At 64.5% G+C, this 57172-nt stretch carries 56 protein-coding genes (1 of these 56 running past the window's edge); 22 read left to right on the top strand and 34 right to left on the bottom strand.

Annotated features, from left to right (window positions below):
• Positions 1–693 carry the 3' portion of a Do family serine endopeptidase gene (locus HOP51_RS06260; RefSeq protein WP_234273093.1) on the top strand. Its footprint begins 510 nt before the window's first position, so only the last 693 of its 1203 coding nucleotides appear in the window; its start codon lies off the left edge, out of view; it ends in the stop codon at positions 691–693.
• A 24-nt stretch (positions 694–717) separates the two neighbouring features.
• Here the strand turns inward: HOP51_RS06260 and hisD are convergent, their stop codons facing one another.
• From hisD to HOP51_RS06215, 9 genes are all read right to left on the bottom strand, one after another.
• Positions 718–2040: a histidinol dehydrogenase gene (gene hisD, locus HOP51_RS06255; protein WP_234273092.1), complete on the bottom strand. Its 1323-nt coding sequence runs from the start codon at positions 2038–2040 to the stop codon at positions 718–720.
• 62 nt (positions 2041–2102) lie between these two features.
• Positions 2103–2756: an ATP phosphoribosyltransferase gene (gene hisG / locus HOP51_RS06250; RefSeq protein WP_234273091.1), complete on the bottom strand. Its 654-nt coding sequence runs from the start codon at positions 2754–2756 to the stop codon at positions 2103–2105.
• Between the two features lie 43 nt (positions 2757–2799).
• On the bottom strand, positions 2800–4062 hold the full coding sequence (murA, locus tag HOP51_RS06245) for a UDP-N-acetylglucosamine 1-carboxyvinyltransferase (RefSeq protein ID WP_234273090.1): 1263 nt from the start codon (positions 4060–4062) through the stop codon (positions 2800–2802).
• Positions 4063–4075: 13 nt separating this feature from the next.
• Positions 4076–4345, bottom strand: a complete 270-nt coding sequence (locus HOP51_RS06240; protein WP_234273089.1) for a BolA family protein — start codon at positions 4343–4345, stop codon at positions 4076–4078.
• Positions 4346–4464: 119 nt separating this feature from the next.
• Entirely contained in the window at positions 4465–4797 is a 333-nt protein-coding gene (locus HOP51_RS06235; protein WP_234273088.1) for an STAS domain-containing protein, read from the bottom strand.
• Positions 4794–5456, bottom strand: a complete 663-nt coding sequence (locus HOP51_RS06230) for an MlaC/ttg2D family ABC transporter substrate-binding protein (RefSeq protein ID WP_234273087.1) — start codon at positions 5454–5456, stop codon at positions 4794–4796. Before HOP51_RS06230 ends, HOP51_RS06235 begins: the two co-directional genes overlap by 4 nt.
• 173 nt (positions 5457–5629) lie before the next feature.
• On the bottom strand, positions 5630–6094 hold the full coding sequence (gene mlaD, locus HOP51_RS06225; RefSeq protein ID WP_234273086.1) for an outer membrane lipid asymmetry maintenance protein MlaD: 465 nt from the start codon (positions 6092–6094) through the stop codon (positions 5630–5632).
• A gap of 37 nt (positions 6095–6131) precedes the next feature.
• Entirely contained in the window at positions 6132–6914 is a 783-nt protein-coding gene (mlaE, locus tag HOP51_RS06220; RefSeq protein WP_234273085.1) for a lipid asymmetry maintenance ABC transporter permease subunit MlaE, read from the bottom strand.
• Positions 6911–7723, bottom strand: coding sequence for an ABC transporter ATP-binding protein (locus tag HOP51_RS06215; protein WP_234273084.1), 813 nt, complete (start codon positions 7721–7723; stop codon positions 6911–6913). The genes mlaE and HOP51_RS06215 overlap by 4 nt, the downstream gene beginning before the upstream one ends.
• A 236-nt stretch (positions 7724–7959) precedes the next feature.
• Here HOP51_RS06215 and HOP51_RS06210 point away from each other — a divergent pair, with 236 nt between their 5' ends.
• From HOP51_RS06210 to HOP51_RS06160, 11 genes are all read left to right on the top strand, one after another.
• Positions 7960–8097: a hypothetical protein gene (locus tag HOP51_RS06210; protein ID WP_234273083.1), complete on the top strand. Its 138-nt coding sequence runs from the start codon at positions 7960–7962 to the stop codon at positions 8095–8097.
• 28 nt (positions 8098–8125) lie between these two features.
• Positions 8126–9136, top strand: a complete 1011-nt coding sequence (locus HOP51_RS06205; RefSeq protein ID WP_234273082.1) for a KpsF/GutQ family sugar-phosphate isomerase — start codon at positions 8126–8128, stop codon at positions 9134–9136.
• 24 nt (positions 9137–9160) lie between these two features.
• On the top strand, positions 9161–9718 hold the full coding sequence (locus tag HOP51_RS06200) for a KdsC family phosphatase (RefSeq protein ID WP_234273081.1): 558 nt from the start codon (positions 9161–9163) through the stop codon (positions 9716–9718).
• Between the two features lie 12 nt (positions 9719–9730).
• Positions 9731–10354: an LPS export ABC transporter periplasmic protein LptC gene (gene lptC, locus HOP51_RS06195; RefSeq protein WP_234273080.1), complete on the top strand. Its 624-nt coding sequence runs from the start codon at positions 9731–9733 to the stop codon at positions 10352–10354.
• Complete coding sequence (gene lptA / locus HOP51_RS06190) at positions 10351–10878, top strand: lipopolysaccharide transport periplasmic protein LptA (protein WP_234273079.1); 528 nt, start codon at positions 10351–10353, stop codon at positions 10876–10878. Before lptC ends, lptA begins: the two co-directional genes overlap by 4 nt.
• A 5-nt stretch (positions 10879–10883) precedes the next feature.
• Positions 10884–11609, top strand: a complete 726-nt coding sequence (gene lptB, locus HOP51_RS06185; RefSeq protein ID WP_234273264.1) for an LPS export ABC transporter ATP-binding protein — start codon at positions 10884–10886, stop codon at positions 11607–11609.
• A 155-nt stretch (positions 11610–11764) separates the two neighbouring features.
• Positions 11765–13183, top strand: a complete 1419-nt coding sequence (locus HOP51_RS06180) for an RNA polymerase factor sigma-54 (RefSeq protein WP_234273078.1) — start codon at positions 11765–11767, stop codon at positions 13181–13183.
• Between the two features lie 109 nt (positions 13184–13292).
• Positions 13293–13601 (top strand): ribosome hibernation-promoting factor, HPF/YfiA family, encoded by a 309-nt coding sequence (hpf, locus tag HOP51_RS06175; RefSeq protein WP_234273077.1) that lies wholly within the window; start codon positions 13293–13295, stop codon positions 13599–13601.
• A gap of 6 nt (positions 13602–13607) precedes the next feature.
• Positions 13608–14078, top strand: coding sequence for a PTS IIA-like nitrogen regulatory protein PtsN (gene ptsN / locus HOP51_RS06170; protein ID WP_234273076.1), 471 nt, complete (start codon positions 13608–13610; stop codon positions 14076–14078).
• A gap of 46 nt (positions 14079–14124) precedes the next feature.
• On the top strand, positions 14125–15045 hold the full coding sequence (gene rapZ / locus HOP51_RS06165) for an RNase adapter RapZ (RefSeq protein ID WP_234273075.1): 921 nt from the start codon (positions 14125–14127) through the stop codon (positions 15043–15045).
• Between the two features lies 1 nt (position 15046).
• Positions 15047–15316 carry an HPr family phosphocarrier protein gene (locus HOP51_RS06160; protein WP_234273074.1) on the top strand — a complete coding sequence of 90 codons (270 nt, stop codon included), beginning with the start codon at positions 15047–15049 and terminating at the stop codon, positions 15314–15316.
• A 46-nt stretch (positions 15317–15362) separates the two neighbouring features.
• Here the strand turns inward: HOP51_RS06160 and pmbA are convergent, their stop codons facing one another.
• Complete coding sequence (gene pmbA, locus HOP51_RS06155; RefSeq protein ID WP_234273073.1) at positions 15363–16703, bottom strand: metalloprotease PmbA; 1341 nt, start codon at positions 16701–16703, stop codon at positions 15363–15365.
• A 147-nt stretch (positions 16704–16850) separates the two neighbouring features.
• On the opposite strand from pmbA, the gene yjgA reads away from it, so the two are divergent.
• Positions 16851–17357 carry a ribosome biogenesis factor YjgA gene (gene yjgA / locus HOP51_RS06150; protein ID WP_234273072.1) on the top strand — a complete coding sequence of 169 codons (507 nt, stop codon included), beginning with the start codon at positions 16851–16853 and terminating at the stop codon, positions 17355–17357.
• Positions 17358–17541: 184 nt separating this feature from the next.
• Here the strand turns inward: yjgA and tldD are convergent, their stop codons facing one another.
• The 7 genes from tldD to HOP51_RS06115 all read right to left on the bottom strand — a co-directional run bounded on the left by tldD (position 17542) and on the right by HOP51_RS06115 (position 27489).
• Positions 17542–18996, bottom strand: a complete 1455-nt coding sequence (gene tldD, locus HOP51_RS06145) for a metalloprotease TldD (RefSeq protein ID WP_234273071.1) — start codon at positions 18994–18996, stop codon at positions 17542–17544.
• Positions 18993–22823 carry a YhdP family phospholipid transporter gene (locus HOP51_RS06140; protein ID WP_234273070.1) on the bottom strand — a complete coding sequence of 1277 codons (3831 nt, stop codon included), beginning with the start codon at positions 22821–22823 and terminating at the stop codon, positions 18993–18995. The genes tldD and HOP51_RS06140 overlap by 4 nt, the downstream gene beginning before the upstream one ends.
• 7 nt (positions 22824–22830) lie before the next feature.
• Positions 22831–24294 (bottom strand): ribonuclease G, encoded by a 1464-nt coding sequence (gene rng / locus HOP51_RS06135; protein ID WP_234273069.1) that lies wholly within the window; start codon positions 24292–24294, stop codon positions 22831–22833.
• A 53-nt stretch (positions 24295–24347) separates the two neighbouring features.
• The gene (locus tag HOP51_RS06130; RefSeq protein WP_234273068.1) at positions 24348–24944 is read right to left on the bottom strand and encodes a Maf family protein; all 597 of its coding nucleotides are present in this window, start codon (positions 24942–24944) and stop codon (positions 24348–24350) included.
• An 11-nt stretch (positions 24945–24955) separates the two neighbouring features.
• A complete protein-coding gene (gene mreD / locus HOP51_RS06125) occupies positions 24956–25447 on the bottom strand; it encodes a rod shape-determining protein MreD (protein ID WP_234273067.1) in 492 nt (163 codons plus the stop codon).
• Positions 25447–26322, bottom strand: a complete 876-nt coding sequence (gene mreC / locus HOP51_RS06120) for a rod shape-determining protein MreC (protein WP_234273066.1) — start codon at positions 26320–26322, stop codon at positions 25447–25449. Before mreC ends, mreD begins: the two co-directional genes overlap by 1 nt.
• 129 nt (positions 26323–26451) lie before the next feature.
• Positions 26452–27489 carry a rod shape-determining protein gene (locus HOP51_RS06115; RefSeq protein ID WP_234273065.1) on the bottom strand — a complete coding sequence of 346 codons (1038 nt, stop codon included), beginning with the start codon at positions 27487–27489 and terminating at the stop codon, positions 26452–26454.
• A 179-nt stretch (positions 27490–27668) separates the two neighbouring features.
• On the opposite strand from HOP51_RS06115, the gene gatC reads away from it, so the two are divergent.
• From gatC to HOP51_RS06095, 4 genes are all read left to right on the top strand, one after another.
• Positions 27669–27956: an Asp-tRNA(Asn)/Glu-tRNA(Gln) amidotransferase subunit GatC gene (gene gatC, locus HOP51_RS06110; protein ID WP_234273064.1), complete on the top strand. Its 288-nt coding sequence runs from the start codon at positions 27669–27671 to the stop codon at positions 27954–27956.
• Positions 27957–28040: 84 nt separating this feature from the next.
• The gene (gene gatA / locus HOP51_RS06105; protein ID WP_234273063.1) at positions 28041–29501 is read left to right on the top strand and encodes an Asp-tRNA(Asn)/Glu-tRNA(Gln) amidotransferase subunit GatA; all 1461 of its coding nucleotides are present in this window, start codon (positions 28041–28043) and stop codon (positions 29499–29501) included.
• Positions 29501–30955 carry an Asp-tRNA(Asn)/Glu-tRNA(Gln) amidotransferase subunit GatB gene (gene gatB / locus HOP51_RS06100; RefSeq protein WP_234273062.1) on the top strand — a complete coding sequence of 485 codons (1455 nt, stop codon included), beginning with the start codon at positions 29501–29503 and terminating at the stop codon, positions 30953–30955. The genes gatA and gatB overlap by 1 nt, the downstream gene beginning before the upstream one ends.
• Positions 30956–31007: 52 nt before the next feature.
• On the top strand, positions 31008–31559 hold the full coding sequence (locus HOP51_RS06095; RefSeq protein WP_234273061.1) for a cupin domain-containing protein: 552 nt from the start codon (positions 31008–31010) through the stop codon (positions 31557–31559).
• Positions 31560–31604: 45 nt separating this feature from the next.
• Here the strand turns inward: HOP51_RS06095 and rmuC are convergent, their stop codons facing one another.
• The 4 genes from rmuC to HOP51_RS06075 form a co-directional block, all read right to left on the bottom strand.
• A complete protein-coding gene (gene rmuC / locus HOP51_RS06090) occupies positions 31605–32981 on the bottom strand; it encodes a DNA recombination protein RmuC (RefSeq protein WP_234273060.1) in 1377 nt (458 codons plus the stop codon).
• Between the two features lie 69 nt (positions 32982–33050).
• The gene (locus HOP51_RS06085; protein WP_234273059.1) at positions 33051–34556 is read right to left on the bottom strand and encodes an aldehyde dehydrogenase; all 1506 of its coding nucleotides are present in this window, start codon (positions 34554–34556) and stop codon (positions 33051–33053) included.
• On the bottom strand, positions 34553–35956 hold the full coding sequence (locus HOP51_RS06080) for an aspartate aminotransferase family protein (RefSeq protein ID WP_276574344.1): 1404 nt from the start codon (positions 35954–35956) through the stop codon (positions 34553–34555). Before HOP51_RS06080 ends, HOP51_RS06085 begins: the two co-directional genes overlap by 4 nt.
• A 14-nt stretch (positions 35957–35970) precedes the next feature.
• The gene (locus tag HOP51_RS06075; protein WP_234273058.1) at positions 35971–36738 is read right to left on the bottom strand and encodes a gamma-glutamyl-gamma-aminobutyrate hydrolase family protein; all 768 of its coding nucleotides are present in this window, start codon (positions 36736–36738) and stop codon (positions 35971–35973) included.
• Positions 36739–36971: 233 nt separating this feature from the next.
• Between HOP51_RS06075 and HOP51_RS06070 the strand changes: the two genes are divergently transcribed.
• On the top strand, positions 36972–38348 hold the full coding sequence (locus tag HOP51_RS06070) for a glutamine synthetase family protein (RefSeq protein WP_234273057.1): 1377 nt from the start codon (positions 36972–36974) through the stop codon (positions 38346–38348).
• A gap of 95 nt (positions 38349–38443) precedes the next feature.
• On the opposite strand, the gene HOP51_RS06065 is transcribed toward HOP51_RS06070, so the two are convergent.
• From HOP51_RS06065 to hemA, 13 genes are all read right to left on the bottom strand, one after another.
• Positions 38444–39019: a glycine zipper 2TM domain-containing protein gene (locus tag HOP51_RS06065; protein ID WP_234273056.1), complete on the bottom strand. Its 576-nt coding sequence runs from the start codon at positions 39017–39019 to the stop codon at positions 38444–38446.
• A gap of 193 nt (positions 39020–39212) precedes the next feature.
• Positions 39213–40505, bottom strand: a complete 1293-nt coding sequence (locus tag HOP51_RS06060; RefSeq protein ID WP_234273055.1) for an NAD(P)/FAD-dependent oxidoreductase — start codon at positions 40503–40505, stop codon at positions 39213–39215.
• A gap of 26 nt (positions 40506–40531) precedes the next feature.
• Positions 40532–41368: an ABC transporter permease subunit gene (locus tag HOP51_RS06055; RefSeq protein WP_159553140.1), complete on the bottom strand. Its 837-nt coding sequence runs from the start codon at positions 41366–41368 to the stop codon at positions 40532–40534.
• Between the two features lie 2 nt (positions 41369–41370).
• Positions 41371–42279, bottom strand: a complete 909-nt coding sequence (locus HOP51_RS06050) for an ABC transporter permease subunit (RefSeq protein WP_234273054.1) — start codon at positions 42277–42279, stop codon at positions 41371–41373.
• 21 nt (positions 42280–42300) lie between these two features.
• On the bottom strand, positions 42301–43416 hold the full coding sequence (locus HOP51_RS06045; protein ID WP_407061782.1) for an ABC transporter ATP-binding protein: 1116 nt from the start codon (positions 43414–43416) through the stop codon (positions 42301–42303).
• 187 nt (positions 43417–43603) lie between these two features.
• Positions 43604–44707, bottom strand: a complete 1104-nt coding sequence (locus HOP51_RS06040; protein WP_234273052.1) for a polyamine ABC transporter substrate-binding protein — start codon at positions 44705–44707, stop codon at positions 43604–43606.
• 230 nt (positions 44708–44937) lie between these two features.
• Positions 44938–46284, bottom strand: a complete 1347-nt coding sequence (locus HOP51_RS06035) for a glutamine synthetase family protein (protein ID WP_234273051.1) — start codon at positions 46282–46284, stop codon at positions 44938–44940.
• Positions 46285–46322: 38 nt separating this feature from the next.
• On the bottom strand, positions 46323–47618 hold the full coding sequence (locus HOP51_RS06030) for an NAD(P)/FAD-dependent oxidoreductase (protein WP_234273050.1): 1296 nt from the start codon (positions 47616–47618) through the stop codon (positions 46323–46325).
• A gap of 326 nt (positions 47619–47944) precedes the next feature.
• Entirely contained in the window at positions 47945–48691 is a 747-nt protein-coding gene (locus HOP51_RS06025; protein ID WP_234273262.1) for a HesA/MoeB/ThiF family protein, read from the bottom strand.
• Between the two features lie 6 nt (positions 48692–48697).
• Positions 48698–49198 (bottom strand): winged helix-turn-helix transcriptional regulator, encoded by a 501-nt coding sequence (locus HOP51_RS06020; RefSeq protein WP_159553150.1) that lies wholly within the window; start codon positions 49196–49198, stop codon positions 48698–48700.
• Between the two features lie 179 nt (positions 49199–49377).
• Positions 49378–50223, bottom strand: coding sequence for a peptide chain release factor N(5)-glutamine methyltransferase (gene prmC / locus HOP51_RS06015; protein ID WP_234273049.1), 846 nt, complete (start codon positions 50221–50223; stop codon positions 49378–49380).
• Entirely contained in the window at positions 50223–51311 is a 1089-nt protein-coding gene (gene prfA, locus HOP51_RS06010; RefSeq protein WP_234273048.1) for a peptide chain release factor 1, read from the bottom strand. The genes prmC and prfA overlap by 1 nt, the downstream gene beginning before the upstream one ends.
• Before the next feature lie 11 nt (positions 51312–51322).
• Positions 51323–52588 carry a glutamyl-tRNA reductase gene (gene hemA, locus HOP51_RS06005; RefSeq protein ID WP_234273047.1) on the bottom strand — a complete coding sequence of 422 codons (1266 nt, stop codon included), beginning with the start codon at positions 52586–52588 and terminating at the stop codon, positions 51323–51325.
• A gap of 231 nt (positions 52589–52819) precedes the next feature.
• Between hemA and HOP51_RS06000 the strand changes: the two genes are divergently transcribed.
• From HOP51_RS06000 to HOP51_RS05985, 4 genes are all read left to right on the top strand, one after another.
• Complete coding sequence (locus tag HOP51_RS06000) at positions 52820–54604, top strand: tetratricopeptide repeat protein (protein WP_234273046.1); 1785 nt, start codon at positions 52820–52822, stop codon at positions 54602–54604.
• The gene (gene lolB / locus HOP51_RS05995; RefSeq protein ID WP_234273045.1) at positions 54601–55221 is read left to right on the top strand and encodes a lipoprotein insertase outer membrane protein LolB; all 621 of its coding nucleotides are present in this window, start codon (positions 54601–54603) and stop codon (positions 55219–55221) included. Before HOP51_RS06000 ends, lolB begins: the two co-directional genes overlap by 4 nt.
• Positions 55222–55252: 31 nt before the next feature.
• The gene (gene ispE / locus HOP51_RS05990; protein WP_234273044.1) at positions 55253–56101 is read left to right on the top strand and encodes a 4-(cytidine 5'-diphospho)-2-C-methyl-D-erythritol kinase; all 849 of its coding nucleotides are present in this window, start codon (positions 55253–55255) and stop codon (positions 56099–56101) included.
• Between the two features lie 93 nt (positions 56102–56194).
• Positions 56195–57136, top strand: a complete 942-nt coding sequence (locus HOP51_RS05985) for a ribose-phosphate pyrophosphokinase (RefSeq protein WP_010629229.1) — start codon at positions 56195–56197, stop codon at positions 57134–57136.
• The last annotated feature ends 36 nt before the right edge of the window (positions 57137–57172 follow it).

Below are 57172 nucleotides of genomic sequence, written 5' to 3'. Positions count from 1 at the left end.
GCCGTGCTGCGCATCGACCTGGACAACCTGCCGGTCATTCAGCTTTCCGACACCGAGGATGTGGCGATAGGCGACATCGCCATGGCCATCGGCAATCCCTTCGGGGTAGGCCAGACCGTCACCATGGGGATCATCAGCGCCACGGGGCGCAGCCACTTGGGGCTGAGTGCCTACGAGGATTTCATCCAGACCGATGCCGCCATCAATCCCGGCAACTCCGGCGGCGCACTGATCAATGCCGAGGGCTCACTGGTCGGTATCAACACCGCTATTTTCTCGCGTTCGGGAGGCTCCCAGGGAGTCGGATTCGCCATTCCCACCCGCCTCGCCCGCTCCATCCTGGAAGCCTTGGTGACCCAGGGGCGCGTGATTCGCGGCTGGCTCGGCATCGAGGCACAGGAGATGACCCAGGATCTGGCTGCCTCATTCGGTCTGCAGGCACCACGCGGCGTCGTCATTTCGGCTGTGGTGCCGCAGGGACCCGCGGCCCTGGCCGGACTACGTCCCGGCGACGTGCTGCTGGAGGTCGATGGACGCCCCATTCTCGATGCACGTGCCGCCATGAGCGACATCGCCGCCATCGAACCCGGCGCCACACTGCCCCTTACCGTGGTGCGCAGTGGCGAGAAGCTCACCGTCGACCTGGAGGTGGGAGAGCGCCCGCTGCCACCGAGCCGCCGGCCCGAGCGCTGACGAACGCCTCCTCTCGACTCCTTCTCAATCCTTGATACGGTACTCGGCTGAGCGGGCATGCGCCGTCAGCGATTCGCCGCGCGCCAGCACCGAGGCCACTCTGCCCAAGGTCGAGGCTCCGCTTTCGGAGCAGTGAATGATCGACGAACGCTTCTGGAAATCATAAACACCCAGCGGCGAGGAGAAGCGTGCCGTGCCCGAGGTCGGCAGTACGTGGTTGGGTCCCGCGCAGTAGTCGCCGAGCGCCTCGGCGGTATAGCGCCCCATGAAGATAGCGCCGGCATGGCGTACCTGCGGCAGCAGCGTCTCCGGGTCGGCCATGGAGAGCTCCAGGTGCTCCGGAGCAATGCGATTGATCAGCGTCACGGCCTCGTCGCGGTCGCGGCAGAGAATCAGCGCACCGCGCCGCGCCAGCGACTGGCGCACGATCTCATGACGCTCGAGCGTCGGCAGCAGGCGAGCGATGGCCGCCTCGACCTCCGCCAGGTGAGACTCGTCCCAACTGACCAGCAGCGCCTGGGCATCTTCGTCGTGCTCGGCCTGGGAGAACAGGTCCATGGCCAGCCACTCCGGATCGGTTCCGCCGTCCGACACGACCAGAATCTCCGAAGGGCCGGCAATCATGTCGATACCCACTTGGCCGAAGACGGCCCGCTTGGCGGTCGCCACGTAGATGTTGCCTGGCCCCACGATCTTGTCGACGCGCGGCACGCTGGCGGTGCCGTAGGCCATGGCCGCTATCGCCTGGGCACCGCCGATGGTGAATACCCGGTCGACGCCGGCCAAGTGCGCCGCCGCCAGCACCAGCTCGTTGAGCACCCCATCGGGCGTAGGCACCACCATGACGATCTCGCGCACGCCCGCCACGTGAGCGGGGATGGCGTTCATCAGTACCGAAGAGGGATAGGCCGCCTTGCCGCCCGGCACGTAGATACCGGCCCGATCGAGCGGTGTGACCTGCTGACCGAGCACACTACCATCGGCCTCGGTGTAGGACCAGGAAGTTGGCTTCTGGCGCTCGTGATAGAGGCGAATGCGCTCGGCGGCCTGGGCCAGGGCGTCTCGCTGCTCCTCGGACAGGCCCCGAAAGGCCTGCTCGAGACGCCCGGCGTCCAGCGTTAGCTCGCTCATGCTGGCTGCCGTCAGACGGTCGAAACGGTTGGAGCATTCGACCAGGGCTTCATCGCCCCGCTCCTTGACCGCCGAAATGATTTCCTCCACGCGTGCCTGGACATTGGTATCGGAAACGCCCTCCCAGGCCAGCAGCGCATCGAGCCGGGTCTCGAAATCGGCAGCTTCGGTCGACAGCCGGGCGATATCGACGGATTCGAATAAGGTGTCGCTCATGGTCGCATACGCCTCCACGTGAAAAATGTACCATTGCCGCAAGCGGCGGCGAGTTACCGGGACTACGCCTCGGCAGCCGCCCTGCGCCGCTCCACCGCCTGGGCGAGGCGCGCGATCAGCGGCTTGAGCTGTTCGTGCTTCATGGTCATGGCCGCCTTGTTGACCACCAAGCGTGTACTGATCGGCGCAATCAGCTCGCGCGGCGACATGCCATTGGCGCGCAGAGTGTTGCCGGTGTCGACGATGTCGACGATCTCGTCGGCCAGGTTCATCAGCGGCGCCAGCTCCATGGCCCCGTAGAGCTTGATCACTTCGGCCTGGATACCCTGCTCGGCGTAGTAGCGACGCGCCACGTTGACGAACTTGGTGGCCACGCGACGTCGCGCACGGGCCGGCTTCGCGCCGTCGATGCCTGCCGTCATCAGCTTGCACTTGGCGATCTCGAGATCCAGCGGCTCATAAAGCCCCTCGGCACCATGCTCGAGCAGCACGTCCTTGCCCGCCACACCCAGGTCGGCGGCACCGAGCTGTACATAAGTCGGCACATCGGTAGCGCGAATGACGACCAGTTTGACGGCGTCGAGGTTGGTGTCGAAGAGCAGCTTGCGGCTCTTGCCCAGATCCTCGGCCGGAACGATGCCAGCATCCGCCAATAGCGGCAGGGTCTCGTCGAGGATGCGGCCCTTCGACAGGGCCAGAATCAATTGCTTGCTCATGCTCTCGCCTAATTCGGAAACTGCTGACCCCACAACCGCCCGCTCAGCCGGGAATCCGGCGAATCCTGGCTCCCAGCAGCTGCAGTTTCTCTTCGATGCACTCGTAGCCGCGGTCGATGTGATAGATACGATCGACCAGGGTCTCACCCTCGGCCATCATCGCCGCAATCACCAGCGACGCCGAGGCGCGCAGATCGGTGGCCATCACCGGAGCGCCGGAAAGACGCTCGACGCCGGTGATCATGGCGGTATTGCCCTCGAGTGCGATCTTCGCTCCCATGCGGTTCAACTCCTGAACGTGCATGAAGCGATTCTCGAAGATGGTCTCGACCACCCGGGAAGTCCCTTCGGCCACGGCGTTGAGCGCCACGAATTGGGCCTGCATGTCGGTCGGAAACCCGGGATAGGGGGCGGTACGGATATTGACCGGGCGCGGACGCCGGCCCTCCATGTCCAGCTCGATCCAGCCATCGCCAACGGCGATCCTGGCTCCGACCTCCTCGAGCTTGACCAGCACCGCCTCGAGGATGTCGGCGCGGGTGTTGCGCACCCGGACCCGGCCGCGCGACAGAGCGGCGGCGACCAGGAAGGTTCCGGTTTCGATGCGGTCGGGCATGACGTCATGATAGGCGCCATGCAAACGCTCGACTCCTTCGATGACGATATTGTTGCTGCCGTGGCCGCGAATCTTCGCCCCCATCTTGATCAGGCACTCGGCCAGATCCACCACCTCGGGTTCACGGGCCGCATTCTCCAGCACTGTAGTGCCTTCCGCCAGGGTTGCGGCCATCAGCAGATTCTCGGTACCGGTAACGGTAACGGTATCGAAGAAGATGGTGGCACCCTTGAGCCGGCCATCGACACACGCCCGAATATAGCCCCCCTCGACGCGAATCTCGGCGCCCATGGCCTCGAGCCCGCGAATGTGCAGGTCGACCGGGCGCGAGCCGATGGCGCAGCCGCCGGGCAGGGAGACGTCGGCATGGCCGAAGTGCGCCAGCAGCGGCCCGAGCACCAGGATCGAGGCGCGCATCTTCTTGACCAGTTCGTAGGGAGCGTGACAATCACGCACCTGCGAGCCGTCGAGCTGGATGGACATCTTCTCGCCCATCACCGGCTCGACGCCCATGCGTCCCAGTAGCTCCAGCGTGGTGGTGATGTCCTGGAGATGCGGCAGATTGCCGATGGTCACTGGCTCATCGGCCAGCAGGGTTGCGCACAGGATGGGCAGCGCCGCATTCTTGGCACCGCTGGCCCAGACCTCGCCGTCGACGGGCCCGTTGCCGGTAATGATCAACTTGTCCATGAGTGTTAGGCCGTCAGGCACCCTGGCTGCGTGAAGACACGTTCTCCGGCGCGCTCGCCCACTGCGCCGGCGTATAGGTCTTGATGCTCACGGCATGCACGGCGCCGGAAGCGATCTCCTCGGTGAGCGCGCCATAGATCAACTGCTGACGCTTGACCGGCGACAGGCCGTCGAATACCTCACTCACGGCGATGACCTGAAAATTGCAGCCCTCGCCCTGGATATGAAACTCGCAATCCTCGAGGCGTGCCTCTAGCAGCGCCTTGACATCACTGGGTTGCATGAAAAACGGAACTCCTGTGACACGAATGGAGCGGCACACGGCCCCACACGGACCGCCGCCGAGAACAAGAATCCCCACATGGTAAAGAAAAGCATCGCGCTTGGCGATGCCAGAACCGATCAGGTCTGACCGGTGAGCGGTAGCAGCTCATCGAGACCCGCCGCCTGCGTCAACCGAGCCAGCGGCTCGGATAGGCGCACGGCGCTGATCTTGACGCCCCTCTTACGCGCTTGCCGCGTCCACTCGAGCAGCATACTGAGAGCGGCACTGCTCACCCGCTCGACGCCCTCCAGGTCGAGCACGAGGCACGTACCGGTGGGCCGCTCGACCAGCCAGGCGGTTCCCGCCTCGACCAGCGGCGCGGCAATCTCGAAATCGACATCGCCGCTGACGGCCAACCCCTCCGGGCCGGCCTCTAGCAGAACGCCTCCGCGTTCGAGCAAACGGCTCACGCGTTGCCGCCCTCTTCCAATTCCTCGGTAGCGATTTCCGGCGACCAGTTGGCGATCACCGCGTCGTAGTCGCGGCCATGATCGCGCATGGCCTGATCGAACTGGTTGCGGAACGTCAGCCCCAGGTTGATGCCATTGACGATGACGTTGACCACCTTCCACTGCCCCTCGCTCTGGCGCAGCGTGTAGCTGACCGGATAGACCGTGCCGTCCATTGCCACCACTTCCATGGCCACGGATGCCTGATCCTCATGGCGCGGCGCACGCTGACTATCCAGCACGCGCAGCTCGCGATAGTCGAAGGTCACCAACCCCTTGGTGTAGGTGTCGATCAGGGTCTGACGGAACACGTTGACGAACCGGGAACGCTGCTGAGGCGTGGCATTCTGGAAATAGCGCCCCATCACGCTGGCACCGATGTAACGAAAGTCGGCGATGTCCTCGAGGCTGTCGTCAACCAGCACCTTGAGTTCATCCAGATTGCTGGCGTAGTAGTCCTTGCGCCCTTCGATCTGCCCCATCAACTCGTCGACACTGTCGCGAATGACCTGCTCGGGGCTACGCTCGGGAGCGGCCAGCGCCGTCATGCTGGCCAGGGACAGGCACAGGCCGAGCAACAGGCGGCGAAACACAACGAAGGAAAGAGTCATCTGGCTCATGGATCGACCTCATCTGAAAAGAGTAACTCAAGGAAGCGCTACACAAATTGGCGGGCGAGATGAAGCGCAAGGCGCACGGAGCACAGGAACCGGAGCATATGGGTTATATGTGAGGATTCCGAGCACCGCGCAACGCAGCGATTCGCTCGTATAGGCATTTGTGAAGTGCTTCCTCAGTCGCTGACCATATTTGACACGAACTGCTGGATCAGTTCCTCCAGCACCAGAGCGGATTGGGTGTCGCGGATGATATCGCCGTCACTCAGCATTTCGGGGTCCCCACCCACGGTGAGGCCGACGTACTGCTCGCCGAGCAGGCCGGCCGTCAGGATGGCTGCCGTGGTGTCACGCGACAGCTGCCCCTCCAGCTCCGCATCGAGTTCGAGGATCACACGCGCGTCATACCATTCACGATCGAGCTCGATGGCCGTCACCCGTCCCACCGTGACACCCGCCATGGTGACTCGGGCACGCGGCTTGAGGCTGCCGATATTGGCAAAATTGGCCTCGAGCCGAAAGGTGTCGCTCGGCACGGAAAAAGTCAGCCCGCTGACCCGCAGCCCCAGGAACAGCAACCCTAGAATCCCGGCCAGCATGAACAGGCCGACACCCAGCTCCATCGTCTTGCTGCGCTTCATGCTGCCACTCCATTATGCGTCAAATAACCACCAGGCATCAGGAAAATCCTCCGAACATCAGCGCGGTAAGAACGAAGTCGAGGCCCAGCACCGCCAATGAGGAATACACCACCGTACGCGTGGTGGCACGGGAGATACCTTCCGACGTCGGTACCAGGTCGTAGCCCTGGAATACCGCTATCCAGGTCACCACCAGGGCGAATACCAGACTTTTGACCATGCCGTTGCCGACATCCTCGATGAAATCGACACTGGCCTGCATGTTGCCCCAGTAGGAGCCTTCGAACACCCCCAGCCACTCGACGCCGACCAGGTAACCGCCGTAGATCCCGATCACGCTGAAGCCGACTGTGAGCAGCGGCAGCGCCACGAACCCGGCCCACAGCCGCGGTGCCACCACCCGGCGCAGTGGATCGACGCCGATCATCTCCATGCTGGTGAGCTGCTCGGTGGCCTTCATCAGGCCGATCTCGGCGGTCAACGCCGAGCCGGCACGCCCTGCGAACAACAGCGCCGCCACCACCGGCGACAGCTCGCGCAACAGCGACAGCGACACCATCTGGCCTAGCGCCTGCTCGGCACCGAAGTCGACCAGGATGGTATAGCCCTGCAATGCCAACACCATACCGATGAATAGCCCCGATACCAGCACGATGGCCAACGACAGCACGCCAACGAAATGCATCTGGCGCAGCCACAGGTACCAGCCCTCGCGGGACGGAATGCCGACACCGGACTGCGCGAGGAACAGGCCCGAGCGTCCCAACGCTTCGAGCACGTCGCAGCCACGCCGCCCGAGACTCAGGATGCGCCCGATCATGGCCGCCCCTCCAGGTTGAGGATGTCGTGGAAGTAGTCGGGCGCGGGATAATGGAAAGGCACGGGACCGTCCGGTTCGCCGTGCACGAACTGACTGACACGCGGATCGTCGTCGATGTCGAGGCTGTCCGGTGTGCCATGGGCCATGACCTGGCCGTCGGCGATGACATAGACATAATCGGCAATCGAGAGCGTCTCCTGGATGTCATGCGATACCACGACGGAGGTCAGCCCGAGCGCATCGTTGAGCTGCTTGATCAACTGCACCAGCACCCCCTTGGAGATCGGATCCTGGCCCACGAACGGCTCGTCGTAGAGCACCAACTCAGGATCCAATGCGATTGCCCGGGCCAGAGCAACGCGGCGCGCCATGCCGCCCGAGAGCTCGGCAGGCATCAGCTCTCGCGCCCCGCGTAGCCCCACGGCCTGAAGTTTCATCAACACCAGGTCGCGAATCATCGTCGGCGGCAAGTCGGTATGCACCCGCAGCGGGAATGCCACATTCTCGAATACGCTGAGGTCGGAGAACAGTGCACCGCTCTGGAACAACATGCCCATCCGCCGGCGCAGGGTAAACAGTGCCTTGCGCGACAGGGCATGAACGTCCTGACCATCGATCAGGACCCGGCCGGCATCGGGAGCCAATTGGCCACCGACCAGCTTGAGCAGCGTCGTCTTGCCGGTGCCACTAGGTCCCATGACGGCCGTAATCCGGCCACGGGGAATCTGCAGCTCGACGCCGCTGAAGATGACCTTCTCGCCTCGCGAGAAATGCAGGTTGCTCACCTCCACGAAGGGGGAATCGATCATGCCGCAAAGTCCAGGAAAATTATCGAACATCGTATCCTAACTCTTCCGCCCGACGCCAGCCCAACCTGGCTTGCGCCCGAACCTCTGAAGACGTCTAATGTGCCCCCTTCCAACGCCATGATCGCTGCCATGCTGCTACCTCTTCAACCCGCTGGCCTTACTGCCGATGCCTGCCACGCTGGCATCCGGCGCACCTCCCCCGGATGCCCGCAGGCCGGGACCACCGTGTCAGTGTCATGCAGCTGACTCTGGCCATCCTGTTGCTGTGGCAACGCCAAGGCCGTCTCGGACGGCTCGTCGGCGCTGCCTTTCTTGCCACCTACGCCGCTTATCTCGCCTGGCTCGGACTCAGCGGCGATGCCACCCTTGAGTGAAACCTCACATCAGGCAACAATCATCGTCATGACCTCAGACCAATCCTCCTCACCCACCTCTTCCGCCCAGGATGCCTCGGCGTTGCGCGACAGCGCCCGTCGCACGCTGCAAGTCGAGGAGCAGGCCATCGCCGCACTTGCCGACCGGCTCGACAGCCACTTCGATCGCGCCTGCGAACTGATGCTCGCCTGCCAGGGGCGCGTCGTGGTGACCGGCATGGGCAAGTCGGGCCATATCGCCGGCAAGATCGCCGCCACACTCGCCAGCACCGGCACCCCGGCTTTCTTTGTCCATCCCGGCGAAGCCAGCCACGGCGATCTAGGGATGATCACGCCAGGCGACGTGGTACTGGCGCTTTCCAACTCCGGCGAAACGGCTGAGGTAACGGCACTCCTGCCGCTTCTCAAGCGCATCGGCACGCCACTGATCAGCATGACCGGCCGCCCCGACTCGACGCTGGCCCGCCACGCCGACGCCCATCTCGACGCAGGCGTGGCACGCGAGGCCTGCCCGTTGGACCTGGCACCAACGGCCTCGACCACGGCTGCTCTGGCCCTGGGTGACGCTCTGGCGGTGGCACTGCTCGAGGCACGCGGCTTTACCGCCGAGGATTTCGCTCTCTCGCACCCCGGCGGCAGCCTGGGCAAGCGTCTGTTGCTGCGGGTCAGCGACCTGATGCATCAAGGCGAGCGACTGCCGCAGGTACCGCTGGGCAGCCCTTTGCGCGACGCCTTGCTCGAGATCACCCGACAAGGGCTCGGTTTCACCTGCGTCGTCGATGAGCAGAATCGGCTGATCGGTGTCTATACCGACGGCGATCTGCGCCGCACGCTCGATCAGCACCAGGATCTCCGCAAGCTGACGGTAGACGACGTCATGACCCGCCCCGGCAAACGCATTGCCCCCGACGTGCTGGCCGCCGAAGCAGTGCGCATGATGGAGGACAACCTGATAACGGCGTTGGCCGTCATCGACGAAGAGGGTCGCCCCATCGGAGCCCTACACATGCACGACCTGCTGCGAAGCGGCGTGATCTGACATCACCCTGACCAAGGAGAGCCCATGGCTCTGGCCACCTCTACTATCGATCCACACCTTCTCGACCGCCTGCGCAGGATTCGCCTTCTAGCGCTGGACGTGGATGGCATCCTCACTGACGGCCGCCTCTACTTCCAGTCCGACGGCGTCGAAATCAAGGCATTTCATACTCAGGACGGCCTGGGCATCAAGCTGCTTCGTCGCGCCGGCCTCCAGGTGGCTTTTCTCACCGGGCGTGAGTCACCCATGGTCAGCCATCGCGCCGCAGCGCTCGGCGTCGATCATGTCTTCCAAAGCTGCGAAGACAAGCTCGCCATCCTGCGCGAGCTATGCCAGCGCAAGGGAATCGAACTCGAGCAAGTCGCCTACTGCGGCGACGACCTGCCCGATCTGGCCCCCATCCAGCGTGCCGGCATCGGCATCACCGTTCCCGGCGCTCCGTCCTATATCCGCGCCCTGGCAGACCATGTCACCGAGCACAGCGGTGGGCATGGCGCGGTGCGCGAGATCTGCGACATGCTGCTCGAAGCCCAGGGGCATCGCGACGCCCTGATCGACACCTACCTCCACGGCAAGCGCTGAGGCCACCTGGATATGCTGCGCCGGTTGCCGCGCCCCACATTTCGTGTCTGGCTATTCTTGCTGCTGGTCGCCCTGGGCGGCTTGATCGCCTGGCTGGACCCTTGGCAAACACCGACACCGGGTCCGGTGCCCACTGACGAAGCCGGCGAGCCTGACTACTACCTGGAGCAGGCGCAGTTGACCCGCTTCGATGCCAGCGGCAGGGCTCATCAGCGCCTGGAGAGCCCGCGACTGGTGCACACGCCTCATGACGACGTCACCCGTGCCGTCACGCCGCTGGCCCACCTGATCGACCGCGAGGGCCGGCTGTGGATCGCCAACGCCATCGAAGGACGGCTCGGCCCCAGCGGCAACCCTCTGACCCTCACCGGCGAGGCGCGACTCCTTGCCCCCGAGGAGCGCTGGCAGCTCGACACTGAGATTCTGCACTTCGACTCCAACGTAGGACACGCCTGGAGCGATACGCCCGCCCTGCTGCAGCAACCGCCGCAACACATGCGTGGTGAGCGCTTCGATGCCTGGATCCATGACAACCGGGCGCGTTTGACCGACAATGTGCGCGGCCACCATCCCCCGGAAGGGGCCCAGCCGGGACAGGCCGCCGAAGCCGTCAACCTAGAGGATTTCACGCCATGAAGCGATGCAAGCTCCCAACCGCCCGAACGCTACTCACCCTGGCGCTGGTTGGCATGGCGTGGGTAGCTAGCTCGGCCATGGCGCAGCAGCGCGATGCCGACCAGCCCATCGAAGTGGAGGCCGACCGGCTCGATCTGGACGACCGCGCCGGCACCGCGGTCTACACCGGCGATGTCGACATCCGTCAGGGCAGCATGCACCTGACTGGCGACCGGGTGGAGTTCCAGCGCAATGCCGCCGGTGAACTCTCGCGCGCCACGGCACGCGGCGAGCGCGCCTACATCGAACAGCAGCCCGACCCTGATCAGCCCGTGATACGCGGCTGGGGGCGCACCATCATCTATCATGTGGCCGAGCGACGGGTGGAACTGATCGACCGCGCCGAGCTGCACCAGGGCGGCGATACCTTCGACGGCGGCTATCTCGAGTATTTCCTCGATCGCCGCGTCGTCCAGGCCCGCGCCGAGAGCGAAGGCGTCGAGGGGCGCCAGCGTATCCGCATGACCCTGCAACCGGAGCGCTGATGCCGATGAAGACCCTGCATGCCCGGCACCTGGCCAAGAGCTACAAGCGCCGCCGTGTGGTACACGACATCAGCCTCTCCATCGAGCAGGGCTGCGTGGTCGGCCTGCTCGGCCCAAATGGAGCCGGCAAGACGACTTCGTTCTATATGATCGTCGGCTTGGTGAAGGCGGATGCTGGCGAAGTCCACATCGATGACCAGGACCTCTCGCACAGCGCAATGCACGAACGCGCCCAGGCCGGTATTGGCTACCTGCCGCAGGAGGCTTCGATCTTCCGCAAGCTGTCGGTAGCCGACAACATCATGGCCATCCTCGAAACGCGCAAGGACCTCGACCGCCATGGGCGGCACGAGCGACTCGAACGACTGCTGGAGGACTTCCACGTCACCCACATTCGCGACAACCTGGGCATGAGCCTGTCCGGTGGCGAACGCCGACGTGTCGAGATCGCCCGCGCCCTGGCCACCGAACCGGCGTTCATTCTGCTCGATGAACCCTTTGCCGGGGTCGACCCGATCTCGGTGGGCGAGATCAAGGGGATCATCCGCCAACTCAAGGCACGCAATATCGGTGTCCTGATCACCGACCACAACGTTCGCGAGACGCTCGATATCTGCGACTCGGCCTATATCGTCGGCGACGGCCAGATCATTGCCGAAGGGGACGCTGCGGCCATTCTCGCCAACAAGCGGGTACGAGAAGTCTACCTGGGAGAGGATTTTCAGCTCTAAACCTCAGTCCCATATCATAACATTTTGATTTAAGATAAAAGTTTTCCAAAAGGCATGAGTATTGCCGATGGCATGCTTATTGCATATGTTTCGCTTGCAAGTCATCGCATGCCGGTCTAGGGTAGAGTTTTCCGGCAAATGAGCCCCGTATTCTCATGGCCATGAAAGCATCTTTGCAACTGCGTGTCGGCACCCAGCTGACCATGACTCCCCAGTTGCAGCAGGCCATCGCCCTGCTGCAACTTTCGACTCTCGACCTGCGCCAGGAGATCCAACAGGCGCTGGAATCCAACCCCATGCTGGAGCTCGACGACGACTTCGGCGAACAGGCCATCAGCGAATCCCAGAGCGAAGACTGGGCCAGCGAAATACCCAACGAGCTGTCGACCGACAGCGACTGGACCGATACCTACCCCGATCATGGCAGCGGCTCGGGCGTCACTGGTGAAGGACCCGACTTCGAGCGCCAGGCCTCGGAGCAGACCCTGGCCGGACACTTGGTCTGGCAACTGGCGATGACCGACCTGAGCGAGCGCCAGCATATTATCGCCGAGAGCTTGATCGATGCCGTCGATGGTGCCGGTTACCTGGCCCAGACACTGGAAGAGATCCGCGACGGTCTGCGCCAGCAGGGCCTCGATGGCCTGACCGTACGGGAAGTCGAGCAGGTATTGCTGCGACTACAGCAGTTCGAGCCTACCGGAGTATTCGCCCGCGACTTGCGCGAGTGTCTGATGCTGCAGCTGGCCACTCTGCCCGACGGCACCCCCCTGCTACCCCAGACTCGCCGCCTGGTGCGCCAGTTTCTCGAAGCCCTGGCCGCCGACGATCGCCGCCTGCTCAAGCGCCGACTGGGGTTGGACGACGAAGCCTTGGACGAGGTCATCGCCCTGGTCCGTTCGCTGGACCCCCGCCCGGGCAGCGCCTATGCCGAGGTCGGCAGCAGCTACGTCACGCCGGATCTGGTTGCCTATCATGACGAGTCCGGCTGGCGTGTCGAGCTGAACGCCGACGCCCTGCCCCGGCTGCGCATCCAACCCGACTACGTTGCCCTGGTGCGCCGCGCCGACAAGAGCCAGGACAACCAGTTTCTCAAGGATCACCTGCAGGAGGCGCGCTGGCTGATGAAGAGCCTGGCGAGCCGCAACGACACCCTGCTACGAGTGGGCCGCGAGATCATGGCGCGCCAGATCGAATTCCTCGAGCAGGGCGAGGAAGCCATGAAGCCCCTGGTGCTGGCCGATATCGCTCAGGCCGTCGAGATGCATGAGTCGACCATCTCTCGCGTGACCACACAAAAGTTCATCCACACGCCACGCGGTGTGTTCGAACTCAAGTACTTCTTCTCCAGCCATGTCGGCGGCAACGGCGATGGCGACGCCCACTCCAGCACGGCGATTCGCGCCCGCATTCGCAAGCTGATCGCCGACGAACCGCCGCGCAAGCCGCTCTCCGACAGCCGCCTGGTGGAATTGCTCGCAGACGACGGGATTCGGGTGGCACGCCGCACGGTTGCCAAGTATCGTGAGGCCTTGGGGATTCCTTCCTCGAGCGAGCGCAAGCGTTTTCGCTGAGGCCTCCGCGTAACGTTGACGCCAGACAACCTCGGCCGCTCGAGGGGGTTTGCAGGGCAGTAAAAAGGGTTACAATCGAGCTACCACCCGAAGGACGAAGGAGCTTGCCATGCAAGTCAACATCACCGGCCATCATGTAGAGCTGACCGATTCACTACGTGACTACGTGAGCGAGAAGCTGAGCCGCGTCCAACGCCACTATGACAACATTACCAACGTGCAGGTCACGCTCTCGATCGAGAAGGAACGTCAACAGGCCGCCTGTACGATACATGCCGCCGGCGCCGACCTGCATGCCGAAGCTTCCGATCCCGACATGTACGCCGCGATCGATGCCTTGACCGACAAGCTTGACCGTCAACTGGTCAAACACAAGGAAAAAGCCCAGGCGCGCGCCCAGGGCGCCGGCATTCGCTGAGTTGACATGACACTGGAAACCATCCTGCCCCCGGAACGCGCTTTGTTCGACGTTCCGGGAGGCAGCAAGAAGAGGGTGCTGGAGTTCTTCAGCACCTTCATTGCGCAGAACACTCCGAGCCTCGACAGCCAGGAAGTCTTCAGCCGGCTGGTCGGTCGCGAGAGGCTGGGCAGCACCGGCATCGGCAATGGCGTCGCCATTCCCCATGCCCGCAGCCCACACTGCCATAGCCCCGTGGCGGCTTTTCTCAAGCTGGCGGAGCCCATCGATTTCGACGCCATCGACGGCGAGCCGGTCGATCTCGTCTTCGTACTGCTGGTACCCGAGGAGGCCGACGACACTCACCTGTCGCTGCTGAGCCAGGTGGCCAGCGTGATGAACGACGCCGACACACGTGCACGACTGCGCAGATGCGAGAGCCAGCGCGAACTCCACGAGCGTCTCATCGACGCGATACGACGACAATCCTCGGCCTGAATTTTTCGCCACACCGTTCGGCCAGCCCCTGATCAGGAGAACTCTCATGCAGCTTGTGATCATCAGCGGCCGTTCCGGCTCTGGCAAATCGATCGCACTGCAAGCGCTCGAAGACATTGGCTACTATGCCATCGACAACCTGCCGGCGATGCTGCTCGGGTCGCTGGTCGATGAGCTACGTAACTCTCCTACGATCCAGACCTCCATCGCCGTCAGCATCGATGCGCGCAACCTGCCTCATGCCCTGGAACGTTTCCCGCGGCTGCTGGAAGAACTGCGCGCCAAGCAGGTCGACTGCCAGATCGTCTACCTGACGACCGATGCCAAGATTCTGCACGAGCGCTACTCCGCCACCCGGCGTCGCCACCCCCTGACCCGTGGCCGCGATATGACCCTGGGTGAAGCCATCGAGTCGGAAGACGCCACGTTGAGCGACATTCGCAACCTGGCAGACCTGATCATCGACACCTCACGACTGTCGGTGCACGACCTTCGCGGCCGTATCACCGAGCAGGTGGCCAGCCATCACGCCGACCAGTTGACCCTGACCGTGGAGTCGTTCGGCTTCAAGGGCGGCGTGCCGCTCGACGCCGACATCGTCTTCGATGCACGCTGCCTGCCCAACCCCTATTGGGACCCCCGTCTACGCTCAGCCACCGGCAGGGAGCCCAGCATCGTGGAATTCCTGGAGCAGTATCCGCTGGTTCAGCAAATGCTCGACGACATCATCGCCTGGGTCGAACGCTGGCTACCGGCTTATCGAGACTCTCACCGCAGCTACCTTACCGTCGCCATCGGTTGCACCGGCGGCCAGCACCGCTCTGTCTATCTCGCCGAGCGTCTCGCGCACCACTTGGCACAGCAGCAGCCGGACGTGCGCCTGCGCCATCGCGAACTCGGTATCCATACGCCGGTCACCGCCACGCAGGAGCCGACCGCCGAGGCGCCTGAGCACAAGGAATCGTAGCGTGCCCTGCCGCAAGCTGATCCTGACCAACAAACGCGGCCTGCATGCTCGCGCTGCCACCAAGCTGGTGCAATGCTGCCAACCCTTCAATGCACGTATCGTCGTCAGCCGGGGTCCCCAGCAGGCCGATGCCAACAACATCATGGCGTTGCTGATGCTGGGCGCGCCCTGCGGCACTGAACTCGAGGTCAGCGCCGCAGGAGAGGATGCCGAAGCGGCTTTGGAGGCCATCGAGGCATTGTTCGAGGCCCGCTTCGATGAGGATACTTAGGAATGGCTGCGCTCGCTCATTCCCGCTAGTTTAGCGGCAAGTCGGTTCAGCTACCGGCTACGGTCATCTCGTCGATCAGCCAACTGCCGGTATGAATACTGCCACGGGTATCGATGTCGCTGCCCACGCCGACCAGCCCCTTGAACATCGCTTCGAGATTGCCGGCAATGGTGAACTCCTCCACCGGATGCTGGATTTCACCGTTCTCAACCCAGAAGCCGGCCGCACCGCGGGAGTAGTCGCCGGTGACACCGTTCACCCCCTGCCCCATCAGCTCGGTGACCAGTACGCCTCGCCTCATCCGCGAGAGCAGCGCATCGCGCGACTCGAGCGGTGCCGTGATACGCAGGTTGCGTGCCCCGCCGGCGTTGCCGGTGGTCCGCATGCCAAGACGCCGCGCGCTGTAGGCCGAGAGCATGTAACTGGCAAGCCGCCCTGCCTCGATGAAAACGTTGTCGCGAGTCTGCACGCCATCGTTGTCGAACGGCGAGCTGGCCATGGCGCCGCGCTCCATGGGTCGTTCGCCCAAGCTGAACCAGTCAGGAAACAGTGGCTCACCCAGCCGGTCGCACAGAAACGACGCCTGGCGATAGAGCGCGCCTCCGGCGATGGCGCTCATCAGGTGTCCAACAAGGCCGATGGCCACGGTGGCATCGAACAGCACCGGCAGGCGCCCGGTGGCCGGTCGCTGCGCGCCCAGGCGGCGCAGGGTGCGCTCGGCGGCATTCTTGCCCACTTCCTCCGCGGCCAGCAGGTCGCGGGGATTGCGCGCGCTGGTGTAATCGTAGTCGCGCTGCATGCCGCCCTCATCTTCGGCGATCAACATGCAGGACAGCGAGTGCCGGCTACCGCGCTGACTGCCGAGGAAGCCATGGCTATTGGCATACACCCGCACCCCCTCGCCACTGGAGAGCGACGCCCCTTCGGACTGGCGGATGCCGGGCTCGGCACGCCCCGCCGCTTCACAGGCCAGTGCCAGCTCGACGGCTTGTTCGGTGGAGAGCGGCCAGGGGTGGTGCACATCGAGGTCCGGCAGGTCGGTAGCCATCAACTCGGCATCGGCCAGCCCCGCCGCAGGATCCTCACCGGTATACAGTGCAATGGCCATGGCTTTCTCCACGACCTCACGGATCGAGGCATCGCTGGCATCGGTTGAGGAGGCGCTGCCCTTGTGGCCACGCAGGTAGACCGTGACGGCAATCCCCTGGTCGCGGGAGAGCTCGACGGACTCCACCTCTCCTTCACGTACGCTGATGCCGACCCCCTGATCGACACTGGCTCCCACTTCGCAGGCATCCGCCCCCAGATGCTTCGCCAGAAGCAGCGCCTGCTCGGCGCGGGACTCCAGCAGGGCCTGCTGGGCAGCGGCATCGAAAGCCTTGGACATGTGTATCTCCCTCATTCACCGGCCAAGCCGGTCCTCGCAAATGTCACTTCCCGCCGCAAGGCGGCGGCCTGATATACTGCTGCCATTCGGGCCTGTTCGCTAATCGATGGCCAACCAAATTCCAATCCCTTACCACTTGGATGCGGCATGACCCAGGATATTCCCTCCCCCTCCGACGAAAGACCCAGCAAGTCGCAGCTCAAGCGTGAAATGCATGCGCTACAGGCACTGGGCGAGCAGATCATCGCCATGACTCCCGCGGAACGTGCCCGCTTCCCGCTTTCCGAGGACATGCTCGCCGCCGTCGAGGAGACCTCCCGCATCCGCTCCCACGAGGGGCGCCGGCGCCACATGCAGTATGTGGGCAAGCTGATGCGGCGCGAGGACCTGAACGCGATCCGGGCAGTGTTCGACGAGATCGAGCAAGAGAACCGTCGCCGCGATCTGGCCTTCCATCGTCTCGAGAAGTGGCGTGACCGGCTGATCGACGAAGGCGACGAGGCCGTAGAGGCCTTCATCGCCGACTATCCCGATGTCGATCGCCAAGCGCTTCGCCAGTTGATCCGCAACGCCAGGAGCGAGCGCGAACGGAGCAAGCCCCCAGCCAACGCCCGCAAGCTGTTCCGGCTGATCCGCGATACGGCCGGTTTGTGAAAGCGCAGGCATAGGACACAGTCTGCGACCGACCGCCTGGCTTCACGGGGCCGCGGCGACAGGCTTCCGAGGAGGCGCTGTAAACCCCTCCCTGGGCGCTACCTACGCCATCCATGGCGTAGGACCTCCTCTTCAACCTGCCCCTCTCTCCCCGCAGAACGTAGCCGAGTGCAGGCACGTTCGTTCACGAAGCGGTGCCGCCGACGGTGAGCTCATCAAGCTTCAGCGTCGGCTGGCCAACGCCCACCGGCACGCCCTGCCCTTCCTTGCCGCATACGCCGATGCCGGTGTCGAGTTCCAGGTCGTGGCCGATCATCGACACCCGCCCCATCGCCTCCGGTCCGTTGCCGATCAGGGTGGCGCCCTTCACCGGCACGGTGATCCTGCCATTCTCAATCAAATAGGCTTCGCTCGCCGAGAACACGAACTTGCCCGAAGTGATGTCCACCTGGCCACCGCCGAAGCTGACCGCATAGATACCACGCTTGACGCTGCCGATGATGTCGGCCGGATCATCCTGGCCAGCCAGCATGTAGGTATTGGTCATGCGCGGCATCGGCATATGGGCGAACGACTCGCGCCGGGCATTGCCGGTGGGCGTCATGCCCATCAGCCGGGCATTGAGCTTGTCCTGCATGTAGCCGGTGAGGATGCCGTCCTCGATCAACGTGGTGTTCTGGCCCGGTGTGCCTTCGTCGTCCACGCTCATGGAGCCGCGCCGATCGGCCAGGGTGGCATCGTCCACCACCGTCACGCCAGGCGCAGCGACACGTTGCCCCATGCGACCGGCAAAGGCGGAACTGCCCTTGCGGTTGAAGTCGCCCTCCAGGCCGTGCCCCACCGCCTCGTGAAGCAGGATCCCCGGCCAGCCGGGGCCAAGCACCACCGGCATCTGCCCGGCCGGAGCGTCCACTGCCTCCAGATTGACCAGCGCCTGACGCACCGCCTCCTTGGCAAAGTGCTCGGCGGCGTTGTCATCGCGCAGCCGCGACATGGCATAGCGCCCGCCGCCACCGGCACTGCCACGCTCACGTCGTCCATTCCGGACCGCAATGACGCTGACATTGAAACGCACCAGCGGCCGAATGTCCGCCGCCAGGGTGCCATCACTGGCACGCACCAGCACGACCTCGTGCACGCCGGTGAGCGATGCGCTGACCTGGGAGACGGCCGGATCGGCGGCACGCGCCACCCGGTCGGCCTGCTTGAGCATGGCGATCTTCTCTTCCGCCGACAGACCGGCGAGAGGATCGATTGCGGCATAGCGCAACGCGCCCTGGCTCACGACTCGGGAACCGAGCGGAAGACGCGCTCCGCTGCGCACGATTCCCGAGGCCGTGCGCCCCGTTTCCGCCAAGGCATCGAGAGTGATCTGGTTGGAATAGGCGAAACCGGTCTTTTCGCCCGCCATGGCACGCACACCGACGCCACCGTCGATGTTGTAGCCGGCTTCCTTGACCTCGCCATCCTCGAGCACCCAGCTCTCGTGCCAGCTTCTCTGGAAATAGAGGTCGGCATAGTCGACCCCCGGAGCCAGCACGTGGCCGAGTCCAGCATCGAGGGCGTCGATATCCAGCCCACCGGGGCGCAATAGGATCTCGACGGCGGTATCGAGCAAGGCAGGTGAAGATGTCGTCATTCGGCGGTTTCCAGTGTGATGTCCGGCGAGGTCCAGGGGCCTCGCACGCGATAATGAATTCGGGTGACCCGGTCGATGGCTCTGCCGAACAGGCGGTCGGCAATGAACAGGGCACCGCCCACCACTGGCGCACCGGCAATGACCGCGGCCAGCGGCAGGCTGCTACTGACTGGCACTGTGATGCCCAGACGCTGATCCAGTTCCCGCCGTGCCAGATCGACGGTGCCGTCCAGAGTGAAGGAGGTAGCCGGGCCATCGATCAGCACCGGACCATTGGTTTCCAGTACGCCTCCATACAGGGTAGCAGCCCCACTCACCTGATCGAAGGCCGTGCCCTGCCCGGTCACGTCGGAAAAGTCCATGCGCAACCTGCGCACCAGATTGTCGACATTGAGCAGCCCCACCACCCGCGCCGTCGGCGATTCCAGATTGACGAAGCGGCCATTGCGCAACTCGGCTTCGATACTGCCTCGCGAACGCACCAGGGCGAACTGCCAGGGCGGCCCCGGCCAGGCCAGTTGGCTGCGCACGCGTGTCTCACCGCTGCGGATCGAGACTGGCTGGCCGAGCCGCTCCAGTGCCGTGCCCAGATCGCGCCCATCGAGATCGAGCCGCGAGCGGGTCAGGCTGTCGCCCGGACCGGCGGACTCCCAGACGACTTCCCCCCGGGCCGAAATCTGACCCAGGGTCAGCCCCAGAGGGGCAATGCCGAGCCGCTGCGGCCCACTTTGCCAATGAGCGGTCAACGGACCGATCTGGCGTCCTTGGTAGAGAATGTCGGCGATACGCAGGCGACCATTGGGAAGCTCGCTGGTCCACTGAGGCAGTGGCGTGGGATCGGGCGGCACGTCGAGTTCCTCGAGCAGGTTGCCGGCCCCTTCCGGCTGTGCGGGGAGCAGTCCATCGAGGGTCAGGCGCTCTAGCGCGATATCCAAGGGATCGGTGAGCGACGGACGGTAGTCGAGGTAACCCTCGAGCAGGTCTCCCCGCAGGCCGACACGCCAACCACCACCGGTGTGGGGCCGTGCATCGGCGGTCATGGTGCCTAGGCAATCCTGCGGACCGACGAGACAGGCGGTCTCCACTCGCAGGCGACGTAGCGCTCCAGGCCCCGCACCGCTATTCGGCGCGCCATTGCCAAGCATCGGTGCCAACGCCGCCCCCCACTCCACCAGGTCAAGACGGGATTGGTAGAGGGTACCCGACCATCCCTCCTGCTCGGGCCAACTGGGCGCTTCGGGCAGTCGCCCAAGCCAGAACTGCCCCTGGCCCAGATCCGACCACGGCAGGCCACGCCAGCGCAGGCGGGCATCACCACCCATTTCGGCTTCCACCCGCTGTTGATCGAGATCGGCTTCGACCCACAGCGGACGACTCTCCCCTGCCGCCTTGCCCAGCGGTGACGGCAGGTCGATGGCGACACCCTGCAGGCTACTGTCGAAGCGGGCCGTATTGCGCGTTTCGCCAAGCTCGAAGCGGCCGCGCCACGGCAGGCGACCCGACAGCCGAGCGTCGAGTGCACCGGCATCGAAGCGCTGCAACACGCTATCCACCTCAGCGGCGCCATCAAGTGCGACGTAGCCTGCCAGAGTATCGATGTCAGCATTGATCGGCCCGCCGAACAAACGCCCTTCCAAGTGACCTTCGAGCCCACCTTCTTCATCGCGCTGACGCCAGGCGAGCGGCCCCTTCACATCGCTGAGAGACACTTCCAGCGGCAGGTAGACAAGACGCTGCATATCGACGTCGGTTTCGAGGTCGAGCCGAAAGCCGTCATCCTCCCCCAGCAGGGTAGTAAACTCAAGGCTACCGCTGGCGCGGCCCTCCCCGCGCCAATCGTCGACCTGCTCCACGCCGTCGACCGGAATCGCCCGTAAGTAGCGCCGGATGCCATCGGCATCGGCAGCCAGATTGCCAGTCACGCGGAGCACGTCATCCTCGATGGCAACCTGACCGTTGGTCCCCTCGACCCCCAAACTCTCGGCGTAGCGCACCTCGGCATCGAGGGTACCGATGCCGGCACGCAGCCGGCCTTCGACCGACTCGATCACCGGCCACTGCGGATCGAACGGCAGCCGGCCGTCGACGATTTCCAGATCGAGCTGAAGACGCGGCTCAAGGCCGCTGCCGCCGCGGCGGAGCGGCAGATGCAGCTTGAGTTCGCCAGTCGGCACGCGGCCGGCCACGCCCGCCACCAACCAAGCGTCTAGCTCCTCGCCCAGCACATTGGCAGGCAGCCAGTCCACCAGCGGCCGCTCCAGTGCATCGACATCGCGGAAGCGCAGGTCAAGGCCCAAGCCACCATGTACGCCGCCACCGATCACCAGGCCGAAGCTTCCCTCGACCTCAGCATCCTGCCAGCCGGCCTTGAGATTGCGTCCACTGACGAAGGTACGTGGCCCCTCGTAGGTCCAGCGCACCTCGCCACTGGCATGGGAAAGCTCCATCGGAGCCTGGTAAAGCTGCGGTATTTTCAGGGCTGGCTCACCGACGCCGACGAACTCGACCCGCCCGGAGAGATCCCGCGCTTCGACCCAAGCATCCAGCGGCCCCCCTCCCGGAACCTCGTCCCAGGGCTCCACCTCGACCTGATGCACGGCGGCCTGTGCCACCCAATGCCCATTGCGACGGCCGACTCCCAAGCCCGAAACCAGGCCGCGAGGTCCCAGGGCATCAATGGTACGCACCAGCCCTTCGGGCAGCAGAATGCGTTCACGCCAAGCGGCAAGCGAGGCCAACTCGAATTGGCTGGTGGTCAACCACCAGCCCTCGCCATCGTGGCGCAGGTGCCAGAAGTGTGGCAGCGCCGGCTCTCGCTCACGCTCGAGTTCATCCGGCTCCGCCCATTCGGCGGCCGAGGCGTCGCCCTGCAGCCAAGCCTCCCAACCCGACTCGCTGCGCAACCACTGCCCACGCGCCCGAAGCGGTTCCAATACGATCGGCGCGTCATCGCGGCGCAGTGCCAGCCGCGGGATGTCGAGATCGATACGCGCGTCGGCCAGGGCACCACGGTGCCAACGCCCCCACAGGGTGACGTCACCGCTGGCATCCTCCAACCTCAGGGGATCGTCGGGAGTGAACACCTCGACCAGATCGATCAGCGTGCCGAGCTTCATCTCGGCCTGAAGCGCCGCGCTGAAATCGCGAAAGCCGGTAGGTCCGGGGAAAATTTCCAGCGCGGCCTGCAACGAGGCTTCCTCTTGCCCTTCCAGGTGCACCTCGCCTTCGAGATGGGCACGCCGCTCGTCACCAGTGAGCAATAACCGCGGCGCCAGCATGTCGACCCGGCGCTCGCGACCATGCAGCACCAAGCGCACCTCCTCCACCCAGGCTCGCTGGCGCAGCAGTAACCCGACCCAGAAATCAAGTCGCTCAAGATCGAACTCGCCTTCGAGTAGCTCCGGTGGAATCCTGGCCGGATCTGGCCAGTGCCAGCCGCCCTGCTCATCTTGATAGAGATGAAGGGTCAACCCACGCATGCGAGCATCGGCGACCACCGGTACGCCGGCACGCAGGCTGGCGGAGGTATCGAGCCACAGCCGGGCGTATTCGACCTCGAGAAGAGGCAGGCCGGCGTCCCCTTCCTGGGTGTTGAGCGACAAGCCACTCCCCTCGATCACGGGATCGAGCCGTGCCAGCCTGGCATCGAACCCGTGCAATTGAACCGCCGCTCCCGTTCGCGCCTCGAGCAGCCGCTCGACGCGTGGTGCCATTTGGTCGACCTGGGACAGCGCCACACGCAGCACCAACAGCACTACCGCCGCCAGCGCCAATAGCGTGGCCAGGAGCGTGAGGGTCCAGCGTCCTATCTGACGAGAGGAGGACATCGGCCGCTCACATCAGCACGATGTCGTACTGCTCCTGGGAGTAATGGCCCTCGACCTGGAAGCGAATGGTCTTGCCGATGAACGCTTCCAGGTCGGCGACCGCCGCGGACTCCTCGTCAAGCAGCCGATCCACCACCGGCTGGGAGGCCAGCACCATATAGGTCTCGGCGCTGTAGGCACGCTCTTCGCGCAGAATTTCGCGGAAGATCTCGTAGCACACCGTCTCGGCGGTCTTCAGGGTTCCGCGACCGCCACAAGTGGGGCACGACTCGCACAACGTCTGCTCCAGACTCTCGCGGGTGCGCTTGCGCGTCAGTTGCACCAGCCCCAATTCGGTGACGCCGGTGCATTTGGTCTTGGCATGGTCGCGCTCCAGCGCTTTCTCCAGTACCCGCAGCACCTGGCGCTGATGCTCCGGATCTTCCATGTCGATGAAGTCGATGATGATGATGCCACCGAGATTGCGCAGGCGCAGTTGGCGGGCAATGGCATTGGCCGCCTCGAGGTTGGTCTTGAAGATGGTTTCCTCGAGGTTGCGATGCCCCACGTAGCCACCGGTATTGACGTCGATGGTGGTCATCGCCTCGGTGGGGTCGATCACCAGGTAGCCGCCGGACTTGAGCTGGACCTTGCGGCCCAGTGCCTTCTGGATTTCGTCCTCGACGCTGTAGAGGTCGAAGATCGGTCGCTCACCAGGATAGTACTCGATGCGCGCCGTGCAGTCGGGCATGAACTCCTCGGCGAACTCGAGCAGCTTGACGTAGTTCTCGCGCGAATCGATGCGTACCTTCTCGATCTCGTCGCGCATCAGATCGCGCAGGGTACGGATGAACAGCGGCAGGTCGTCGTAGATCACGCTGGGCGCCGGTGCGGTCACCTTGCGCTCGCTGACCTTGCGCCATAACCGCAGGAGAAAGTACATGTCGGAGAAAAGCTCGTCCTTGCCCACGTTCTCCGCCGCCGTACGCACGATGAAGCCACCAGTAATCTCGATCTCCTGCTCGGCCTGGCAGAGTTCGAGCAGTTCGCGCAGCCGCTCGCGCTCACGCTCGTCCTCGATACGCTGGGAGACGCCATGATGGGGGGAGTCAGGCATGTAGACCAGGTAGCGCGACGGCACCGACAGGTGGGTAGTCAGACGCGCCCCCTTGGAGCCGATGGGATCCTTGGTGACCTGTACGACCAGAGCCTGGCCCTCGTGGAGCAACTGGCCGATGGAGGCCTGCTCCTCGGGTGGGGTTCCCGGCGGCATCACTTCGTGGGCATGAATGAAAGCCGCACGGTCGAGGCCGATATCGACAAAGGCTGCCTGCATGCCGGGAAGCACCCGCACCACGCGGCCCTTGTAGATATTGCCGACGATGCCGCGTCGCCGCGTACGCTCGATTAGCGCTTCCTGCAACACACCGTTTTCCACCACCGCCACGCGGGTTTCCATCGGCGTCAGGTTGATCAGTACTTCGCCGCTCATGCGGAAATCCTTGTCCAATTCAGTCTTCGCCGCATTATGACATAGTGATGCGGCTAGACAGCACCATTCCAAATCGGCACGCCCTGTCGTACCAGTAGCTGAGCCGTCTCGAACAACGGCAGCCCTACCACTGACGAGTGGCTGCCTTCGATGCGTTCGACGAAGATCGCCGCCAGCCCCTGAATGGCATAGCCGCCCGCCTTGTCGGCCGGCTCGCCGGTATCCCAGTAGGCCGCCACTTCCCTGTCGCTGATATTCCGCATGAAGACTCGCGTCGCCACGCAAGTCTCGAGCAACCCGGCCGGCCCCGTCACTGCCACGGCGGTGAGTACCTCGTGCCCGCGGCCCGACAGCAGGCGCAGCATGGCGGCCGCCTCGGCCCTGTCGGCAGGCTTGCCGAGAATCCGGTCATCGCAGACCACAGCCGTATCCGACCCCAGTGTCGGAAGCGTCGAATGGCGTCCACCCGCGAGCGCCTTCTCCCGGGCCAGACGCACCACATAGGCCTCAGGAAGTTCGCCAGGCAGTACCGTCTCATCGATATCCACCGGCCGGACCTCGACGGTGAGTCCGATACCGGCCAGCAGCTCACGTCGGCGTGGAGAAGCCGAAGCCAGGCAGAGCGCGGGCGAACACGGTGCATCGCTCATACTGTCGCTCCTTAGTCGCTCCTCGCCAGGCGCCGCTCGAAGGCCTGAAACATGGTGGCCAGCCAAGGCCAAAGCACGGCCCCGATCAATGAAGGCAGCAGGAAGGCAAGGTGCATCGAGAAAGGGCCGAACAGGGTTCGCAGCCACTGCTCGACCAACTGCACCAATCCGAGCAGCACCAGGATCAACAGCGACTGCTGAACGAGGGAGTAAGTGCGAAAGCGGGGATAAACCAGCGCCGCGAGGAAGGCCAGCAGTGACAGAGTCAAGGCATTCTGGCCCAGCGGCGCCCCTTCGATGAGGTCAAGCAGTATGCCAAGCACGAAGCCATGGAAGACTCCCACCCGATCGGGAGCTGCCATGCACCAATAGATGAGCATCAGGCCGAGCCAGTCAGGGCGCCAGATCTGCCAGCCCTCGGCCAAGGGCATCACCTGCAGGCACAGCGCCAGCAGCAGGGTGAACCACACCCAGGGCAGTGCCGTTCGCGGTCCGCTTGGCATCAGTCCAGCTCCTCCGTCGCAGATACCAGTTCGGCATCGACCTCAGGTTCGTCGGGGGGCTCGCGGTCCCACATCTCATCATCCGGTACCGGCACGGGATCAGGCGGAAACACCAGCAGGAAGTGACGCGAGCGCTGCAGTCGCGCTACGGGCTCGGCCGTCACCCGGGCGAATGGCTGTCCCGGATCGTGCACCACCTCGGTGACCCGCGCTACGGGATATCCCGGTGGGAACCGCCCCGCCAAACCCGAGGTCACCAGCAAATCGCCCACGCGAATGTCGGCCGTGTCCGGCACATGTATCACACGCAGGGCATCGTATTGGCCGCTGCCCTGCAGCACGAAACGCAGCCCATTGCGGTTGACCTGGATCGGCAGCGCATGACTGGCGTCCGCCACCATCAAGACCCGGCTGGAATAGGCGGAAACGGCCGTCACCTGCCCCACCAGACCCGAGGCGTCCAACACCGGCTGACCCACGAAGACACCGTTGCGGCGACCACGGTCGATTACCATCTGGTGAGTGAACGGATCAGAGTCGAGAGAGAGCAGTTCGGCAGTAATATAAGAAGCGTCGAGGCGTGCCGCGGCGTCCAGCAATTCACGCAGGCGCACGTTTTCCGCGGTCAGGCTCGACATGTGCTGGACCCGGTGCGACAGGTGTAGCACCTGTTCGCGCAAGCGCCGGTTCTCCTCTACCAAGGCACGCTGGTCGGAGAGCGCCAGCGCCCCCCAGGCCAGCACGTCGCTCGGCACGGCCACCAGCCATTGGATCGGCGCTACGACCGTAGTGAGCTGTGCACGCACCTCTTCCATACGGGTAAAGCGGTAATCGACGAACATCAAAGCAGAAGCGGCCACCGCACACAACAGCATGCGGTAGCCGGGCACAGAACCGTGCGAGAACAGCGGTTTAATAGACGTCCCCCCCGCACTGGGCGCAGCACATCGGCTGGCTGCGCCTGTTCATACTTCGATTCGCACTGGTAGACGACCTTGCAGCCGTCAGTCGCTCGAGAGTAGCTCGAAGGTGTGGCGGTCGATCATCTCGAGAGCCTTGCCGCCTCCACGCGCCACGCAGGTCAGCGGATCTTCGGCAACGATGACCGGCAGGCCAGTCTCCTCGGAGATCAGCTTGTCGAGATCGCGCAGCAGGGCCCCACCGCCAGTCAGCACCAGACCACGCTCGGCGATGTCCGAGGCAAGCTCCGGCGGCGACTGCTCCAGCGCGCTCTTGACCGCAGCCACGATCGAAGAGAGCGTTTCCTGCAACGCGTCGAGGATCTCATGGGAGTTCAAGGTGAAGCTGCGCGGGATACCCTCGGCCAAATTGCGACCGCGCACGTCGATCTCGCGCAGCTCGCCGCCGGGGTAGGCACAACCGATCTCTTCCTTGATGCGCTCGGCGGTAGCCTCGCCGATCAGGCTACCGTAGTGGCGGCGCACGTAGGCGGAGATAGCCTCGTCGAAGCGGTCGCCGCCGACGCGGACCGACTCTGAGTAGACCACGCCATTGAGCGAGATGATGGCAATCTCCGTGGTACCGCCACCGATGTCCACCACCATCGACCCCTGGGCGTCATCCACTGGCAGCCCGGCACCAATGGCAGCGGCCATGGGCTCCTCGATCAGGAACACCTCACGGGCACCGGCCCCCTCGGCAGACTCCTTGATCGCCCGACGCTCGACCTGGGTCGACATGCAGGGCACGCAGACCAGCACGCGCGGGCTCGGGGTCAGGAAGGTGCTCTGGTGCACCTTGCGGATGAAGTGCTGCAGCATCTGCTCGGTGACGGTGAAGTCGGCAATCACGCCGTCCTTCATCGGCCGAATGGCGGTAATGTTGCCTGGCGTACGGCCCAGCATGCGCTTGGCATCGGCGCCAACCGCGGCCACGCTGCGCATGTTGCCGGACTGGCGAATGGCCACTACCGACGGCTCATCGAGCACGATACCGCGACCGCGGACATAAATCAGTGTATTGGCCGTACCCAGATCGATGGAAAGATCGCTGGAGAACAGCCCCCTCAAGCGTTTGAACATGGACGTCGTTACCTAGTGCAGACCGGGACCAGTGCGGAGGCAAACGGTATCATCGCGGCCCCCGCGCAGCAAGCGACATGGCACCGCTGCGGGTGCGAGAAGAGTGCCCGCCACGCGTCGGATATGGTACCTTTTCCTGCTGTGCATAACACTCTAATCCGTGCGAGGACACTCAGCTCATGGCGCTTGAACACGCAGACGTGCAGCGGGCCGCCCATTTGGCCCGCCTCGGCCTGACCGACGACGAAGCCGCCCGCTACGTGGACGACCTAGGCCGCATTCTCGAGATGGTCGACATGCTCCAGGGTCTCGACACCGAAGGCGTCGCGCCGCTGGCTCACCCGCTGGACGTCACTCAGCGTCTGCGCGCCGACGAAGTCACCGAGAGCGACCAGCGCAGCTGTTTCCAGCGCTGCGCACCGGCCGTGGAGAACGGGCTCTACCTCGTCCCTCGAGTCGTCGAATGAGCCCCGGCCGGCCGCCACAGCGGCCGTCGGTCAACGCAGGATCCGCTTTCTCTCTCACGGCACGCCTTCATGGAGCCATGCCGCATGCATGACAAGACCCTTGCCGAACTGGCCCGTTCGCTCGAAGCCGGCGAGTTTTCCAGCCGCGAACTGACCCAGCACCTGCTGGGCCGCATCGACCGCCTCGACGGCAAGCTGAACAGCTTCATCACCGTCACCTACGACCAGGCCCTGGCTGCCGCCGACGCTGCCGACAAGGCACGCGCGGCTGGCGAGGCAGACCTGTTGACCGGCCTGCCCCTGGCGCTGAAGGACATCTTCTGCACCCAGGACATCAAGACCACCGCCGGCTCACGAATGCTCGACAACTTCATCTCGCCCTACGACGCTACCGTGGTCGAGAAGCTCAAGGCCGCCGGTACCGTCAGCCTGGGCAAGACCAACATGGACGAGTTCGCCATGGGCTCCTCCAACGAGAACAGCCATTACGGTGCAGTGAAGAATCCTTGGGACCTCACCGCGGTACCCGGCGGCTCCTCGGGCGGCAGCGCGGCAGCAGTGGCTGCCGGCCTGGTCCCGGCCGCCATCGGCACCGACACCGGCGGCTCGATCCGCCAGCCCGCCGCCTTCTGCGGCATCACCGGACTCAAGCCCACCTATGGGCGGGTGTCGCGCTACGGCATGATCGCCTACGCCTCGAGCCTCGACCAGGCTGGCCCCATGGCTCGCTCCGCTGAAGACTGTGCGCTGCTGCTGGGGGCCATGGCGGGTCACGACCTGCGTGACTCCACCTGCGTGGCACGCGGCGTGCCCGACTACACCGAGGAGCTCGACACCCCCCTCGCCGGCCTCAAGATCGGCCTGCCCCGCGAGTACTTCGGCGACGGCCTCGACCCGCAGGTGGAGGCGGCGGTACGCGATGCCATCAAAGTGTATGAATCGCTCGGTGCCAGCGTGCGCGAGGTGAGCCTGCCGCACACCCACTACGCGATCCCGGCCTACTACGTCATCGCTCCCGCCGAGGCCTCGTCGAACCTGTCGCGCTACGACGGCGTGCGCTTCGGCCACCGCTGCGCCAACCCAGCCGACCTGATCGACCTGTACAAGCGCAGCCGCGCAGAGGGCTTCGGCGACGAGGTCAAGCGTCGCATCCTGATCGGCACTCACACCCTTTCCGAAGGCTTCTTCGACGCCTACTACAAGAAGGCCCAGCAGGTACGTCGCCTGATTCGCCAGGACTTCCTCGACGCCTTCGAGGAAGTCGACGTGCTGATGGGCCCGGCCTCGCCCACGCCGGCCTTCGACCTTGGCGCCAAGAAGGATCCGGTCTCGATGTACCTGCAGGACATCTACACCATTGCCATCAACCTGGCGGGCATTCCCGGCATGAGCGTACCGGCCGGTTTTGCCGGCAGCCGCCCCATCGGGCTGCAGATCCTGGGCAGCCACTTCACCGAGGCGCGCCTGCTCAACGTCGCCCATCAGTTCCAGCAGGCCACCGACTGGCACCGTCAACGCCCCGCCTTCGCCGAGGAGAACGCCTGATGCAATGGGAAACCGTGATCGGGCTGGAGGTCCACGTCCAGCTCGCCACCCGCTCGAAGATCTTCTCCGGCGCCTCCACCGCCTTCGGCGCCGAGCCCAACACCCAGGCCTGTGCCGTCGACCTGGGCCTACCCGGGGTACTGCCGGTTCTCAACGAGGCCGCCGTGGCCATGGCGGTCGAGTTCGGCCTGGCGATTCATGCCGAGATCCCCGAGGTTTCGGTCTTCGATCGCAAGAACTACTTCTACCCCGACCTGCCCAAGGGCTACCAGACCAGCCAGATGTACCAGCCCATCGTCGGTGCCGGTGTGGTCGAGATCACCCTGGAGGACGGCACGACCAAGCCGATCCGCGTCCACCACGCGCACCTCGAGGAAGACGCCGGCAAGTCGCTGCACGAAGACTTCCATGGCATGACAGGCGTCGACCTCAACCGCGCCGGCACGCCGCTGCTCGAGATCGTCTCCGAGCCCGACATGCGTTCGGCGAAAGAGGCCGCCGCCTACCTCAAGGCAATTCACTCCATCGTCACCTATCTCGGCATCTCCGACGGCAACATGGCCGAGGGCTCGATGCGCTGCGACGTCAACGTCTCGGTACGCCCCAAGGGACAGGAAACCTTCGGTACCCGTGCCGAGATCAAGAACGTCAACTCCTTCCGCTTCGTCGAACGTGCCATCGCCTTCGAGGTAGAACGCCAGATCGAGCTGCTCGAAGAAGGCGGCAAGGTGGTGCAGGAAACCCGCCTGTTCGATCCCGAGCGCGACGAGACCCGCAGCATGCGTACCAAGGAGGAAGCCAACGACTATCGCTACTTCCCCTGCCCCGACCTGCTGCCAGTGGTGCTCGACAAGGCCTATATCGATCACCTGCGCGACAACCTGCCGGAGCTGCCTGCCGAGAAGCGTGCCCGCTTCGAGAACGAGCTGGGACTTTCCGCCTACGACGCCAGCGTGCTCTCCGCCACCCGCGAGATGGCCGACTATTTCGACGAGGTGAAGGACGTCTGCGGCGATGCCAAGCAGGCCGCCAACTGGGTCCAGGGCGAACTCTCGGGCGCCCTCAACCGCGAGGGGCTGGCGATCAAGGACAGCCCCGTATCGGCCCGCCAGCTCGGTGAGCTGGTCGCCCGGATCATCGACGGCACCATCAACGGCAAGGCTGCCAAGCAGGTGTTCCAGGCGCTGTGGAACGGCCAAGGCAGCCGTGCCGACGACGTCATCGAGGCCCAGGGGCTCAAGCAGGTCACCGATACCGGGGCCATCGAGACGATGATCGATCAGGTCATTGCCGACAGCCCGGCTCAGGTGGCCCAGTATCGCGACGCCGAGCCGGACAAGCGCGGCAAGATGATCGGTTACTTTGTCGGTCAGGTGATGAAGGCTTCGCGCGGCACCGCCAATCCGCAACAGGTCAACCAGCTGCTCAAGCAGAAGCTGGATGCCCTCTGCTGAGCCTGTCGGGGCGCCGTCGTAGACGGCGCCCGCCGTGGACGAGGAGACCGGCATGTCGGACGATGTAGGCACGCGCCTGCGCGCCCTGCGCACCCTGCGCGGCATTTCCCAGCGCGAGCTGGCCAAGCGCTGCGGAGTCACCCACTCCAGCCTGTCGCTGATCGAACAAGGCAAGGTCAGCCCTTCGGTCAGCTCGCTGAAGAAGATCCTCGACGCCATTCCCATCAGCGTCGGGGATTTCTTCACCATGGACATGGAGAGCCGTAACCAGGTCTTCTACTCCGCCGAGGAACTGGCCGACGTCGGCAGCGGCGAAGTCATCTACAAGCTGGTCGGCGCCAACCGGGCCAGTCGCGCCCTGGCCTTCATGATCGAGACCTACCCGCCCGGTGCCGACACCGGTCGCGAGATGATCGCCCACCAGGGCGAGGAGGCCGGCGTGGTGCTCGAGGGCGAGATCGAGATTACCATCGGCCCCGAAACCCGCCTGCTCGGCCCCGGTGAAGCTTATTACTTCGATACCAACGTGCCGCACCGCTTCCGCAATCCCGGCAAGGTCCCCTGCCGGCTGGTAAGCTGCTGCACCCCAGCCCGCACCTTCTAGGTACATGAGCCAGCATCAAGACCCGGACCGGCGGCCGGCATCAGGTCATGCGATCTCGTCAGCCCCCGCCTGTCCCCTGGTCGATGCCGTCGTTTCGAGTTCAAGGCCAGCCCGCTCGACCAGCTCGGCGGGCAGCTCTTTCTTCACCGCCACCCCCAGTTCCTGGAATTCGGCGGCCTGCTTGATCAGGTTGCCTCGCCCGTTGACCAGTTGCCCCATGGCGCGGTCGTAGCTGTCGCGGGCGCCGTCGAGCTTCGCCTGTACCTCCTGCATGCTCTCGAGGAACAGGCGCAGCTTGTTGTAGAACCTCTCGGCACGGCTGGCGAGTTCGGCGCTGTGGCGGCTCTGATCCTCGAAGCGCCACAGCTGACGCACCACGTTGAGGCTGGTCAGCAGCGTGGTGGGGGTTGCCACCAGCACGTTGTGCTCGATGGCACGCTGATAAAGAGTCTCGTCGTGCTTGAGCGCCTCGACGTAGGCCGACTCCACCGGAATGAACATGATCACCACGTCGGGAGAATTGAGGCCCGGCAGGTCGTAGTAGTGCTTGTCGGCCAACTCGGCGATACGCTCTCCCACCGCCGTGGCATGGGCGGCCAGGGCCTGCCCTCTCTCCACCTCGTCCTCGGCGTTGACGTAACGCACATAGGCGGCCAACGACGTCTTGGCATCGATCACCAGATGGCGCCCCTGGGGCAGGTAGACCACCGCGTCGGGGCGCCGGCGACCTTCGGCCGTGGCGAAACTCACCTCGCGCTGATAATCCTTGCCGGGGCGCAAACCGGAGCCCTCGAGCACGTTCTCGAGCATCAGCTCGCCCCAGTTGCCCTGAACCTTCTTCTGCCCCTGCAACGCCTGGGTGAGGCGCTCGGCCTGATCGGTGATCTCACGATTGAGCACCTGCAGATGGCGCAGTTCGGCGCGCAGGCCGGCGCGCTGCTCGGTATCGTGGCGGTGGATCGTCTCGACCTTCTCGCGAAAGCCCTTCATCTCGGCCTGGATCGGCTGCAACAGACCACTGATGCGCTGCTGGGAGAGTTCGGAGAAGGCACGCCCCTTGCGTTCGAGAATCTCATTGGCCAGGTTCTCGAACTCCTGGTGCAGTTGGTCGCGGCTATCGCGTAGCAGGGCCAACTGCGCCTCGAAGTGCTGCTGTTTCTGCTCCAGGGTGGTGGCCAGGCGCGCCTCGCGTACCTGCACCTCGCCCAGTTCGCGCTGGAGCTGCTCAAGGCGCTGCTCACGCTCGGCGAGGCGGTTACGTAGCTCCCCTTGTACGGCGGCATGCTGCTCACGCTCGGCCTTGCGCTGGCGTGAGCCGAGCAGGCCAACCAGGCCGAAGGCAAGCATGAACCCCAGTAGCGCCGCTAGCATCATGGCATAGCCGATGGGCAAGGAATCCAGCAGCGTTGAAATGTCAGTCAAGGGACATACTCCTACAAGCGATGCGCCGGCCAGTATACCTGCCGTGAGCAGCCGCTCCCTCCCCTCGCATCAATTCGCCTGCAGCGACATCCATACGCTCTTGAGTTCGGAGTACTCCTCCAGGCTGTGGTGCGATTTGTCGCGCCCGTTGCCCGATTGCTTGACCCCGCCGAAGGGCATGGTCTGGTCGCCCCCGGCCCAGTTGTTGACGAACACCTGGCCCGACTGCAGCCGTCGCGTCACGCGCATGATGCGGTCGATGTCCTGGCTCCACAGCCCCGCCGCCAGGCCGTAGGGCGTGTCGTTGGCCATGGCGATGGCCTCCTCTTCCGTGTCGAAGCCGAACACCGCCAGCACCGGGCCGAAGATCTCCTCGCGGCCGATGGTCATGCTCGGCGTGACGCCGTCGAACACCGTGGGCGGGATGAACAGCCCCGGCCCTTCCAGTGCCTGGCCTCCGCTGCGCAGCCGGGCGCCCTCCTCCACGCCCTGGCGGATATAGTCGAGGATACGGCGGTGCTGGGCCTCGTCGACGATGGCACCCATGAAGCTCTGCGGGTCCAGCGGATCGCCCGGCTGCATATTCTCCGCCGCGGCGAGCACTTTCTCGACGAACTGCTCACGGATCGCGTTCTCCACCAGCAGCCTGGAGCCTGCGATGCATACTTCGCCCTGGTTGTGGAAGATCGCCGCGGCAGCGTGGCTCGCCACCCGGTCGAGATCCTTGCAGTCGGCAAAGACGAGGTTCGGCGACTTGCCGCCGCATTCCAGATAGACCCGCTTGAGGTTGGACTGCCCGGCATACTGCATCAGTTGCTTGCCCACCGCGGTGGAACCGGTGAAGGCCAGGCAGTCGACCTCCATGGAGAGCGCCAAGGCCTTGCCCACGGTGTGACCGAAGCCCGGCAGTACCTGGAACACGCCCTTGGGCAGGCCGGCTTCCTTGGCCAGTTGCGCCAGGCGCAGCGCCGACAGCGGCGATTTCTCCGAGGGTTTCAAGATCACGCTGTTGCCGGCGGCCAGCGCCGGGGCGATCTTCCACGCGGTCATCATCAGCGGGAAGTTCCACGGCACGATGGCCGCCACCACCCCGATGGGCTCGCGCAGCACCAGAGCCAGGGCGTCCTCGCCGGTGGGCGCCACCTCGCCGTAGAGTTTGTCGATGCACTCGGCCTGGTAGCGAATGCAGCCGATGGCGCCGGCCATGTCGCCCAGCGAGCTCGAGATGGGCTTGCCCATGTCGAGGGTGTCGATCAGCGCCAGTTCGTGTTTGTTGGCCTCCATCAGGTCGGCCAGGCGCAGCAGAGTCTTCTTGCGCTTGCCCGGTGCCAGGCGCGACCACTCACCACCGGCAAAGGCCTCGCGCGCCACTGCCACGGCACGCGTGGCATCGGGTTCGTCGCAGCTCGCCACCTGGGCCAGGATCTCGCCGGTGGCCGGGTTGCGCGACTCGAAGGTGTCGCCGCTTTCGGCATCGACGAAGGTGTCGTCGATGAAGGCGTGCGATTCGAAAGAAAGCTCGGCGGCCCGGGCCTGCCAGTCAGCCAGGGTGCGGGGGGATGGCGTACGGCTCATGATCGGGACTCCTCTATGATGGCTGGATCATCCGCCTGTTCGCGTGCGGCCAGCCGCCGCGCGGTCTCGTCCAGCGCCTCCCCGGCCAGGCTTACCAGTTCGTCGATCTCGGCGCGGGTAATGATCAGCGGCGGCGAAATGATCATCGTATCACCCACTGAGCGCATCACCAGACCGAGGTCGAGGCAGATGTCGCGACACAGGGTGCCGGCACCGAGCGGCTTGGGAAAACGCTCGCCGGTGGCCGGGTCGACCAGCTCCAGCGCACCGATCAGCCCCAGCGAGCGCGCCTCGCCCACCATGGGATGATCGGCCAGGGTGGCCCAGCGCTCGGCGAGATAGGGGCCAACGTCGTCGCGTACCCGCTCGACGATACCCTCGGCCTGCATCAGCTCTAGGTTCTGCAGCGCCACGGCGGCGCACACCGGATGCCCTGAATAGGTGAAACCGTGAAAGAATTCGCCGCCGCGCTCGATCAGCGTCTCGGCGACGCGGTCGCCTACCAGCACGCCACCGATCGGCAGGTAGCCGGACGAGAGCCCCTTGGCAATCGGCATCAGGTCGGGCTCGAGATCATAATGCACACTGCCGAACCACTCTCCAAGGCGACCGAAACCGCAGATCACCTCGTCTACCACCAGCAGGATGTCGTACCTGGCCAGTACCTCCTTGACCGCCGGCCAGTAGCTCTCCGGCGGGATGATGGCACCGCCGGCGCCTTGTACCGGCTCGGCGATGAAGGCGGCGACGTTCTCCTCGCCAAGCTCCTGAATCTTCGCTTCGAGCGCCGCGGCGCAGTCGCGACCGAAGGTTTCAGGATCCTGGCCCGCCGGCCGCCCTTCCCCAAACCAATAGGGCTGGCGCACATGGGTAATCCTGGGCACCGTCGGGCCGCCCTGGGCATGCATCGGCGCCATGCCGCCAAGGCTCATGCCAGCCACGGTGGAGCCGTGATAGGCATTCTCGCGCGCGATCACCCACTGCTTGTCGGGCTTGCCTTCCAGGGCCCAGTAGCGGCGCACCATGCGCAGCATGGTGTCGTTGGCCTCGGAGCCCGAGCCGGTGAAGAACACGCGGTTCATGTGCGCCGGCGCCAGCCGGCACAGCGCCTCGGCCAGCTTCACCGCCGGCGGATGGGTGCTCTTGAAGAAGTTATTGTAATAGGGCAGTTCATGCAGCTGTGCAGTGGCTGCCTCGACCAGCTCCTGGCGGCCATACCCCAGGTTGACGCACCACAGTCCGGCCATGGCATCGAGGATGCGGTTGCCCTCGCTGTCATGGATGTAGATCCCCTCGGCGTGGGTGACGATGCGGCTACCCTCCTCACCCAGTGCCTTGAAGTCGGTGAAGGGGTGCAGGTGGTGGTCACGATCCAACTGGCGGTAGGTCTCGGTCTGCATGGGTATTCTCCTGCTCAGATGGGTAGCGGCTCGGCAACGGCGCGGTCGGCAAGATGGGCACGACAGGCAGCAGCGAAGCCCTCGAACAGGGCGTGATAAAGCGGGTGCTCCTGCGTACGCCATTCGGGGTGCCACTGAACCGCCAGGGCGAAGGCCGAGGCATCGCTCACGGAGATCGCTTCGATCAGCCCATCCGGCGCCACCGCCTCCACCTTCAGCCCCTCGCCCAAGCGATCGATACCCTGCTGGTGCAGCGAATTGACCGTCGAATGCGGCTCGGCATACAGCGCCGCCAGGCGGCCACCGGCGCGAATCTCGACATCATGCGCGGGTGCATAGCGGGTCGCGTAGTCGGCCTCGGGCTCGCGATGGTCGGAGAGTCCAGGCACGTTCTGCACCGCCTGGTGCAGCGTGCCGCCATAAGCCACATTGAGCTCTTGAAAGCCGCGACAGATCCCCAGCAGCGGCAGACCGCGCCGAATGGCGGCGGGTATCCAGGCCAGTGCGGCAGCATCGCGATGCAGGTCGTCGAGGGTATTTTCCGGCGCCCTCACGGCGCCATAGCGCGCGGGCTCGACATTGGAGTAGCTGCCGGTGAGCAGCAGGCCATCCAGGTGGCCAAGCAGATCACCGTCGACGGCATCCTGCCACACCGGCAGCATCACCGGAGCCAGACCGTATGCGCGCAGCGCACTCAGGTACTTGTCGGTTACCACGTGGGCGGGGTGCCCCTCCACCTCACGGCGGCAGGCGATGACGCCCACCAGGGGTCGGCTCGGCATGGCGGCCTCCTTGAAAGTTAGATTGGCACGAATAGTGTTAATTAAACTTTCCACCATCTAGACGAAGAAATCCAGCCCGGCCCTGCCCAACACTCAGAGAAGCAATTGAATACAGGATTCTCCTCGAATCAAGCAAGCGATCCCCCTAGTCCATGCGTAAAGGATTTGACAACATCGGATCATCATCGAAAGATAGACGTCAATAATGACCCAGCGACACTCACAGGTGCCCCATGCCGCCGCTCAGCGCCGATCAGGCCCGGGAATTTCTCGCGCGCCATCCTGACATCGATAGCATCGACCTACTGATCAGCGATCTCAATGGTGTCATGCGTGGCAAGCGCATCCCACGAGACAACCTGGACAAGGTCTGCCGGCAGGGCGTCAACCTGCCGGCATCGGTCTTCGCCCTGGATATCAATGGCCACACCATCGAAGCCACCGGCCTGGGACTCGCCACCGGCGACAGCGACCGGGTCTGCCGGCCCGTGGCGGGCTCCCTGATGTCGACGCCGTGGCTGCGTAATGGCCGCCAGGGGCAACTGCTGATGACCATGGTCGAGCCCGACGAGACCCCCTTCTTCGCCGACCCGCGCCAAGTGCTGTCACGCCAGTTGGAACGACTGCACAAGCGCGGCCTGACGCCCGTTACCGCCGTGGAGATGGAATTCTATCTGCTGGATCGCGAGCGCACCGGGGATGGACTGATACAACCGCCGCGCTCGCCCCGCAGCGGCGAGCGCGCCAGTCAGAGCCAGCTCTATTCCATCGACGAACTCGACGAATATGCTGACTTTCTCGAAGACGTGCAGCGGGCGGCTGAATGCCAGGGCCTGCCGCTCGATACGGCGCTCAAGGAGTGCGCACCGGGTCAGTTCGAGATCACCCTTGGCCACTGCGACGATGCGCTCAGGGCGTGCGACAGCGCCATCCTGCTGAAGCGCCTGATTAAAGGTATAGCGCTCAATCACGGCTTCGAGGCCACGTTCATGGCCAAGCCCTATGGTCTCGAGGCCGGCAACGGTACTCACGTGCACCTCAGCATGCTCGATGCCAGCGGCCGCAACGTGTTCGCCGCTTCCAACGGCGATCCGCTCGGCAGCGCCACCCTGCGTCAAGCCGTTGCCGGGATGTTGGCGCTAATGCCGGCCTCAATGGCGATCTGTGCGCCCAACCTCAACTCCTTCCGACGCTTCCAGCCAGGTCTCTACGTGCCCATGACACCCACCTGGGGCTTCGACAACCGCTCGGTGGCGCTGCGTATTCCTTCGGGCAGCAACGACGCACGCCGTATCGAGCATCGCGTCGCCGGTGCCGACGTCAACCCCTACCTGCTGCTCGCCGTGCTGCTGGCCAGCATCGAGCACGGCATTGCGGAACGGCTGACGCCGCCCGCCCCTGTCACCGGCAATGCCTACGAGCAGTTCGACCCCTCCTTGACCAACAGCTGGCATCGAGCCCTCGATCTGCTGGAAGCCAGCGAACCGTTGCAGAATGTCCTGGGCCGCGATTTCGTCCACGTTTTCGTTGCCAATCGGCGCGCCGAGCGCGACCTGGCCATGCAGACAGTGAGTCAGCTGGAGTATGCCTGGTATCTCAGGCACGTGTAGCGCTCCCGTACAGGGAAACGACATCATGGGGAAATGGCACCGCCCTGGCCTGAGCCAGGGCGGTGCATGAAGGAGAAGTCAGTTGAAGGAGAAAATCAGCCGTCCGCGCTAGCCAGCGGCAGATCCCAGCGCGGCTGCCCTTCATCGAGCAGCACGCGGTTGCCCTGGGGCTGATGTTCCAGACGCGACACCTCGGTGAGTTCGCCGTGGCGCCAGGTCACGTCATAGCCGACGGTTTCCTCTCGGGTATCCATCACGGTATGACACTGGCGCTGCGTGGTGGTGTAAGTCTGGGTCTGGTTGGCCTCGATGCGCCCCTGAATCTCGCGTCCGGCGAAGCCACCTCCGACCGCCCCCGCCACGGTGGCCAGCGTCTTGCCGCTACCGCCACCGACCTGATTGCCGAGCAGACCTCCCACCACGGCCCCCGCCGCCGTGCCGGCGATGCGATGCGGGTCGCGGCTGGGGGCCTGGGCCTGCTGTTGCACCACCACGTCTTCACACACTTCGCGTGGCGTTTCGACGCTGCGCGTCACCGGTTGTACCGCCACGACCTCGGCAAACTGGGGACCGCTCTCCTGCGGCTCCTGTTGCACTTGCCACGCCCCCAGGGCCAAACCACCCAAGCCGAGCACGCTCAACGTCGTTCCGATCACGATCGATTTGTTCATGACACTCCTCCTGCAGGGCGTTAGGCACCCCGGGCTGACAAAGCTAGGCTCGATGCGATGTGAAGGAGAGACACGGGGCGGCGATTCCGTGCCACCCGCCTTATCGCTTTATTATACGGCGTCGAAGGAAGGCAATAAGCGCGACGCAGCGGCTTTCATGTTTTTTGTCCCGGTGTCAGTTTCCGGCGACACCTCACCAGCCGAGCCGATCCCGCGTCGCGTAATACCAGGCGCCCAGCGCCGAGAGCGGCACGCGCAGCAACCGCCCACCGGGAAACGGCAGGTGCGGCAACCCAGCGAAGGCGCCGAAGCGCTCGCTCTCGCCACGCATCACCTCGGCGATAAGCTTGCCGGCCAGGTGCGAGCAGGTCACCCCGTGGCCCGAGTAGCCCTGGACGTAGTAGACGTTGTCGTTGAGCCGGCCGAACTGGGGCAGGCGATTCAGCGTCATCAAGAAGTTGCCGCTCCAGGCGAAGTCGATACGCACCTCGGCAAGCTGGGGAAAGGTCTTGAGCATCTTGGGTCGAATCACCGCGGCGATGTCCGAGGGATCCTGACCACCGTAGTTGACGCCACCGCCGTAGAGCAGACGGCCATCGGCGGTGAAGCGGTAATAGTCGAGCAGATAGTTGCAATCCTCCACCGCCATGTCGTTGGGGATCAACTCGCGACGCAAGGCGTCCGGCAGCGGCTCGGTGGTGATGATCTGGGTGCCGCAAGGCATCGACTTGCTCTCCAGCTCCGGCAATACCCCCTGCAGGTAGGCGTTGCCGGCCATGACTACCCGCTGGGCACGCACGCTCCCCTGCGGCGTACGCAGCGTCACGCTCGCGCCGTGTTGCACCTCGAGCACGGGTGTTTGCTCATGGATCGTGCCGCCCAGCGACTCGAACGCAGCGGCTTCGCCCAGTACCAGATTGAGCGGGTGCAGGTGGCCACCGGAGTGGTCCACCAATGCTCCGACATAGCGCTCGCTGCCGATCTCACGCTTGTAGGCCTCGCCCTCCAGCAGCTCCAACTGTTGGTTGCCGTAACGCTCCCATAGCACCTTGTGCTCGCGCAGTCCGGCGAGTTGCTTGTGGTTGCAGGCGGCGAACAGGTTGCCCTCCTTCAGGTCGCAAGCAATAGCGTAGCCGGCGATGCGGTCGCGAATGATGCGATTGCCCTCGAAGGCCATGTCGCCCAAGGCCCGTGCGGTGTCGGCGCCGTACCTGGCCTCGATCACGTCCATGTCTCGGCTGTAGCTATTGACGATCTGGCCGCCGTTGCGCCCAGAGGCGCCGAACCCCACGCGTGCGGTCTCCAGCACCACCACTCGATGCCCCTGTTCGGCGAGATGCAGCGCTGACGAGATGCCGGTGAAGCCGGCCCCCACTACGCACACCTCACACTCGATGTCGCCGACCAGGGCAGGACGCCCGGGCGACGAATTGGCCGTCGCCGCATAGTAGGACGCCACATGCCCGGTGTTGGCTTGGGTCGACATAACCACCTCATATTCAAAGAAAAGAGCTACCTTCCAGCCGTCATATCCTGCAGCATCGCCTGCCGCCGCCTCGCCTCGCTGCGTCGCATCAGGTACCAGGCGAGGAAAGTGGCCAGCGACACCGCCAGGATGATCAGCGTGGCCAGGGCGTTGATCTTGGGCGAGACGCCAAGGCGCACAGAAGAGAACACCACCATCGGCAACGTGGTCGCACCGGGACCGGAGACGAAGCTGGCGATCACCAGGTCGTCGAGCGACAGGGTGAAGGCCAGCAGCCAGCCCGCCGCCAGCGCCGGTGCGATCACCGGCAAGGTAATCTGGAAAAAGGTACGCACGGGCCTGGCTCCCAGGTCCATGGCCGCCTCCTCGATCGAAAGATCCACCTCGCGCAGACGCGAGGCCACCACCACCGCGACGTAGGCACTGCAGAAAGTGGTATGGGCGATCCAGATGGTGACCATGCCGCGATCCGCCGGCCAGCCGATCAGCTGCGCCATATGCACGAATAGCAACAGCAGCGACAGGCCGGTAATCACCTCGGGCATCACCAGCGGCGCAGTGACCATGCTGGAGAGTGCCGTCTTGCCCCGAAAGCGGGCGAAGCGAACCATCACGAAGGCGGCAAGCGTGCCCAGGCACACCGCCATGGAGGCGGAAAAGAAGGCGATTCGCAGGCTGGTCCATACTGCCGAGAGAATCTGCTGGTCGCGGAAGAGTTCCACATACCAGCGCGCCGAGAAGCCTGCCCATACGGTGACCAGGCGCGATGAGTTGAAGGAGTAGATCACCAGGATGATCATCGGCAGGTAAAGAAACACCAGCCCGGCGATCAGCATCACGGTGGTGAAGGATGGCTTGCGCATGATCACTCCTCCAGCTCGCGGGACTGGTAACGATGAAACAGGGCGATGGGCACGATCAGGATCGCCAGCATCACCATTGCCAGTGCCGAGGCGACCGGCCAGTCACGGTTGTGGAAGAACTCTTCCCACAGCACCTTGCCGATCATTACCGTGTTGGGTCCGCCCAGCAGCTCCGGGATCACGTACTCTCCCACCGCCGGGATGAACACCAGCATCGAGCCGGCGATGATGCCACCCTTCGACAGCGGCAGGGTCACCCTGAGAAAGGTATTGAACTTGCGCGAACCGAGATCCGAGGCAGCCTCCAGCAGCGAGGTATCGAGCCGGGTCAGGTTGGCGTAGAGCGGCAGCACCATGAACGGCAGGTAGGCATAGACGATGCCGAGGATCACGGCGAAGTTGGTGTTGAGCATGCGAATCGGCGAGTCGATCAGCCCCGCCCAGATCAGCACGTTATTGACCAGGCCGTTGTTACTGAGGATGCCCATCCAGGCGTAGACGCGAATCAGAAACGAGGTCCATGATGGCAGCATCACCAGCAACAGCAGCACCAACTGCCAATGGGCCGGAGCACGAGCCATGGCATAGGCCATGGGATAACCGATCGCCAGGCACAGCACGGTGGCCAGCAGGGCGATCTTCACCGACCCCCAGTAGGCCGAGACATAGAGCGTATCGGTGGTTAGGAACAGGTAGTTGCTGAAGGTGACGATGACGTTCAGCGTCTCGTTGGCGTAGTCGAAGATGGGACCATAGGGCGGTATCGAGATGGCCGCCTCGGAGAGGCTGATCTTCAGCACGATGCCGAACGGCAGCAGGAAGAACAGGGTCAACCACAACAGCGGTACGGCGATGACCCAACCGCGACCGGGCTTGAACAGTCGCTGCAGGCGAGCGGTGAGGTTAGTCATGCGGATCTCCCGGCGTCTCGCTCAATCGTGCAGGATGACGGCGCTCTGGTCGTCCCAGTGAACGAACACCGGCTCGTCCCAGCGTGGCCGGTCGCCGCGGCGCTCGGTATTGGCCATGCTGGCCTTGACCAGTTGCCCGCTCTCGAGCCTCACGTAGTAGACCGAGAAGCCGCCGAGGTAGGCGATGTCCTCGACGATACCGGCCGCCCAATTGAATTCGCCCGATGGGCGCTCACGGGTCAGCCAGGTCTTTTCCGGGCGCACCGCCACCCACACCCGACGCTCGTCGGCCTGGGTGCTGACGCCATGCCCGATGCGAATCGAGCGCCCCAGCACCGGGCTATCGACCACGCAGTGATCGGTCTCGTCGACTACGATCTCACCCTCGAACAGATTCACCGTGCCGACGAACTCCGCCACCATGCGATTGGCCGGGCTCTCGTAGACATCCATCGGCGTGCCGACCTGGGCGATCCAGCCGTCGGCCATGATGGCCACCCGATCGGCCATGGTCATGGCCTCCTCCTGATCGTGGGTGACCATGATGCAGGTCACGCCGACCCGCTCCAGGATCTGTACCACTTCGAGCTGCATCTCGGTGCGCAGTTTCTTGTCCAGTGCCCCCATCGGCTCATCGAGCAGCAGCAGCTTGGGCCTCTTGGCCAGCGATCTGGCCAGCGCCACGCGCTGACGCTGGCCACCGGAAAGCTGGTGCGGCTTGCGCCGGGCATAGGCCCCCATGTGCACCAGCTTGAGCATCTCGTCCACACGCTCCTCGATCTCGCGGCGCGGCAGCTTGTCCTGCTTGAGGCCGAAGGCGATGTTCTGTGCCACCGTCATGTGCGGAAACAGCGCGTAGGACTGGAACATCATGTTGATCGGCCGTTCATAGGGCGGCATGGCGGTGATGTCCTCGCCATCGAGCACGATCTGCCCTTCGCTGGGCTTCTCGAAGCCGGCCAGCATGCGTAGCAGCGTCGACTTGCCCGAACCGGAGCCGCCCAACAGTGCGAAGATCTCGCCACGGCGGATCGACAGGCTGACATCGTCCACCGCCAGCACCCCGTCGAAGCGCTTGCTGACGCGGCGGATCTCCATCAAGGCCTCGTTATGGGCAGGGCGCGGCTTGCCCACCATGGCGTCGGCATCGGTCGAATGCTCGACGGTTCGTCGCGGCGACTCCGCGGCTTGAGTCTGGGACTGCGGCATCACAGCATCTCCTGTAGCAAACGGGATCGGTGAGGATGCTGAAGACGCCGCAGGAATGGCCAGCGCGGCATCGATCAACATGCTCTGCCGGCCCCACGGGGCCGGCACGGAGCGATCAGATGCCGGACTTCACCCGGTTCCAGACACGAGTGCGCACGCGCTGCACGGCCAAGGGCTTCTCTTCCTGCACGAACAGGTTATCCATCACCTCCTGGTCGGGGTAGATGGCCGGATCGTTGAGGATGTCGGGGTCGAGGAACTCGTTGGCGGCGATGTTGGGGTTGGCGTAGACCACGTACTCGGTAATTCCGGCGGCGATCTCGGGCTCGAGGATGAAGTTGATGAAGGCATGGGCGTTATCAGGGTTCGGCGCATCCGCCGGAATCGCCATCATGTCGAACCACAGCGCCGCCCCTTCCTTTGGGATGATGTAGTCGATAGTGAAATCGCGCCCCGCCTCCTCGGCGCGGTCGGCGGCCTGGAAGATGTCGCCGGAGTAGCCCGCCGCCACGCAGATGTCGCCGTTGGCGAGATCCGAGATATAGCGCGAGGAGTGGAAATAGGTGACGTTGTCGCGCACCGCAGCGATCAGGTCGCCTGCCGCCTCGATATCTGCGGATTCCTCGGAGAGCGGCGACAGCCCCAGGTAGGCCATGCCGGAGGAAAGCATGTCATCGCCAGTGTCGAGCATCGCGATACCACAGCCGCCCTCGCGCAGTGCGGTGGTGGTCTCGGGATCGAAGATCAGTGCCCAGGAATCCAGCGGTGCATCCTCACCGAGGATCTCGGTGACCCGCTCGACGTTGTAGCCGATGCCGTTGGTGCCCCACATGTAAGGAATGGAGTAGCGGCTGCCGGGGTCGATCGATTCCAGATCGTCCATCAGCTCGGGGTTGAGGTTCTCCATGTTGGGGATCTTGTCGTGATCCAGCTCCATGTAGACCCCGGCGCTGACCTGACGGGTCAGGTAGTGGTTGGAGGGCACCACCACGTCGTAGCCGGAGCGGCCCGAGAGCATCGCGGCATCGAGCACTTCGTTGCTATCGTAGACATCGTAGATGACGCGGATGCCGGTGGCTTCGGTGAACTTTTCCAGGGTATCCGGCGCGATGTAGTCCGACCAGTTGTAGACTCGCACCTCGTTGGCCTGGGCAGCGGTTGCGGCCATGGCCAGCGATCCCAGAGCGACGGCCAGCGACAGCTTGCGTTGACAGGTCATGATGGCACCTCTTCTGTTGTTTGCGTTGTAGGCATCGACATCGATCCAGCCTGGTTCTTCGGATCGACTCTCGGCGGCGGCCGATCCCATGGCCCGTCACAACGGACGGCAGGCCACGCGGCGCCATGCGCCGCAGCGAGCGTCGCAGGCTGCCAGGCCCACACCTAGACCCGGCAGCCGAGCCCTGTGCGAAAAGTCGACGGCAAGCGCGGTCACTTTTCGCACGAGGCTCAAACGCTCAACAGCAGGAACTCCCTCTCCCACGAACTGATGACCTTCTTGAAGTTCTCGTTCTCCACCCGCTTGACCGCGACGTAGCCGGTCACGAAGCGATGCCCCATGTAGCGCTCCAGCTCGCTGCAGTTCTCCATTCGCTCCAGGGCCTGTTCGAGAGTGAACGGCAGGCGCAGGTTGCGCCGCTCGAAGGCGCGCCCCTGCACCGGTGCGGAGGGGTTGAGCTGCTGTACCATGCCCAGGTAGCCGCACAGCAGGCTCGCCGCGATGGCCAGGTAGGCGTTGGCATCGGCACCGGGCAGGCGGTTCTCGATGCGCCGGCTCTGCGGCGATGAGTCGGGTACCCGTAGACCGCAGGTGCGGTTCTCCTCGCCCCACTCGACGTTGACCGGCGCCGAGGTATCGGGCAGGAAGCGGCGAAAGGAGTTGACGTTTGGCGCCATCAGCGGCAGCGCTTCGGGAATGAAGCGCTGCATGCCGCCGATATGGTGGAGGAACAGCTGGCTCATGGAGCCATCCTCGTTCGCGAACACACTCTTCCCGGTGGCGACGTCCAGCACGCTCTGGTGAATGTGCATGGCGCTGCCGGGCTCATTGGTGATCGGCTTGGCCATGAAGGTCGCCACCACATCATGCTTCAGCGCCGCCTCGCGCAGGGTGCGCTTGAACAGGAAGACCTGGTCGGCCAGTACCAGGGGGTCGCCGTGACGGAAGTTGATCTCCATCTGGGCGGTGCCCTCTTCATGAATCAGGGTGTCGATATCCAGGCCCTGGATCTCACACCAGTCGTACATGTCCTCGAACAGCGGGTCGAACTCGTTGGCCGCATCGATGGAGAACGACTGCCGGCCGGTCTCCTGGCGCCCGCTGCGGCCGATGGGCGGCAGCAGCGGTAGGTCGGGGTCCTCGCAGCGCTTGGTCAGGTAGAACTCCATTTCCGGTGCCACCACCGGCTTCCAGCCCTGCTCGGCATAGAGTGCCAGCACGCGCTTGAGCTGGTTGCGGCAGGAGAGCTCGATGGGGTTGCCCATCTTGTCGTAGCAATCATGGATGACCTGTGCGGTGGGCTCGATGGCCCAGGGCACCGGGTACACCGCCGAGATGTCGGGCCGACACAGCATGTCGATGTCGGCGGGGTCGAGCAGCGAGTAGTAAAGCTCATCCTCGACATAGTCGCCGGTCACGGTCTGCAGCAGTACGCTTTCGGGGAGACGCATGCCCTTCTCGGCCATGAACTTCGACACCGGGGTGATCTTGCCGCGGGCAATGCCGGTGATATCGCTGACCAGGCACTCCACCTCGGTGATGCGTCGCTCCTTCAGCCAGCTTTCCAGGTCTTTCATGGGAACCTCATTGCGGCCCGTCCCGGGCGTCACGTTCGTTATAGCCGGTCGCGCAGCTTGTAGAAAGCGGTCGCCAGTACCAGCAATGGCGTACGCAGGCGCTCGCCCCCCGGAAAATGGCGATGGGGTATGGCGGCAAAGGCATCGAAACGCTCGCTCTGCCCACCGATAGCCTCGGCCATCAGCTTTCCGGCCAGACCGGCGAGCGCCATGCCGTGACCTGAATAGCCCTGGGCATAGTAGACGTTGTTGCCGAGGCGGCCGAAATCCGGCGCACGGTTAAGCGTGATGGCCACGTCGCCGCCCCAGCGGTAATCGATTCGCACGCCTTCGAGCACCGGGAACAGCCGCGCAATCTTGGCATCCATGCGCTGCTGAAGCCCGCGCGGCTCCCGGCCATCGTAGCTGACTTCACCGCCATAAATCAGCCGTTTGTCAGCCGAGAGGCGATAGTAGTCGAGGACGAAATTGGCATCGGACAGGGCATCGTTGCACGGTAGCACCTGGGCCGCACGCGCCTCGCCCAGCGGCTCGGTGGCCACGATATAGTTGGCCGCGCGCATGATGCGCCCCTCCAGTTCCGGCAGCAGACGCCCCAGGTAGGCATTGGCCCCTACCACTACGAAGTCGGCGGCGATCGCCCCTTGCGCCGTCTGCACGATGGCTGGCTGACCGCGGCGAATGGCCAGGGCCGGGCTGTGCTCGTGAATCGACACCCCCGCCTGCTGGGCCGCTCGCGCCAGCCCCAGGGTGTAGTTCAGCGGATGGAGATGCCCACCCTCACGCTCAAAGAGGGCGCCGGGATAGGCGTCGGTGACCACCCGCTCGCGCAGTGCCTCACCTTCGAGCCAATCGAGCGCGTCGTAGTCGTAATCGCGGGCCATGCGCTCTTGGAACTGGCGCATTTCGCGCACATGCCGCGGCTTCACCGCGGCGTGCAGATAGCCCCGGGCAAAATCGCAGGGAATCGTATGGCGTTCGATGAGCTCCACCGTCAGGCGCACCGCCTCGCGGCTCATCTCCCAAACCTCGCGGGCACGCTCGCGGCCCAGCGCCTGCTCCACCGTGGCGATATCGGTTCCCAGGCCGGGGAGTATCTGACCCCCACTGCGCCCGGAAGCGCCAAACCCCACCTCGTGCGCCTCGAGCAGCGCTACCGAATAACCGCGCTCTGCCAGGTGCAGAGCCGTGGAGCAGCCAGTGATCCCACCGCCAACCACGCAGACATCGACACGCTGCTGCCCGCGCAACGGCGAACAACCTTGCTCGAGAGTCAGCGCGACCGTATCGCGATAGTAGGTAGCGGGGAAGTCGGTCTGGACATCAGTCGCCATGCAACGGTTTCCCGAAAATTGAACCGATCCGGCTTGAGCCAACGAAAGCCATGTCCGCATCGGCGGCCGGCACGACCAGGCACTGGATGCGACTAGTCTGGCACCAAACCGCCATAGGCTGTCAAGTATTCAATAACGATTAGACTCGTTTCGCCCTGCCTGAGAGATTTTCAAAACAGTCAAAACAGTACAACATGGCTCGACCAGGTCCGTAATTGACAGAAAAATCGCCTCCCTGCGCTGATAACGACCGTGCCCACCAAGCCCAGCCTGTCAAATAATAACAATCAAGAGTCGATATTTCTCAAGGCAAGTCGGTGGCGAGTCTACCCGGCGCAGACAGGACAGCCAGGATCGCGCGGCACCTGGTAGTGCCGCCACTGACCGGACAGCCCGTCGAAGGTGGATAGACCACGATGAGGCGTGCCGGCCCCGCTGAGCAGCTTGACCGCCTCCAACGCCTGGAAACAGCCGATCAGTCCGACCAGGGGCGCCACCACACCGTTCTCGGCGCAACGCAGCTCTTCGTCACCGCCCTCCCCCGGGGGGTAGAGGCAGGCATAGCAGGGCGAGGCGATATCGCGGGGATCGAATACCGCCAGCTGTCCTGAAAAACGAATCGCCGCCCCTGAAACCAGAGGCACGCCGGTACGGTGACAGGCGGCATTGATGGCATAGCGGCTGGAGAAGCGATCGGTGCAGTCGAGCACCAAATCGACCTCCCTCACGGCCACATCGAGCGCGGCCTCATCGAGATGCGCCTCGATCACGCGAATCTCGCAGCCTGGGTTGAGCGCCATGGCCGAATCGCGTGCCGATTGCGCCTTGTTGCGCCCCAGGTCGGCCATGCCATGCGCGATCTGGCGCTGCAGGTTGGAAAGCTCCACCGCGTCGGCATCGGCCAAGGTCAGGCGGCCCACCCCGGCGGCGGCCAGATAGAGCACCACCGGCGAGCCCAGCCCTCCGGCGCCCACCACCAGCACCCGCGAGGCCAGCAGGCGCTCCTGCCCCTCGATATCGATCGCCTCCAGCATGATCTGCCGGCTGTAGCGCAGCAGCGCCTCGTCGTTCATCGTCATTTACTTGCCTTCGAGTTCCTCGATGTCGGGTACATAGAGCGAGAACTCCTCCTTGACCTCCTCCATCACCACGTAGCTCTTCGACTCCTTGACACCGGGAAGGGTCAATACCACGTCGCCGAGCAATTGACGATAAGCGGACATCTCGGGAATCCGGCACTTGAGAATGTAGTCGAACTGTCCCGAAACCAGATGGCACTCCTGAATCTGCGGCAGACGGGAGACCGCGCGGCGGAACTCATCGAAGACCGCTGGCGACTGCGTTTCGAGACTGATCTCGACGAACACCAGCAGGTTGGCCTTGAGCGAGCGCGGATTGAGTATCGCCTTGTAGCCGCGGATCACGCCGGACTTCTCGAGACGCTTGACGCGCTCCAGGCAAGGGGTGGTGGAGAGCCCGACCTGGGCAGCCAGGTCGACATAGGAGATACGCGCATTTTCCTGCAGGCAGCGCAGGATCTTGAGATCGATACGGTCGAGCGAGCGGGTCTTGGTTTTCATTGTCGTGTCGGGGGAGCCGGGTCAGAGTGGATGACGTGTCGCCATGACAGCAGATCGACCTGAAAAATCGCGGCAATCAGGCGAGGTGCTGGTGTTCGGTCGCACAAACATGCCGACATTTGGAATTATTTCCTGAACAGATGTACCACAGCCATTGCTTCCCCTCCAATGCGCCTCCCTCAACGCTGATCCGGTCGTCGGCCGAAAGTGACCCGCTCCTGGCCACCCAGGTCCCGCCGACTCGCGACGTCTCCATACCCCCTCGCCTCGAGCAACTCGCGCACGGCCGCCGCCTGGTCATGGCCATGCTCCAGGGCAAGCCAGCCACCGGGAACGAGATGACCAACGGCGCATTCAGCGATATGCCGCAGGTCGGCCAGCCCCGATTCGAGAGCCACCAGGGCGCTTCTCGGCTCGAAGCGCACGTCGCCCTGAGCCAGGTGCGGATCGTCCGCATCGATATAGGGCGGATTGGCCGCGATCAATGCGAAACGCTGCTGCGCCACTGCCGAGAACCAGTCGCTGACCAGAAAACGTACATTGGCGATACCCAGCCGCCGGGCATTCGATTCGGCCAGGGCCACCGCCTCGGATACCCGGTCGATGCCGAGAGCCTGCCAGCCAGGACGCTCGCTGGCAAAGGCCAGCGCAATGGCCCCGGTACCGGTCCCCAGATCGAGCAGGCGGCCCGAAGTCTCGTCCGCCAGACCGAGCAGCACCTCCACCAGGGTTTCGGTATCGGGCCGGGGGATAAGGGTATGCGGCGAAGTGGCCAGGACAAGTCCCCAGAATTCCCGCTCGCCGGTGAGGTAGGCCACCGGGTGCCCCGCCACCCGCGCGGCGACGAGGGCCTCGAAGCGGGCGCGCTGGAAGGTAGGCGCCATCCGGTCGCCCCAGGTATAGAGCCAGGTGCGCTCGACACCCAGCACGTGACACAGCAGCACCTCGGCATCCAGCCGTGGGCTGGGCGAGCCGGCTCGCGCCAGGCGCTCGGCAGCCCGCACCAGCAGCATATCGAGCTGCATCAGGCTTCCTGCTGCAGCGCCGCGAGCTGCTCGGCCTGGTGCTCGTGAACCAAGGGATCGAGCACTTCGTCGAGTTCGCCGGCCATGACCTCGCCAAGCTTATAGAGCGTCAGGTTGATGCGATGGTCGGTCAGCCGGCCCTGGGGAAAGTTGTAGGTGCGAATGCGCTCGCTGCGATCTCCCGAGCCGACCAGGCTGCGGCGCGTGTCGGCCCGCTCGCGCTGATGGCTCTCCACGGCGCTCTGCTTGAGGCGCGCGGCCAACAGCGACATGGCCTTGGCGCGGTTCTTGTGCTGGCTGCGCTCCTCCTGGCACTCGACCACCACCCCGCTCGGCAGGTGGGTGATCCGGATCGCCGAATCGGTGGTGTTGACGTGCTGGCCGCCGGCGCCGCTGGAGCGGAAGGTGTCCACTCTCAGATCGGCCGGATTGATATCGACATCGCCCACCTCGTCGGCTTCGGGCATCACGGCCACGGTACAGGCGGAGGTGTGAATGCGCCCCTGGGATTCCGTCGCCGGCACGCGCTGCACACGGTGTGCGCCCGACTCGAACTTGAGCCGGGCATAGACGCCCTCGCCCTTCACTCGCGTGATGATCTCCTTATAGCCGCCCTGCTCGCCATGGCTGGCGCTGATCACCTCGACCATCCAGCCCTGCTTCTCGGCATAGCGGGAATACATGCGGAACAGGTCGCCGGCAAACAGCGCGGCCTCGTCACCGCCGGTGCCGGCACGGATCTCGAGAAAGACGTTGCGGCCATCGTCCGGATCGCGCGGCACCAGCAAGCGCTTGAGCCGATCCTCCAACTCATCCAGGCGTTCACGGCCTTCGCTCAGCTCCAGTTGCGCCAGTTCGCGCATCTCGGCATCGCTGTCGTTGGCCAGCAGATCGGCGTCCTCCAGGTCACTCTCGGTCGCCCGGTAGTCGCGCCAGGCCTCGACCAGGGATTCGAGTTCGGCGTATTCGCGGGAGTAGTCGCGGAAGCGAGGCTGGTCGCTGATCACCTCGGGCTCCGCCAGCAGGGCGGCGAGCTCCTCGAAGCGTTCGACGAAGCCATCGAGACGCTGGCGCAGGGTCGCTTTCATGGCGTGTCCTGTCAGGGTTTCGTTGATGTGGGATTAAGCAGCAGCGCCTCGGCGGCGTTGAGCAGGTCACGTCGCTCGCCACCAGACGCCTCGCGCAACGCCACCGTGGGCCGATGCAGCAGGCGGTTGGTCAGTTGGTGCGCCATCAGCCGAATCACTTCCTCGGGATCCTCCCCGCGTGACAGCCTGGCCAGTGCCTGGCGCTCCGATAGCTCGCGCAGTTCGGCCGCCTGGTCGCGATAACGGCGAATCAATTCCCCGCTGCTGCGAATACGCCGCTCGTGTAGCCAGACATGAACGCCATGCTCGATCAGGGCCTCCGCCTGATCGGCGGCCGCCTGGCGATGGCGGCGGTTCTCCTGGATCACCTCGTTGAGGTCGTCGACGGTGTACAGAAAGATGTCGTCCAGATCGCCGACTTCGGGCTCGATGTCCCGTGGCACGGCAATATCGACCATAAAAATCGGTCGGTGACGGCGCTTCTTCAACGCCCGCTCCGCCATGCCCTTGCCCAGGATCGGCAGCGGCGCGGCGGTCGAGGAGATGACGATGTCCGCGCGGGACAGGGCATCGGGAATCTCGTCGAGCGAGATCGCCTCGGCATTGAACTCGCCGGCCAGCAGCTCGGCGCGCTCCCGTGTCCGATTGGCCACGATCATGTCGCGCACGCCCGCCTCGCGCAGGTGGCGGGCAACCAGTTCGATGGTCTCCCCGGCACCGATCAACAGCGCCCGTGAGCGGCTGAAATCATCGAAGATACGGCTGGCCAGGCTGACCGCCGCATAAGCCACCGAGACCGGGTTCTGGCCAATGCCGGTGCGCGTCCGCACCTGCTTGGCCACCGCAAAGGTATGCTGGAAGAGCAACTCCAGCTCGCCGCCCAGTCCACTCGCCTGGCGCGCCGACTGGTAAGCCTCCTTGAGCTGGCCGAGTATCTGCGGTTCGCCCAACACCATGGAATCCAGCCCCACGGCGACGCGCATCAGGTGCCGGGCGGCATCGTTGTCCAGGTAATGATAGGCGCAGGGGGTAAGCTCCTCGAGCTGCAACCCATGGAAATGGCTCAACCAGTCGAGGATGAGACGCTCGCCGCTCGGCTCGGTGACGCAATAGAGCTCAGTGCGGTTACAGGTCGAGAGCACCGCCGCTTCATGCACTTGGGGGATATGGCGCAGCTCGGTCAGCGCCGACTCCAACTGAGCGGGGGTGAAGGCGACCCGCTCGCGCACCGCGACGGTGGCCGTCCTGTGGTTGATTCCAAGGGCAAGAAGCGTCATGCGTTAGCGTCTTCGGAAAAGTCGGCCGGCGGCACCGTAAATGAAAAAACGTCTCTGCGGCGCCGCATTCTATCACAGCCTTTCGAACTCGGCGCCAGGCGCAGCGACCCGGCAATTGACGCACGACAAGACACGGTACATTCGCCGACCGCGCATTGCGATGCAGCGATCCCTTTGCCCATGGGCCGCTAGCCGGTATGCTGGCACCTCGGGATACCGGATGAGATACGCATGCCCTCGACGCTGATACGCTCTTCTCGCCAGGGACTGGCAGTGCTTGGTTTAACCGTCTTGCTGAGCGGTTGCCAAGGCTTGGCCTCCTCCCCCTTCGGCACGATTCAAGAAGACCCTCTGGTCTCGGCGCCCCCCATCGAGCGTGGGCTGGATGCAGAGGGCCTCTCTACGCTGTTGAGCGCCGAGATGGCAGGGCAGCGCGGCGACTATCGCCGCGCCACGCTGGGCTATCTGGCCATGGCCGAGCGCTACCGCGCCCCACAGCTGGCGGAGCGCGGCACGCTGGCGGCACGCTTCGGCAACGACGTGCTGCTGCTCGAACAGGCGGTCAGCACTTGGCATGAGCTCGACCCCGCCGCCGAGGCACCGCTGCGCCTGCTCTCGGGCCTGGCCCTGCAGCGTGGCGACTGGTCGACGGCACTCGATCGACGCCTGATACTGGTCGAGCAGGGGCTGCACGGCGAGCTGGCGCTGTTCGCCGAACTCGCCCTGGAATCCGGCACCGACCCACTTCCCCTGCGTGAGCGTCTGCGCGAGCACCTCGAGCGCGCCGACGCCGACGCGCACCCTCATCGCTACGATGCCGTGCTGGCCATGGCGATTCTCGAGGCTGCCACCGGCCAGCGCCAGCAGGCCGAACAACGCCTGGGCCTGCTCGCCCGCGACCACTCGGAACTGCCCGCCCTGTGGCTGACCCGCGCCCAACTGGCGCTGGAAGCCAACAGTCCGCGCCAGGCCCGCGAGGCCGCGCGCCGCGGCCTCGAGATATCTCCCGGCGATCCCCGTTTCCTGCTACTGATGGCGCAAGCCGAGCTGATGTTGGGCAACGTCGCTGCAGCGGAGGAGCACACCTCGACCCTGCTGGACGAGCACGTTGGCAACCAGGAGCTACGCATTTCACTGGCCCGCCTTTACCTCGAGGACAATCACCTTGATGCGGCCCGCCGCCTGCTACTGCCACTGGTCAGCAGCGACGAGCCACCTCCCGCGGCTTTCTACCTGATGGGCCTCATCGCCGAGGAAGAGGGCGAGATCGACAACGCCCTCCTTTATTACCGCCAGGTATCCCCCGGCAACGACTTCCTGCGTGCGCGGCTGCGGGCAGCACAGATGCTGATCGAGGATGACCGTCTGCTCGATGCCCGCGCCTTCCTGCGCATCGAGCGCCTGCGCCACGAATCGCGCTTCAGCGAGCTGGTCGCCCTCGAGGTGGAACTGCTCGACGAGGCCGGGCTGCACGCCGAAGCCAATGCCCTGCTCAACCGCGAACTCTCGCGCACGCCCAACGACGAGCCGCTGCTTTACCTGCGCGCCATGCGTGCCTGGGGGCAAGGCGACATCGATGCCATGGAGCGGGATCTCGGCCGTATCATCGAGACCAACCCGGACAACGCCTCGGCCCTGAATGCACTGGGCTACACCCTGGCGGACCTCAACCAGGAAGAACGACTGGATGAAGCCCGCGAGCTGATCGAGCGCGCCCACGCCCTCGAACCGGGCAGCCCCGCGATCATGGACAGCCTGGGCTGGGTCTATTACCGCCAGGGCGATCCAGAGCGCGCCCTGCCATGGCTCGAACGGGCCTATGCCAGCATGCCCGACCAGGAGATCGCCGCCCATCTCGCCGAGGTTCTCTGGGCACTCGGACAGCATGAGGATGCTCGCCGCGTGGTAGAGCAAGCTCTGCTCCGCTACGATGAACGCCCCCTGATCGATGAACTTCTCGAGCGCATCCCCGAACTGGCACCCACATCATCCACAGTCAACGAGACGACGCCATGAGACGCCCCACTCTCGCGATACGCTGGTTTGCCATGAGCCTCGCCCTTGCCCTGCTGGCTGGCTGCGCCACACCGGGCACGACACCGGACGACGGACGCTCGGCCGACCAATGGCAAGCCCAGCAGGAACGCCTGGAGGCGCTTGATACCTGGATCCTGATCGGCAAGGCCGGGTTGCGCACCTCCCGGGAGACGACCAGCGCCAACCTCGACTGGAGTCAGCATCCACATTATTACCGCATGCTGATCAGCGGCCCCTTCGGCAGCGGCCGCAACCTGCTCGAAGGGCGCGAGGGACGCTTCACCCTGACCAACGCCGAGGGCCGCTTCGAAGCCTCCTCCCCAGAATCCCTGATGCAGCAGCAGTTGGGTTGGTCGCTGCCGGTCAGCTCGCTGTCCGACTGGATTCGCGGCCTGCCTGCCGACCACAGCGACTACCGTCTCGAACGCGACGAGCGCGGCTTTCCCCAGCAACTCGAGCAGGATGGCTGGCAGATCGTCTATCGCGACTGGGCCCAGGTCGAATCGCTGTGGCTGCCGCGACGCCTGAGCATGGAATACGACGACCTCAGCGTCACCCTGGTAGTCACCGAGTGGCGCCCCGCCATTGATGACTGAGCAGCCGCAAAGAAGCGCACCGAGCCAGCCGATGAACGCACTCACCCTGCCGGCACCGGCCAAGCTCAATCGCCTACTGCATATCATCGGCCGCCGAGCGGACGGCTATCACAAGCTGCAGACGCTGTTCCAGTTTCTCGACCATGGCGACGAGCTGCGCTTTCAGTTGCGTCAGGATGGCGAGGTCCGCCTGACGCCCGGCCTGCCGGGCGTGCCCGACAGCGACAATTTGATCGTGCGGGCAGCCCGGCTGTTGCAAGCGGAGAGTGGCTGCTCCCTGGGCACCGACATTCAATTGACCAAGCGCCTGCCCATGGGCGGCGGCCTTGGCGGCGGCAGCAGCAACGCCGCCACTACGCTGCTCGGGCTCGACCGCCTCTGGCAACTGGAGCTTCCCCTCGGCCGCTTGGCCGAACTCGGCCTGCAGCTCGGCGCCGACGTGCCGGTGTTCGTACACGGCCAGGCCGCCTGGGCCGAAGGTATCGGCGAGAAGCTCACGCCGGTGGCGCTCGACACCCCCTGGTTCGTGGTCGTGCACCCTCGCATTGAGGTCGCCACCGCCGCCGTGTTCGGAGCACCGCAATTGACACGTGACACTGCCCCGATTACCATGGCGCGCGCACTGCAGGGGGGAGCGCCCAGCTGGCACAACGACTGCGAGCCGACGGTCAGGTCACTCTATCCGCCTGTCGCCGAAGCACTCGACTGGCTTGGTAGCCGGGCACCCGCCATGCTGACGGGAACCGGTGCCTGTGTCTTCGCCTGGCTCGATTCGAGAGCCGATGCGAAGCGTCTACTGGCCGACCTGCCGGACCGCTATACTGCTTTCACGGCCCGTGGCCTGAACCTCTCCCCGCTACATGCTGCTCTAGGTAGATGAACATGCCGCCAGCCAGCGCCCGGTCCGACCACCGCGCTGACGGTAAAGCCTCATCGCCTGCGGAGCTCCCCAACACTGCATAGGTGGACGCGCGTGTCAAAATTGATGGTTTTTGCCGGGAATGCCAACCCCGAGCTCGCCCAGAAGATCGCCGAGAGTCTCGATACTCGTATGGGTAATGCCACGGTCGGGCAGTTCAGCGATGGCGAAATCGCGGTCGAGATCAACGAGAACGTTCGCGGCAAGGACGTCTTCATTCTGCAGTCCACCTGCGCGCCGACCAACGACAACCTGATGGAACTGATCCTGATGGTGGATGCCCTGCGGCGCGCCTCGGCCACCCGGATCACCGCCGTGGTGCCCTACTTCGGCTACGCGCGTCAGGACCGGCGGGTACGCTCTGCCCGAGTCCCGATCTCAGCCAAGGTAGTGGCCGACATGATGGTCAAGGCCGGCGTCGATCGTGTCATGACCATGGACCTGCACGCCGACCAGATCCAGGGCTTCTTCGACGTGCCGGTGGATAACGTCTACGGCTCGCCGATCCTGCTCGATGACATCGAGCGCCAGAACTACGACGACCTGGTGGTAGTATCGCCCGACGTAGGCGGCGTGGTGCGCGCTCGCGCCATCGCCAAACAGCTCAACGCCGACCTCGCCATCATCGACAAGCGGCGTCCCCAGGCCAACCAGGCCCAGGTGATGCACATCATCGGCGAGATCGAGAACCGCACCTGCGTGGTGGTGGACGACATGATCGATACCGCCGGCACCCTGTGCAAGGCCGGCGATGCCCTGAAGGACCACGGCGCGCGGCGCGTGGTAGCCTATGCTACCCACCCGATCCTGTCCGGCCCGGCGGTGGAGAACATCACCGGCTCGGTACTCGATGAGGTGGTGGTGACCGATACCATACCGCTGTCCGACGTTGCCCGTCGCAGCGGCAAGATTCGTCAGCTCAGCGTGGCGGGCCTGATCGCCGAGGCGATCCGCCGCGTCAGCAACGAGGAATCCGTCAGCGCCATGTTCCACTGAGACTCTCAGCAGGAACATGGCGCCGGAGTAGCGCCC

It is taken from the genome of Billgrantia zhangzhouensis (assembly GCF_021404465.1).
In the GTDB taxonomy this organism is placed as follows: Bacteria; Pseudomonadota; Gammaproteobacteria; order Pseudomonadales; family Halomonadaceae; genus Halomonas; species Halomonas zhangzhouensis.
The sequence above is the reverse complement of the archived record's forward strand: the minus strand, read 5'-3'. Positions and strand labels throughout refer to the sequence as shown.

Coding starts and splice junctions, on each gene's coding strand:
- HOP51_RS06060 (WP_234273055.1), bottom strand. CDS start 40,505: ATGTCGACCCAAGCCAACACCGGGCATGTGGCGTCCTACTATGCGGCG.
- HOP51_RS06045 (WP_407061782.1), bottom strand. CDS start 43,416: ATGGTGGGCAAGCCGCGCCCTGCCCATAACGAGGCCTTGATGGAGATC.
- murA (WP_234273090.1), bottom strand. CDS start 4,062: ATGGACAAGTTGATCATTACCGGCAACGGGCCCGTCGACGGCGAGGTC.
- HOP51_RS06205 (WP_234273082.1), top strand. CDS start 8,126: ATGACCTCAGACCAATCCTCCTCACCCACCTCTTCCGCCCAGGATGCC.
- lptA (WP_234273079.1), top strand. CDS start 10,351: ATGAAGCGATGCAAGCTCCCAACCGCCCGAACGCTACTCACCCTGGCG.
- ispE (WP_234273044.1), top strand. CDS start 55,253: ATGAACGCACTCACCCTGCCGGCACCGGCCAAGCTCAATCGCCTACTG.
- HOP51_RS06035 (WP_234273051.1), bottom strand. CDS start 46,284: ATGAAAGACCTGGAAAGCTGGCTGAAGGAGCGACGCATCACCGAGGTG.
- hpf (WP_234273077.1), top strand. CDS start 13,293: ATGCAAGTCAACATCACCGGCCATCATGTAGAGCTGACCGATTCACTA.
- HOP51_RS06055 (WP_159553140.1), bottom strand. CDS start 41,368: ATGCGCAAGCCATCCTTCACCACCGTGATGCTGATCGCCGGGCTGGTG.
- HOP51_RS06230 (WP_234273087.1), bottom strand. CDS start 5,456: ATGAGCCAGATGACTCTTTCCTTCGTTGTGTTTCGCCGCCTGTTGCTC.
- prmC (WP_234273049.1), bottom strand. CDS start 50,223: ATGCAGCTCGATATGCTGCTGGTGCGGGCTGCCGAGCGCCTGGCGCGA.
- HOP51_RS06115 (WP_234273065.1), bottom strand. CDS start 27,489: ATGTTCAAACGCTTGAGGGGGCTGTTCTCCAGCGATCTTTCCATCGAT.
- HOP51_RS06080 (WP_276574344.1), bottom strand. CDS start 35,956: ATGCAGACCGAGACCTACCGCCAGTTGGATCGTGACCACCACCTGCAC.
- HOP51_RS06070 (WP_234273057.1), top strand. CDS start 36,972: ATGCCGCCGCTCAGCGCCGATCAGGCCCGGGAATTTCTCGCGCGCCAT.
- HOP51_RS06130 (WP_234273068.1), bottom strand. CDS start 24,944: ATGAGCGATGCACCGTGTTCGCCCGCGCTCTGCCTGGCTTCGGCTTCT.
- mreC (WP_234273066.1), bottom strand. CDS start 26,322: ATGCTGTTGTGTGCGGTGGCCGCTTCTGCTTTGATGTTCGTCGATTAC.
- HOP51_RS06180 (WP_234273078.1), top strand. CDS start 11,765: ATGGCCATGAAAGCATCTTTGCAACTGCGTGTCGGCACCCAGCTGACC.
- lptB (WP_234273264.1), top strand. CDS start 10,884: ATGAAGACCCTGCATGCCCGGCACCTGGCCAAGAGCTACAAGCGCCGC.
- HOP51_RS06200 (WP_234273081.1), top strand. CDS start 9,161: ATGGCTCTGGCCACCTCTACTATCGATCCACACCTTCTCGACCGCCTG.
- tldD (WP_234273071.1), bottom strand. CDS start 18,996: ATGACGACATCTTCACCTGCCTTGCTCGATACCGCCGTCGAGATCCTA.
- HOP51_RS06085 (WP_234273059.1), bottom strand. CDS start 34,556: ATGAGCCGTACGCCATCCCCCCGCACCCTGGCTGACTGGCAGGCCCGG.
- HOP51_RS06030 (WP_234273050.1), bottom strand. CDS start 47,618: ATGGCGACTGATGTCCAGACCGACTTCCCCGCTACCTACTATCGCGAT.
- lolB (WP_234273045.1), top strand. CDS start 54,601: ATGAGACGCCCCACTCTCGCGATACGCTGGTTTGCCATGAGCCTCGCC.
- HOP51_RS06215 (WP_234273084.1), bottom strand. CDS start 7,723: ATGATCGATTCCCCCTTCGTGGAGGTGAGCAACCTGCATTTCTCGCGA.
- mlaD (WP_234273086.1), bottom strand. CDS start 6,094: ATGAAGCGCAGCAAGACGATGGAGCTGGGTGTCGGCCTGTTCATGCTG.
- rapZ (WP_234273075.1), top strand. CDS start 14,125: ATGCAGCTTGTGATCATCAGCGGCCGTTCCGGCTCTGGCAAATCGATC.
- rng (WP_234273069.1), bottom strand. CDS start 24,294: ATGAGCGGCGAAGTACTGATCAACCTGACGCCGATGGAAACCCGCGTG.
- HOP51_RS06020 (WP_159553150.1), bottom strand. CDS start 49,198: ATGAAAACCAAGACCCGCTCGCTCGACCGTATCGATCTCAAGATCCTG.
- HOP51_RS06040 (WP_234273052.1), bottom strand. CDS start 44,707: ATGACCTGTCAACGCAAGCTGTCGCTGGCCGTCGCTCTGGGATCGCTG.
- yjgA (WP_234273072.1), top strand. CDS start 16,851: ATGACCCAGGATATTCCCTCCCCCTCCGACGAAAGACCCAGCAAGTCG.
- hemA (WP_234273047.1), bottom strand. CDS start 52,588: ATGACGCTTCTTGCCCTTGGAATCAACCACAGGACGGCCACCGTCGCG.
- mlaE (WP_234273085.1), bottom strand. CDS start 6,914: ATGATCGGGCGCATCCTGAGTCTCGGGCGGCGTGGCTGCGACGTGCTC.
- prfA (WP_234273048.1), bottom strand. CDS start 51,311: ATGAAAGCGACCCTGCGCCAGCGTCTCGATGGCTTCGTCGAACGCTTC.
- gatC (WP_234273064.1), top strand. CDS start 27,669: ATGGCGCTTGAACACGCAGACGTGCAGCGGGCCGCCCATTTGGCCCGC.
- HOP51_RS06025 (WP_234273262.1), bottom strand. CDS start 48,691: ATGAACGACGAGGCGCTGCTGCGCTACAGCCGGCAGATCATGCTGGAG.
- HOP51_RS06050 (WP_234273054.1), bottom strand. CDS start 42,279: ATGACTAACCTCACCGCTCGCCTGCAGCGACTGTTCAAGCCCGGTCGC.
- HOP51_RS06075 (WP_234273058.1), bottom strand. CDS start 36,738: ATGCCGAGCCGACCCCTGGTGGGCGTCATCGCCTGCCGCCGTGAGGTG.
- ptsN (WP_234273076.1), top strand. CDS start 13,608: ATGACACTGGAAACCATCCTGCCCCCGGAACGCGCTTTGTTCGACGTT.
- HOP51_RS06095 (WP_234273061.1), top strand. CDS start 31,008: ATGTCGGACGATGTAGGCACGCGCCTGCGCGCCCTGCGCACCCTGCGC.
- HOP51_RS06000 (WP_234273046.1), top strand. CDS start 52,820: ATGCCCTCGACGCTGATACGCTCTTCTCGCCAGGGACTGGCAGTGCTT.
- HOP51_RS06240 (WP_234273089.1), bottom strand. CDS start 4,345: ATGCAACCCAGTGATGTCAAGGCGCTGCTAGAGGCACGCCTCGAGGAT.
- gatA (WP_234273063.1), top strand. CDS start 28,041: ATGCATGACAAGACCCTTGCCGAACTGGCCCGTTCGCTCGAAGCCGGC.
- HOP51_RS06210 (WP_234273083.1), top strand. CDS start 7,960: ATGCAGCTGACTCTGGCCATCCTGTTGCTGTGGCAACGCCAAGGCCGT.
- hisD (WP_234273092.1), bottom strand. CDS start 2,040: ATGAGCGACACCTTATTCGAATCCGTCGATATCGCCCGGCTGTCGACC.
- HOP51_RS06065 (WP_234273056.1), bottom strand. CDS start 39,019: ATGAACAAATCGATCGTGATCGGAACGACGTTGAGCGTGCTCGGCTTG.
- mreD (WP_234273067.1), bottom strand. CDS start 25,447: ATGCCAAGCGGACCGCGAACGGCACTGCCCTGGGTGTGGTTCACCCTG.
- pmbA (WP_234273073.1), bottom strand. CDS start 16,703: ATGTCCAAGGCTTTCGATGCCGCTGCCCAGCAGGCCCTGCTGGAGTCC.
- gatB (WP_234273062.1), top strand. CDS start 29,501: ATGCAATGGGAAACCGTGATCGGGCTGGAGGTCCACGTCCAGCTCGCC.
- HOP51_RS06140 (WP_234273070.1), bottom strand. CDS start 22,823: ATGTCCTCCTCTCGTCAGATAGGACGCTGGACCCTCACGCTCCTGGCC.
- hisG (WP_234273091.1), bottom strand. CDS start 2,756: ATGAGCAAGCAATTGATTCTGGCCCTGTCGAAGGGCCGCATCCTCGAC.
- lptC (WP_234273080.1), top strand. CDS start 9,731: ATGCTGCGCCGGTTGCCGCGCCCCACATTTCGTGTCTGGCTATTCTTG.